This window comes from Frankia sp. RB5, assembly GCF_059816245.1.
Map to the genome: position 1 here is coordinate 1 of NZ_JCBATA010000031.1, position 56,187 is coordinate 56,187.

Below are 56,187 nucleotides of genomic sequence, written 5' to 3' on the forward strand. Positions count from 1 at the left end.
GTCCTGAAAAACTGGCGCGTCTTCAGCCGCTTCCGCGGCTGCCCACGCCGGGTCGGCACATTCACCCAAGCCGTCTTCGTCCTGGAACAGGAAGGAATCTAAAAAAACCAACTTTGAAAATGCTCATCGATCTCGACCGCAAGCTATCATACGATAGCCTGACGAGCAACCAATGCACAGGAGACCGATGTGCAGGAAGGGGAATGGAGGACAGTGACCGACCGCCTCCCGCAATCTCCACCAGCGGCTCCGCCGTGCTCACCGACGGCCCAACGTGTGCTGACGGAAGCGGCCCGGCTGTTCGCCCAGCGTGGTTTCACGACCACCACCACGCGGGATATCGCGGCGGCCGTCGGCATCCGCCAGCCCAGCCTCTACAAGCACTTCGGGTCGAAGGAGGCGATTCTCGCCGCCCTGTTCGACCGCACCTCGATCCGGATGGCCGCGGTGGTCGACCAACTGGCCCCGCTGCCGCACGGCCCCGCGGTGCGGCTCTACCGCTGGCTGCACGAACTGGGCGACCTCATGTTGACCACGCCGTTCGTCGTCACCGCGCTGCTGCGCACCCGGGAGCTCGCCGACCCCGTCTTCGCCCCCCAGCAGAGGGAGGTGCTGGCGGGCCGGCGCTACTGCGCGGACCTGATCGCGGGTGCCGTCGCCGACGGTGTCTTCCGGGCCGTCGACCCCGCCCACACCAGCCGGCTCGTGTTCGGCGTGCTGGACGCGGCAGCGGTGGTGCGAAGCAGCCCGTCCATGGGCATCGACGAGGTGCTCGAGTTCACGTTCCGCGCCCTGCTCGCCGATACCGAGGCGCTGACCGCCATCCGCGCCGAGGCGCTCTCCATCACGCTCACGCACTAGCTTCAGGGGCTGAGCTGGGTCAGGGGCTGAGCTGGGTCAGGGGCTGGGTTCGTCGCGCAACGCGCGGCGCAGCAGCTTGCCGGTCGGCGAGTAGGGCAGGCTCTCGCGGAACTCGAGGCCGCGGGGCCGCTTGTAGCCGGCGAGAACCTGCTCCGCGAAGCCGCGGATCTCCTCGGCGAGCGCGGGCCCGGCCAACGCGCCGTCGGCGGGCACGACCACCGCGTGGACGCGCCACCCCCACTCCTCGTCGGGCACGCCGATGACGGCGACGTCGGCCACGCCGGGGTGGCGGCGCAGCGCGTCCTCGACCTCGGCCGGATACACGTTGACCCCACCGGAGAGGATCATGTCGGTGCGCCGGTCGACGAGGTACAACCAGCCCTCGGCGTCGAGGTAGGCCATGTCTCCGACCGAGTGGTACTCGCCGCGACGGCTCGCCGCCGTCGCCTCCGGGTCGCCCAGATAGGAGCTGCGCATGGTGGCCGAGAGGCGGATCCACAGCTGTCCGGTCTCCCCGGCCGGCAGCTCCTTGCCGTCCTCGTCGAGGATGAGCATGGCCGCTCCGTTGCCGTCGGCGCGCCCGACGCTGCCCGGGTGCGCCAGCCAGTCGGTCGGTGTGATCGACGTGCCGAACCCCTCTGAGGCCGCGTAGTACTCCCACAGCACCGGCCCGAACCACGCCATCATCCGGTGCTTGGTCGCCACCGGCGTCGCGGCGCCGGAGTGGCTGACCACCTGCAGGGAGCCGACGTCGTACCGGTCGCGCACCTCGTCGGGCAGCGTGAGCAGCCGGTGGAAGTGGATCGGCGCGAGCTGCGCGGTGCGCACCCGGTACCGCTCGACCAGGCGCAGGAACGTCTCGCTGTCCCACCGGCCGGCGAGCAGCACGCAATGTCCGTGATGTAAGCCCTGTAACGCCCAGGCGCCCGGAGCACCGTGGTAAAGCGGCCCGGCGATGAGCGAGACCGCGCCGGGGTCGTGGGTCATGCCCCGCAGCTCCATGAGCGGATCCGTCGACGCGACCCCCACCTCGGGATCTATCGCCGCCGACACCGGCCACACGACACCCTTGGGACGCCCGGTCGTGCCCGACGTGTACAGCATGACGTTGGCGTGCACTCGATCGGCCGGCTCGGTGTCCGGCTGCCCCACGACCAGCGCGTCGTACTCCCGTGCCCCGGCGGCGCCGGCGCGTCCACCGCGTCCACCGCGACCAGCCCGGCCGGGTCGCGCCCCAGCGAACGCCGGGCGGCCTCGGCCCGACCCAGCCGCTCGGCGTCGGCGAACAGCAGCCGGCTGTCGCTGTTCGCCAGAATGTAGGCGACCTCCTCGGGGGTGAGCTGGGTGTTGACCGGGACGAGCTGCACCCCGATCTGCCCCGCCGCGAGCGCGATCTCCAGGAACCGAGCCGAGTTACCCATCAGGACCGCGACCCGCTCCCCGGCGGCGAGCCCCGCCGCCCGCAGAGCGTGCGAAGCCCGATTCACCCGGCCAGCCATCTCACCGTAGGTGACGGTGCCCCCGCCCACCTCGATCACCGCCGGCTGCTCGGCGAGCACCTCCGCGTACCGGTAGAAGCTGGCCGGACGGCTCCCGCCACCCGCTAAGCCACCCGTTTCGCCCGACATCCGGTGCCTCCTCGTCTCGAACAGCGCCCACTCGTCGAACCCGAACGGCCGGTGCCATCACACCGTGTGCGACAGGCTCTCGACCATCGCCCGCTCCGGATCCAGCCTGGCCGCCCGGGTGATGACGAACGCCGTGTCGAGGTCGCTGGCGTAGGTCAGCACGCGCGCATGTTACGCAGACTTCCCGGCCAGGCAGGGGAACGGGACCTCCCGTATCGATCTACCGGGACGAAACGGACACTGAACCCACACACGAAGATCACAATTCGAGACGCGACCTAATCGACCGTGACCGGTTCGGGATGCGGGGACGCCGCCTGGACGTCCGCGGGGGTTGTCGCCGGAGTGTCCGACCCCGCGGCGGACGCGGGACGGCTGCGGCCGGGAAGGAAGACGCTCGCGACGAGGCCGACGGCGGTCAGGGCGACGACCCACCAGAACGTGACGCCGAACGCCTCGCCGACCTTGTCGGCGATCGGGCCGGAGAGCTTCGCGCCGGCCGACTCGGCGAGCGCGCCCGCGCCGCTCCCGCCCCCCACCCGGTGGGCGACGGCGTGTTGCAACTCGACGGCGACCAGCGCGGTGGCCAGCGACCCGCCGACCCGCTGCAGGATGTTCAGCGTGGTCGTCGCACGCGGGACGGCGGCGGGGGCGAGGGTCGCGTAGGCGGCGCTCATGGCGGGCATCATCGCGGCGCCGAAGCCGAGGCCGCGCACGAACAGCGCCAGCGCCAGCAGGGCCTCGTTGGTGTGGCCGTCGACCTGGGTGAACACCAGCGTGCCGAGCAGGGACAGCAGCATGCCGAGCGGGACGACCGCGCGGGGGCCACGACGGTCGGAGACCCGGCCGGCGATCGCCATCGCGATCATGGCGCCCAGGCCCTGCGGAGCCATCAGCAGGCCGGCGTCGCTGGCGCTCTGCCCACGGGCGATCTGGTAGTAGAGCGGCAGCAGGAACATCGCGCCGAACAGCATCGCGCCGATGATGAACGTCGCGACGCTCGCGACGCTGAACCCGCGGTTGCGGAACAGCCGCAGGTCGAGCAGGGCACCGTCGCGGCGCAGCGCGTGGACGACGAACCCGGCCAGCAGGACCAGGCCGATCGCGACGCTGATCTGCACCTTCAGCGAGCCGAAGCCGCCGCCGTTGCCCGCCTCGGACAGGCCGTAGACGAGCGCGGCCAGGCCCGGGGAGATCAGTGCCAGGCCGGGGACGTCGAGCCGGTGGCTCGCGGAGCCGCGGTCGGTGCGGGGCAGCACCCGCCAGGCGGCGATCAGGGCGATCACGCCGATCGGCACGTTCACGTAGAAGATCCAGCGCCAGCTCAGGTGGTCGACGATCAGGCCGCCGACGACGGGCCCGAGGACCGGCGCGATGAGCATGGGAACGCCGATGATGCTCATGACCCGGCCGATCCGCTGCGGGCCGGCGGCCTGGGCGAGCAGCGTCATGCAGATCGGCATGATCATGCCGCCGCCGAGGCCCTGCAGGATCCGGAAGGCGATCAGCGCCTCCGCGGACCAGGCCATGCCGCACAGCGCGCTGCCCACGACGAACAGTGTCAGCGAGATGGTCCACATCCGGGTGGCGCCGAACCGCTCGACCGCCCAGCCGGCCATCGGGATCACGACGGCGAGCGCCAGCAGGTAGCCGGTGGTGACCCAGGAGATGGTCGACAGCGACGTGTGGAACTCGTTGCCGAGCGCGTGGATGGCGATCGAGACGATGGTCGTGTCGAGGATCACCATGATCGCGCCGAGCATGACCGTGGCGGACAGGCGGATCAGCGCCGGGTCGAGCCTGGCGTCGGCGGCCGGCGCGGCCGCGTTCGACTGGTCGGACATGAGGATCTCCGTGGCGAGGAGGAAGGACGCCGGACGGATGTCAGCATCCGCCCATTCGTTGAGTTGTGTCAAATATACCGTGGCATCAATAATAGCAGTGCGCATGCTCTCGCGTAGGATCGGGGGGCGATCCCCCGGGCGGGATCGACGGGGAGGGAGGGTCGCGGGGTGATCATCCGGGACGCGGCCGTCGAGGCCATGGACGCCGGTGAGGCTGACAGCACCGGCGAGGCCGACAGCACCGGCGAGGCCGACGGCGCAGGTACCGCCGATGGCGCAGGTACCGCCGACGGCGCCGGGGAGACGGCGCGCGAGGCGTGGCGCGCCATGCTGGCGCTGGCCTTCGGCGGCGAGGCCCCCAGCCGGATGCACACCGTCTGCCAGGCGTTCGATCTCACCCCGGCCGCCCTGAAGATCCTGCTGGTGCTCTCGAGCGGCCCGCGCCCGATGCGCGAGCTCGTCGAGACCTTCCGCCATGACCCGAGCTACCTCACCAGCGTCGTCGACCTGCTCGAGCGCCGCGGCGTCGCCCGCCGCGAGCCGCATCCGACCGACCGACGGGCGAAGACGGTCGCGCTGACCGACGAGGGCCGGGTCGTGTTCGAACGTGCGTGCGACCTGCTGTTCGAACCGCCCGCCTCGCTGCGCCAGCTGACCCCGGACGAGCAGGCTCAGCTGCTGCGCCTGCTGCTGCGCGTCGTCGACGCCGAGCCCGGCATTCCCCCGGCGCTGCGCCCCCGGCCCGTTCCCGCGCCGCCCGGCTGAGATCCATCCGGCTGAGATCCACGGCGGCGCCGGTCGTCTCGGTGATGATGGTGGACGACAGCCACACCGTCCCCGGGAGACGAGCCCCATGCCCGACACGCGCCTGACCGACGAGCAGGAGGCCCTGCGCCGAACCGTCGCGGCGTTCGCCCGTGACGTCGTCGCGCCCGCCGCGGCCCGCCACGACGAGGAGCGGACCTTCCCCTACGAGATCGTCGCCGGGATGGGGAAGATGGGGCTGTTCGGCCTGCCCTTCCCGGTGGAGTACGGCGGGATGGGCGGGGATTTCTTCGCGTTGTGCCTGGCGATCGAGGAGCTCGCCCGGGTGGATTCGTCCGTCGCGATCACCCTGGAGGCCGGCTGCTCCCTCGGGGCGATGCCCGTCTACCGGTTCGGCACCGTGGAGCAGAAGCGGGAATGGCTGCCGCGGCTGTGTACCGGGGAGGCGCTCGGCGCGTTCGGGCTGACCGAGCCGGAGGCCGGCAGCGACGCCGGCGGCATCCGCACCACCGCGGTGCGCGACGGCGACGAGTGGGTGATCAACGGATCGAAGGCGTTCATCACGAACTCGGGCACCGACATCACCCGGCTGGTCACCGTCACCGCGGTGACCGGTACCACCGGCGATGGCGCGAAGGAGATCAGCACCTTCCTCGTCCCGGTCCCCCGCCCCGGGTTCACCGCGGAGCCGGCCTATTCGAAGGTCGGCTGGCATGCGAGCGACACCCATCCGTTGACGTTGCGGGATGTGCGGGTGCCCGCGGCCAACCTGCTCGGCGAGCGCGGGCGGGGCTACGCCAACTTCCTGTCGATCCTGGACGAGGGGCGGATCGCGATCGCGGCGCTGGCGGTGGGGCTCGCGCAGGCGTGCGTCGACGAGTCGGTCGCCTACGCCCGCGCCCGCCAGGCCTTCGGCCGGCCGATCGGCGCGAACCAGGGCATCGCGTTCAAGATCGCCGAGATGGAGGCGCGGACCCACGTCGCCCGTACCGCCTACTACGACGCCGCCGCCCGGATGGCCGCGGGGCTGCCGTTCAAGAAGGAGGCGGCGATCGCGAAGCTGTTCAGCAGCGAGGCCGCGGTCACCAACGCGCGTGAGGCGACGCAGATCCACGGCGGCTACGGATTCATGAACGAGTATCCCGTCGCCCGGCACTGGCGGGACAGCAAGATCCTCGAGATCGGCGAGGGAACGAGCGAGGTGCAGAAAATGCTCATCGCCCGCCACCTCGGCCTGTAGGAAGATCGGCCTGTAGGAAGATCGGCCTGGAGGGGCGAACCCGGCCAGGAGGAAGTCAGGAAAGGGCGGCGCGCAGGACCTCGTCGAGGCCGCCGGGGGTGCCGTCCGGCTCGGTCTTGTCCAGGCGCAGCGTGAGCGCACGGCCGTCGACGTCGAGGTAGGCGATCTGGCTCTCGAACCAGGGGCCGTCGCTCACCCGCCAGTCGATGGCCGGGTCCGGCGCGCCCGCGAGCTTCGCGAACGCCCGGATGCCGGCCGCCACGGGGCGGCGGCGGGCGAGTCGGTCGACCCGGCGGATGCCCGGGCCGAGCGGGTTGCGAAACGGCGAGCAGACCGCCTGCACCACCGGGCAGCGCGCCCCCGGCAGCTCCGCCCGGGCGACGTAGGCGTGGTGGACGTCGCCGGACAGCAGCACCACCGAGGCGGGTGCCGGGCCGCGCTCCCCCGAGGCCACCGCCCGCAGCAGCTCGGCCATGGCCGCGAACGACTCCCCGAACGCCGACCAGTGCTCGAGGTCGACCCGCTGGCGGACCTTCTCCGCCCCGCGGGCGAGGACGCGGCCCCGGCTCCCGGCGACGAGTGCCTCGCTGGCCGCCTCCACCCAGTGGATCCCCGGGGTGAGCAGGTAGGGCAGCGACGTGGCGAGCAGCAGATGGTCGACGTCGCCGCCCGTGCGGGTCTGCTCGGTGACCCAGTCCCACTCGGCGTCCGCCACCATCAGTCGCCGCCCGTCCGGGGAGACGACGCGGGCGCTGCGCGAGTCGATCACCACGAGCCGGGTTCGCCCGAGGTCCCAGCGGTAGCTCCAGCGGATGTCGTCATGCCGCTCGCCGTCGGCGCGCGCGTCGGCCCGCCGGGCGAACGCCCGCAGCGCACCGGCCGCCTCCGCGTCCACCACCCCGCGGCCGTCGGGGCCCGTCAGCGCGGCGAACACCGGGTCGGACGCGCGCTGCGCCGGGCCCAGGTTGCCCAGGTGCTGGTAGAGCCAGGCGGCCATGATGCCGCCGATGATCCGCTCGTCCCACCAGGGCTGCCCGCGGACCTCGGCGCGCCACGCCGCGGAGATGTTCCAGTCGTCGCGGACGTCGTGGTCGTCGAAGACCATGGCGGTCGGGACCGTCGACAGCAGCCAGCGGATCTCCGGCTGCGACCACGCCTCGCGGTAGAGCCGGGTGTACTCCTCGAAGTCGGCGATCTCCTCCCCCGGCGGGCGGGAGGTGTCCCGGCGCCGCCTGATCCAGGCGAGCGTGTCCGGCGAGACATGGTCGGCGTAGACCTGGTCACCGAGCAGCAGCAGGACGTCCGGGGTGCGCCGGCCACCCGACGCCGGCTCGCCGGACGGGACGGGCGCCGCGGGTACGGCGGGTGCGGCGGCCTGGGCGCGCAGGTCGAGGGCCAGCGCGTGCAGCGCGTCGGTGCCGAGGCCCGACGGGTTCTCGTCGGCGTTGAGCGTGTACGGCTTCTCCTGGGGAGCGGTCACCCGGCACGATCCGAACGCCAACGTCGTCGGGGCCGCGTCCGCCATGCCCGGCGCCGGGCGCAGCAGGCTCGGCGGCTCGCCGGGCAGCGGCCACGCCCGCTCACCGTCCAGGCGAACCTCGTAGGGCCGTGGCACACCGCCCCTCAGGCCATCCACCGTCACCACCGCATAGTGGTGACCACAGACAGTGAACGTGTGCGCGGACCCAACCGGGCCCTCGGCGTCGATCACGGCGACCTCGACCTGGGTCGGGCCGTCGGTCTCCACCCAGATCGTCACGCTCGTGGCGTCGACGTGCCGCTGCAGTGGCCCCAGTACCAGGTTCGCCATCGCCACTCCATTCCGTAGTCCGTCCCTCCCTCAGGCGTATCCGGCATGAGGGCGCTCCGACCGTTCTGCTAGCTTTTGTCCGGTCAGGTTGCGGCCCGGGGGGGAAGCCCGGAGGTGACCCTCTATGAACTTTGTCGGCCACGGCGGCGCGGTCGTCCCGTACCTGGTGGCACTCCCCGACCGCCGGCCCGGCGTCACCGGGGATCACACACTGATCCACATCGCCGGCATCACGGCCTACATCGCATTCTTCAGCATGGCCGCGACCGTCATCTGGGGGGCACTGCTCGCCAGCCGGCTGCTCGATGGCCACCTGCACCGGGCGACACTGTACGGCGGCCACGTGACGCTGGCCATCGTGGCGATCTCGTCCTCCTGTCTGCACGCCGTCCTGCACGTCTTCCGGCACGACACGTTCTTCGACATGGAGAAGGTCTGGATCCCCTGGATCGGCGGCGCCGACACCGTCGTCAGCATCGGGATCGTCGGCCTGGAAATCGTCATCGTGGTCGGCTTCTCCGTCTGGTTCCAGCGCCGGATCTCCTACCGTCGCTGGCTGCACCTGCACCGCTGGGCCTATCCGGGGTTCGCGCTCATCGCGCTGCATTCCGCGCTCGCGAGCAAGGAACAGCATTTCGGCTTCATCTGGGCGACGTTCGCGGTGATGATGCTGGCGGTCATCTACCTCACGGTCAACCGGCTGATCGCGCCGACCGTGGACTCGCCCCAGGACGCCGAGGCCTGGTTCGACTTCGCCGAGTGACCGACGGTCCCCACCAGCACCCGTCCGGACCCATCCCCTGGCAGGAGCCCCCGTGATCTCGCGCCAGTTCGTCGTTCTCATGTGCACGATCGTCGTCTTCATCGCCTGCGTGGTGGTCAACTGGGAGGGTCGGCGGATCGTCCCGGCCCCCGCCGCCGGCAAGGTCGCCCCCACCCCCGCCGCCACCTCCGTCGTCCGCGGCGGCTGACCCGCGTCCGCGCCGCGATCTCCGCAACGCGACGAACCCCGACCGCGTCGTCGCGGTCGGGGTGTCGCCTTTCGGCTGCGGTCAGCTGGCTCTCAGGTCAGCTGGCTCTCAGGTCAGCTGGCCTTCGCCTGAACGGGCATGACGCCCGGCCCGCATGTCATGGGCTAACATGATCACGTCGTCGGCGCGTTCGTCGGCGAACTGTGCTGTCTCCAGCGCCGCCCGGTACAGCTCCGGCCTGGGTGCGCCGAAACTCGGCCCCCGCACGTCGACGCGGATCGCTGTTTCCACTGTGGCCCTCTCCTGTCTGCCGGGTCGCCTGAAAACCGCTCAGCCGGCGAGCGGTTCGAACATCAGCGTGATCGGCGGGTTGGCGGTCATGTCGATGGCGTCCGACATGGTGAACCGACCGTCCTGCGAGCGCGCGAGCATGTCCGCGAGGAGCGCCGTGAAATCGGGGGCGTCGACCTCGTAGATCGCCATGTACCGATGACCGGCGACGGTCACGCCCGGGACCATCTGCGCCTCGGACATCGAGAAACGGACCGCGGAGAGAATGCCGGGCATGGCACAGACCTCGGCGAGGTGAATCTCGTTGTACCACTTGTTGTACTCGTCCTCGCGGTCGGGCGAGGACGGGCTCGAATACACGACCATCTTTGCCTGTGGCATGGCATCCTCCTGAATTCAGCCAACACGGATTGACGCCTCGCGTACCCGTCCGGGCACCAGCGGATTGCGCGGTCACCCGGAAGGCCGGGTGACCGCGAGAAGACCCTGCAGCCGGTGATCGGGCTCGCCCCGGACGGAGACTGTCAATCGCTTCGGCGGATCCCTGGACGATCGACCGAGCCGCCCGATGCGGATGATCGGCGGCGCCGGGGCTCGTCGGCGCGGGCCGGACGAACTGATCGCGGCGCCGCCGGCCAGGCCTCGGGGCCGGGCCGGCAGGCGCCGGGTCGGGGGTGCGTTCGCGCTCGTCACAGGGGGACCGCCCGCAGCGATCGGACCTCGCGGGAAGGGCGCTCGGCCGCTCCCGCCTTGACCTAGACAGTAAGTACATACTATATAAACTCTGTGACGCAGACTACAGCGCAGCCCGCCCGATAAGGATCGCCATGCCAGCAAGCACCAAGATCATATCTGCGGTCGACCTGTACCGCACCATGTACACGATCAAGGAGTGTGACGACCAGTTCTGGACGCTCATGCAGTCCGGGCAGGTCGTCCTCAACTACTACTCGCCGCGTGGCCAGGAGGCGGTCGCCACCGGCATCTGCGCCGCGCTCGACTCGACCGACTACCTGGTCACCACCTACCGCGGGCTCCACGACCACCTCGCCAAGGGCGTGCCGCTGTCCGACCTGTGGGCGGAGTTCCTCGGTCGCGCGACCGGCACGTGCAAGGGCAAGGGCGGCCCCATGCACATCACCCACCCGGACTCCGGGCTGATGGTCACGACGGGAGTGGTCGGCAGCGGCCTGCCGATCGCCAACGGATTCGCCCTGTGGTCCCAGATCAACGGCGACGGCCGGGTGACGGCCTGCTCCTTCGGTGACGGGGCCAGCAACATCGGCGCCTTCCACGAGGCCCTCAACCTCGCCTCCGTCTGGAAGCTTCCGGTGATCTTCGTGTGCCACAACAACCTCTACGCCGAGCACACCGCGCTCGCGGCGGGCACGGGTGTCACCCGGATCGCCGATCGCGCCGCGAGCTACGGCATGGTCGGCGTCCAGGTCGACGGCAACGACCCCCTCGCCGTGCGCGACGCGGCGGCGGAGGCCGTGGCACGTGCCCGCGCGGGTGAGGGGCCGACCCTCATCGAGGCGGTGACGTTCCGCTTCCGGGGCCACCAGTTCGGCGACCCCGGCGAGTACATCGACAAGGCCGAGATGGCGGCCGCCCGGGAGCGCGACCCGCTGCCCCGCCTGCGGGCCCGCCTGCTCGACGAGTTCGGCGCGTCGCCCGACGAGCTGACCGCGCTCGAGGACGAGGTACGCGCGGCGGTGACCCAGGCGGCGAAGGACGCGCTCGCCACCCCCGAACCGTCGGTCGAGGAGCTCTTCACCGACGTCTTCGCCACCACGGCCGGAGGAGCCGCATGACCACGACCGCGACCAGAACCACCAGGGCGAGCTTCCGCGACGGGGTGAACCGGGCCCTCGACGACGCGATGGCGAGCGACCGCCGGGTCATCGTGTTCGGTGAGGACGTCGCCGATCGCGAGGGCGGTGGCGTCCTGACCGTCACCAAGGGCCTTTCCGAGAAGTACGGCACGAGCCGGGTGCGCTCGACCCCGATCTCCGAGCAGGCGATCGTGGGGGCGGCCGTCGGCGCCGCCATCGCCGGCGCACGGCCGGTGGCCGAGATCATGCTGAACAACTTCCTGCGGGTCGCGGCCGACCAGCTGGCCAACCACGCGGCGAAGCTGCGCTACATGTCCGGCGGGCAGACGACGGTGCCGCTGACCGTGCGCACCATCTGCGGCGCGGCCGGTGGCTTCGGCGCCCAGCACTCCGACATCCTCGACAGCGAGTTCGCGCACGTGGCCGGCCTGAAGATCGTCGCGCCGGCGACGCCGTCCGACGCCTACGGTCTGCTGCGCTCGTGCATCGAGGACGAGGATCCCTGTCTGTTCCTCGAGCACCTCAAGCTCTACTTCGGCGGGCCGAAGGAGGTACTGGCGGACGTGCCCGAGCGGATCCCGCTCGGGTCCGCGCGGATCGCCCGCGCCGGCACCGACGTCACGGTCGTCACCTACTCGCAGACCGTGCACGACGCGCTCGCCGCGGCGAAGGCGGTGGCCGCCGACGGGATCGACGTCGAGGTGATCGACCTGCGCACCATCGCGCCGTGGGACGAGCAGACCGTGCTGGAGTCGGCGGCCCGCACCCGGCGCATCGTCGTCGCGCACGAGTCGGCCGTGCCGTTCGGCATCGGCGGCGAGATCTCCTCGCGTATCCACGAGGAGCTCTTCAGCCAGCTCGCCGGGCCCGTGCTGCGGGTCGGTTCCGCCCACACCCCGGTGCCGTTCGCGGCGGCACTCGAGTCGGCCTATCTCATCAACGCGTCCACCATCGAGACGGCGATCCGGAAGGCAACCAAGGCGTGAGCGAGAACGTCGAAGCGATCCGCATCCCGAAGACCGGCGTCAGCGTCACCGAGGGCGCGATCACCGAGTGGCTGGTGTCGGACGGCGACACGGTCGAGGCCGGCGCTCCGATCTACGTCCTGGGCACCGACAAGGTGGAGAACGAGATCGACGCACCGGTGGGCGGGCGGATCCGGGTGCTGGTGGAGGCCGACGCCGACGAGGCGCACCCGGTCGGCACCCTCATCGCCGAGATCATTCAGGGCTGATCTCCACTCCGTTCACCACATCGTGGGAAGGAAGACGCGATGGCGCACACCATCAGGCACCCGTTGACGCGCAACCGGGTCTACTCCGTCGAAAACGACGGCCGGGTCCGCGTCCAGGCCGACAACACCGACGAGACCGGCGATCGCTGGGGACACTTCGACAACTCCGGCCGCTGGCTGGGCGGCGAGCTCCTGCACGCCGACCCGCAGATGTGCCGCCACATGTTCGCACACTGGCAGTTGACTCAGGCAGACGTGAAGGGCGGAGCCGATGACTGAGCTCGACGACCTGGACGAGACCGCCGGATTACGATCCCGTGGTATCTCCTACCAGGCGGTTCTCGATACCGACACGCACGAGGTTCCCCCGGTCCTGCGCCTGCAGAGCGACAGGTACCTCGGTTCCCACGACGTCGCGGTCGATCGCTACATCAGCCGTGAGTACCACGAGCTGGAGAAGCAGCGCCTGTGGCCGGTCGTCTGGCAGCTGGCCTGCCGCGAGGAGGAGATCCCGAACCCCGGCGACACGTACGTCTACGACATCGTCGACACCTCGATCCTCGTCGTCCGCACCGAGGACGGCACGATCAGGGCGTACTACAACGTGTGCCTGCACCAGGGCAGGACGCTGCGGGACGAGGGTGGCAACGCCGCCGAGCTGCGCTGCCCGTACCACGGTTTCTGCTGGCACCTCGACGGCAGCCTCAAGCGGGTCCCCAGCCGCTGGGACTATCCGACGGTGCGGCGCGACAACTTCTCGCTCAAGGAAGTCCGCGCGGAGACCTGGGGCGGGTTCGTGTTCATCAACATGGACAACGAGGCCCAGTCGCTGGCGAGTTTTCTCGGCGACATCGACCAGCACTTCGAGCGGTACCCGCTCACGGACCGCTACATAGCGGTGCACACCGTCAAGTACCTGCGGGCCAACTGGAAGGTCGCGCAGGAGGCCTTCATGGAGGGCTACCACACGATCGCGACCCACCCCCAGATCCTCCCGGCAACGGGTGACGAGACCGGGCAGTACGACGCGTTCGAGAACTACTCCAGGGCGATCAACATGACCGGCGTCGCGAGCCCGAACCTGCGCTGGACGCCGACGGAGAGCGAGATGGCGGCGGTCTCGTTCAACTCCGGAAACCCCGTGGAGTCAACGGCGGACGGCCTGATGCCGGGAGGAACGACATTCCGGGTCTGGGGCGCGCAGATGGGGCGCGACGCGCTGCGCCCCGTGCTCGGCGATGCGGCCGACGAGCTGTGCGACTCCGAGCTGATGGACTCCTTCTTCTACACGGTGTTCCCGAACTTCCATCCCTGGGGCGCGTACAACCGGATCTGCTACCGGTTCCGGCCGTACGGCGACAACCACGAACAGTCGATCATGGAAACCTACATCCTCGAGCCGTTCACCGGCGAGCGCCCGCCGCCCGCGAAGCCGCACGTCATCGGTTTCGACCAGACGCACCTGGACGCGCCGGAGCTGGGCATCCTGGCTGAGATCTTCTACCAGGACGAACTCAACATCCCGAACGTCCAGAAGGGCCTGCACACCCTCGCGAAAGTCAAGCCGTCAGGTGTGACCTACGGCGTCTACCAGTACAACAAGATCCGGCACTTCCACAACCTCTACGAGGAGTACCTGGGAGTCGGCAAGGACGCGGCGGAGCAGGAGGAGGGCCGGTGACCGACATCGAGGTGGATGCCGACAGCGAGGTCGACGTGGACGTGGACGTCGTGGTGATCGGGTCCGGCTTCGCCGGGCTCTGCGCGGCGCTCGAGGCCGAGGCCGCGGGCGCGACGGTGCTCATCGCCGAGTCGCAGGACGTCCTCGGTGGGTCGAGCCGGCTCGCGCACGGCCTGATCATGGGCGCGGGCACCCGGTTCCAGGCCGCACAGGGCATCACGGACAGCGGCGATGACCTGTTCCGCCACTACATGACGCTGAACCAGTGGCAGGTCGATCCCGCGGTGGGCTGGCGGCTGTGCCAGGAGACCGGCCCGACGATCGAGTGGCTCAACGACCACGGGGTCGAGATCGTCGGTCTCTACCCGTCCGGTGACGAGGCCGTGCCGCGCGGGCACGCGACACTCGGCGGCCAGGCCGTCGTCGACGCCCTGGTCTCGGCGATCCGCAGGCGCCCGCGGATCGACATCGCGCTGCGCCGGCGGGTCGACCGCCTGCTCGTCGAGGACGGACAGGTGTGCGGAATCGCCGTCGGCGAGGACGAGATCCGGTCGCGAGCGACGATTCTCGCCTGCGGTGGGCTCGGCGCGAACACCGAGATGCTGAAGCTGTTCTGTCCCACCCCGCTCACCGCGGGGCGGGACTGGCTCTGGTATCTGGGCGCCCCGGGATCGCAGGGCGACGGAATCCGACTGACGATGCCGCTCGACGTCCAGCTCGCCGGCCGGGGCCGTTCGCAGCTGACGATGCGGCCGAACTTCGGCCGGTATCCCGACACCTATTTCCCCGGGTGGCTGGTCATCGTCAACGACCAGGGCCGACGCTTCTACAACGAGATGTCGCCGTACAGCATCACCCAGCCGATCGTGCTGGCCCAGGGCGGCCCGGTCTTCGGGGTGTTCGACAACGCGACCCGGCTCGCGGCGTCTCCGCACTCGACGAAGGCGACGAAGAAGGTCGCCCTCCCGGGGGAGACGGAGGAGGACTGGATCATCCCCAAGATCGACGCGATGGTGGACGCCGGTGTCGTTCACAGGTCGGACACGATCGAGGGGCTCGCCCGGAAGATCGGCGTGCCCGCCGCCAACCTCGAGGGGACCTTCGAGCGGTACAACGGGCACGTCGCCCGGGGCGAGGACACCGACTTCCAGAAGGTCGCGCAGCACATGCGGCCGGTCGCCACGCCGCCGTTCTACGCGACCGAACTGCGCCTCTACATGCTCGGTCTGACCTCGGTCGGTCCCCGCATCGACGCGCACGCGCGGGTGCTCGACCAGCGTTCGCGGGCCATCCCCGGGCTCTACGCGGCCGGCGAGGCCTCCGGAGGGGTCCTCGGGCCGGTCTACGCGGGTAGCGGCAACTCGATCGCCAACGCCACCACGTTCGGCCGGGTGGCGGGCCGCACGGCGGCCGCCGATCTGTGCGCCGAGGCCGAGGTCGCCGAGCCGGTGGGCGCCGCCTTGTAGGCCTGCCGAGCCTTGTAGGCCTGCCGACGCTCCGGCTGAGCCCTCCCCGGACCCGGGAGGGCTCAGCTGATCTTGTCGCGATGGGTGAGCGCCGCGATGATGTACACCGCCATCTGCTCGATGAACTCCGCCCGGTCCGGCCGGCCTTCCGCCGGATACAGCCAGTCGTCGAAAACCGCGGCGGACAGGATGAGACCGAACGACAGCCGCATCGCCCAGAACGCGTCGACCTCGACAAATCCGCGCTGTTCGATCGTCCGCCGCATGTTGGCGGTATCCAGGCTCAGCACCTCGTCGATCGGCGCCCCCATGTCGAAGTTCTCGTGCATGCTCGCCGAGTGCAGCGCCACGATCAGCTCACGCTGCTCGACCAGTGAGTCGTAGACGGTAGCGACGTAGATGCGGGCGGAATCGAGGTCGGACATCTGCTCGAAATCGACGCCTGACCAGCGATTCTCGAAGCCCTGCCAGGCCTCGAGCACGGGCTCGAGAACCGAGTCGCGGAACAGGCCCCGCTTACTCCCGAAATGCCGGAAGAGCAGCACCTCGGCCACACCGGCCTGCTCGGCTATATCCCGGGTGCTGGCCCCCTGGTATCCATTCTCGGCGAACACCTTCCGACCGGCCCCCAGCAACGCCGCGCGAATCTCAGATGTCGGCCGGCGCGGTCGGCGCAGGCTGCCGGACGTCATGAAAGCCTCCGAAGGATCGTAGAGATGTGATTATCTCCGGACCGCCCGGCCATGGCCACCGCAGGTGGCCACACTCACGTAATCCCCGACAATTGTGATGTTATTGGCGAGCCGGTCGGCGGCGGTGTGCGTCGCGGCGCTACGGCTCGGCGTGGCGGGGGGCCCCGTCGAGGGCCCGGCGGAGCAGGCGGGCGAGGGCGGCCCGCTCGTCCTGGTCGAGGCGGGCGAGGATCTCGTCCTCGATGGTTTCCTGACCCCGCTCGGCATGGTCGAGCGCCCTACGGCCGGCGTCGGTCATCCTCACAAGGTGGCGGCGGCGGTCCGCCGGGTCGCGGTGGCGCTCGGCGAGACCGGCGGCCTCGAGCTCGTTGAGCAGCAGGACGCAGTAGTTGGCGTCGACACACAGGCCTTCGCTCAGCGCCTTCTGCGTGGTGCCTGCGTGGTCGCGCAGATAGGCGAGAGCCGCCATCTCCTTCAGGCTGATTCCGAGCAGCTCCGGTGTCGAGGCCCGGTACATCAGCCGGGACAGCCGGGCGAGCAGCACGATCGGCCCTGCGGTGGAGATGGTGTTCGACACCGATCTATAGTAGCGCCGTCGATACCATCACCGATCCGGGATGATTACCTGGACGTGACCGTCCAGAGTCTGGCACCAATTGTCCCGGGTCAAGGCCGAAGGGAAGCCCCACGATGCCCACCACGGCCGATGCCTGAGCCCGCGTTGGCGACCCTGCCCACCACGGCGGGCGGCCCCGACCGCCGCCGGTGGATCGCGCTGGTCGTCGTGTGCCTGGCCATGCTCATGAACGCGCTCGACTCGTCGATCGTGAACGTGGCACTCCCAGCCATCCAGGACGACCTGCACTTCAGCCAGTCGAACCTCACCTGGGTGGTCGACGCCTACCTGATCACCTTCGGCAGTTTCCTCCTGCTCGCCGGGCGCCTGGGCGACCTGGTCGGCCGCAAGAAGGTGTTCCTCACCGGCGTCGCCCTGTTCACCGCGGCCTCGGCGCTGTGCGCGGCCGCGCCCGACCAGGGCACCCTGATCGCCGCCCGGTTCCTCCAGGGGCTCGGCGGGGCCGTGTCCTCGTCCGTCATCATCGCGATCATCATCACCGAGTTCCCGCACCCGGCCGAGCGGGCCCGGGCGATGAGCGCCTACATGCTTGTCGCCATCGGCGGCGGATCGCTGGGACTCCTGCTCGGCGGGGTGCTCACGGAGGGCGTCAGCTGGCACTGGATCTTCCTGATCAACGTGCCGATCGGCGTGGCGACGTTCGCCCTCGGGGTCGTCCTGATCGAGGAGCGCCCCGGGCTCGGCGTGGGCGAGGGCGTCGACATCGCCGGCTCCCTGCTGGTCACGGCCGCGCTGGTGATCGCCACCTACGGGATCGTCACGGCCGCGACCCACGGCTGGGCCTCCGCCCACACCCTCGGATACCTGGCCGCCGGGATCGTGCTGCTCGTCGCGTTCCTCGTCGTCCAGGCCCGGCGCAGCAATCCGATCATGCCCCTGCGGGTGCTGCGGATCCGCAGCCTCATCGGCTCCAGCGCCGTGCGCGGCTGCCTGTTCATCGGCATGAACGCGCTGTTCTTCTTCGGCGTGCTCTACCTCGAACAGGTCCGCGGCTACGGCCCACTGCGCACCGGCCTGGCCTTCCTGCCGATGACGGTCGTGTTCGGGGCGCTGTCGCTGGGCATCATCAGCCGGCTGCTCATCCGCTTCGGCCCCATGAAGGTGCTGCTTCCAGGCCTGATCGCCCTGCTCGCCGGCCTGTTGCTGCTCCTGCGGCTCGACGAGCACACGAGCTACGCCACCACCATGCTGCCGCCGCTGCTGATCATCGCGTTCGGGATGGGCGCCGCGGCGGTCCCGCTGCTCTCCCTCGCCATGGCCGACGTTCCCCGTGCCGACGCCGGCCTCGCCTCCGGAATCGTCAACGTGTCCATGTGGCTCACCTCGTCCATCGGCCTCGCGGTGCTCTCCAGCCTCGCCGCCAGCCGCACGAAGCACCTCGCGGCCAGCGGGCATTCCGCGGCGGCCGCGCAGGTCGGCGGGTATCACCTGGCGTTCCTCATCGGCGCTGGCTGCGCCGCGCTCGCCCTGATCGTCGCCCTCGCCGTACTGCGCGGCCCCGCCCGCGCCGCGCTCGCCGCCTCCCGGTCCGCGGCGGCGAACGCGACGGCAACACCGGCGGCAGCGGCGGCGAGACCGGCGGCGACGGCGGAGTCCACGGCCGGTGCCGCGACTCCCGCCGTCGTCCAGGACGCCTGAGCGGCTCGCCGTTCGCCCAGGCGGACCGGGCGGCCAGACCCGATCCCCGGGCCGGCCGCCTGGCGCGGCGTCCGGCGTCCGGCGCTACGCTTTGCCCACCCAACGTGGTGCGGGCCTTCGACTATCGCGAGACGGGCGGGCTGTGCCTCGTCGGATCCATCGGTAACGCGGATTCTTGACGATCGGGTGATCATCCACGTTCCGATCGGGGCACGACGTCAACGCTGCCCGCGGGCCGCCGTGCGGGACGACAGCGGCCGACCCCACGTGCCGCGCTGATCCAGCGCTGGCCGCCGGCGGGAGCGGGCGAGGCCCAGGGCCGCGGCACCGGCGAAGACGATCAGGGCCAGGACGTAGCCGATGGCGACGTGGCGCAGCTCGTGGCCCTGGCTGACGAGCAGACCGGCGAGGACGGCCGGGACGCCCAGGCCGACGTAGGAGACGACGAAGACAGCGGACAGCAGGCCGGGCCGCTCGCGGGGCGCGGCGAGGTCGGTGACGGTGCGGATGGCGCCCTGCAGGCCGGCGCCGAAGCCGACGCCCGCGAGCGCCGTCGCTGCCAGGAACCCACCCGCACTGTCCGCGGCGATCGCGGCGGCCACTCCGGCGGCCCCGCCGACGAGCGCGGCGATGCCGACCGCCATCAGCCGCCCGGCGCCGTACGCACGCAGCGCGACGGTGGCGACGGCGGCCACCCCGGCGAGCAGGAACAGACCGAGGCCGCCGAGGGCCGCTGACCGGCTGTGCGCGAGCTCGCGGATCAGCGCCGGTCCGAGGGAGCCGTAGAAGCCGGCCAGCGACCACACGGCGAGCAGCACGGGAGTGACCGCCAGGAACGCCGAGCGGGCGGCCCCGGGCACGGCGATGCGCGGCCGCAACGACGCGACCAGCCCGGACGGTGCACGCCGTCGCGCCTCGGGCAGCCGTGCGACGCCGAGCGCCTGCGCCGCGAAGACCGCGAGCAGCACCAGGTAGACGAGGTGCGTCGGCCAGGGCAGGTAGCTGACGAACAGGCCGGCGACCAACGCGCCCAGGCCGGTTCCCACGCCGGGCGCGGCCGCGTTGAGGATCGTCCCCCGCTCGCGATGAAGGTCGATCATGGTGGCGCCGAGCGCACCGAGAGCGGCGCCGGCGGCGAGGCCCTGGATCACCCGCCCGGCGAACAGCACCGCGAACGAGCCGGCGGTCGCGAACAGGACGACGGCGAGGGCCTGGGCGGCCAGCGCGGCGAGCAGCACGGGCCGGCGACCGAGGTGGGTGGCGAGGTCCCCCAGGACGAGCAGGCTGAGCAGCACCGCGCCGGCGTAGATCGCGAAGGCGGTGGTGGTGGTGAGCGCGCTGCCGTGCCAGACGGCGTCGTAGTGCTGGTAGAGCGGCGTCGGTGCCGCCGAGGCGGCGAGGAACGACACCACGATCGAGGCGACCAGCGCGAGACGCCTCGTGCCGCCGGCCGCGGCCCGGCGACTGGGCGGCGGTTCGGGCTTGACGACGGGTACGGCGGCGGTGACGCCGGGGACGTCGGCGGTGACGGCGATCTCGGCGGGGTGCCGTCGGCGCGGAACGGTGATGGTGGGCGTCGAGGTGGTCACGGGGCCCCTCCCTTCCGTAGGCAGACAAGTCTGTCTACCATCCGAGAGACAGACCTGTCTACTCGACGCCGCCCCAGGGGACCGTAGGGTAGACAGCGCGGTCTACCAGACGCGGGAGGGGCATCGGCCATGCCAGCGGTCACCAGGAACGACTCCGCCATGAACGCGTCGGCCAGCATCGACACGTCGGCCGGCATGAACGCGTCGGCCGGCGGGGACGGCACAGCCGGGCGAGGTGTCCGGCCCACTGCTCGCGAGCGGCTGCTCGACACGGCGAGCCGGCTGTTCTACGCCGAGGGCGTGCACACCGTCGGCATCGACCGCATCATCGACGAGGCCGGCGTCGCCAAGGCGTCGCTGTACAAGACGTTCGGCAGCAAGGACGCGCTCATCCAGGCGTACCTGTCGGCCCGGCACGAGGCCATCGCGCGCCGCATCAGCGACGCCGTCGCGCAGGTGGACGACCCGCGAGAGAAGATCCTCGCGGTCTTCGCGTCCCAGGCCGCTCGATTCGCCGAGCCCGGCTACCGCGGCTGCCCCTTCATCGCCGCCAGCGCCGAGGCGTCCCCCGGCGGCACGATCGACGACGCGGCCTCGGCCTACCGCTCCTGGCTGCGCGGCCTGTTCGTCGACCTCGCCACCGCCGCCGGCGCCCCCGACCCGCAGGCCCTGGCCCGCGGCCTGCAGCTCCTCTACGACGGCGCCAACCTGTCCGTCCGTATGGACGGTGACCCCGCCATCGCCGCCGACGCCCGCGCCGCCGTCGCCATCCTGCTCGCCGCGGCCCTCGGCGACGCACCGGATCAGGCGGGCGAGGCTGTCGGACGGCCGGACGACGTGCGGACCAGGACTCCGGGGTAGGCGTCGTCGACGGGCTGGCAGTCGGTCGGCCACGAGGAGTCCACCCGGGACGAGGAACTACGCCTGTTCTGCGACGAGGTCATGCCCCTCGTCCGCTCCTGACCCCTTCTCCGCTCCTGTCCTCTGGTCCGCCCCAGGCTCCTCGTCCTCGCCCGGGCGGGAGCCGAGGGGCAGGGCGGCCTGGACCTGGCCGCCGTCGGCGCTCGGCGTCGCGGCGAGCGTGCCGCCGAGCTGCTCGGCCCGTTCGCGCATCGACTGGATGCCGACGCCCGGTGTCCAGGGATGGCTCGTGGTGCCGGCGTCCCGCACGATGATGCGCAGCGTGGACGCGCCGACCTGCAGGGTGAGCCGGACCTCCGCGGAGCCGGAGTGGCGGGCGGCATTGGCGATCGCTTCGACGGCGATGCGGTAGGCGGCGACCTCGACCGCGGCGGACAGCGCAGGCAGGGCGGCGGGCGCGTCGATGGTGGCCGTGACCCGACGCCCGTCGGGCGTGGCCAGCCGCCCGGCCCGCTGGCGGATCGCGGCGACCAGACCGAGCTCGTCGAGGGCGGGCGGGCGCAGGTCGTAGGCGATCCGGCGGACCTCGGAGATCGCCCCGGCCGCGTCGGCGCGCAGCTGCGCCAGGAGGTCCCGCGCGCGCTCGGATGCCGTCCGCTGCGGTCCGTCGGACGGGAGGAGGTTGCGGGCGGCGTCCGCACTGTAGGCGATCCCGGTCAGCACGGGGCCGAGTCCGTCGTGCAGGTCGCGGCGCAGCCGGCGGCGTTCCTCCTCGAGGGCGCCGACGAGTTGCCCGCGCGAGATCTGGAGCGCCTCGGCCAGGTGCTCCGCACGCAGCGCCTGGGCCAGCGGCGTCGCGACCAGGCGCAGGACGGTGCTTGTGGCCGGAGGCAGGACCGCCACCTGGGGCGGCAGGCCGACGACGAGTTCGCCGACGCGATCCTCCCGCGCGACCAGCGGGACGGCGACGGTGGTCGCGCTGGGCGTGCCCGCCACGGCGACCCGTTCGCCCTGGGAGCGCAGCTCCAGGAACGGCAGGGCCAGGCTGGCGCGCAGCACCGGCAGCCACTCTCCCGGCCCGCCGCGCCGATCCAGCCGTTCCCCGAGCCCGCGCAGCGCCACGACGGCATCCGCCTGTCCGCCGAACAGGACGTCGTCGAGGACCGCGCCGGCCCGCCGGCGCAGCGGCGGGAATCCGACGGCGACCACCACGCACACCACCGTGGCGGCGGCCCGGTCCGGCGGTTGGTCTGTGGCGATCTCCAGCGCGGCCAGCAGGCCACCGGCCACGGCCACGGCGACCTCGATCGACACCGTCCACTCCGTCGTGCACCGGATCAGCCAGCGGATGTCCACCCGGTCGGAGCCGGCACGGGCCAGGGCCACGCAGACGGGCGGGATCGCGAGCCCCAGCGCCAGCAGGGCGGTCGCCACCGACGGGCTGCGGAACACCGCCGCCGCGGCCTGCCCCACGTGGAAGGCCAGGACGGCCGCCGCCGCGCAGCCCCAGGCCAACCAGAGCAGCGCCCGACGGTCCTCGCCCGGCGCCCGGGCGAAGCGCGCGCAGCCGCCGACCAGCAGCGCACATCCGGCCGCGACCGCCGCGGCGTGGGCGAGCGCCGGGTGCGGCTGGGTGGCCGCGCTCAGTCCGCCGGCGAGGACGGCCACGACCGCACTCGCCGTCGGCAGTGGTCCCGACACCTGGCCGGTCGGGAACAGCGCCACCGCGGCCGGCGCGCACACGCCGACGGCGACCAGGTAGAACGGTCCGCCGAGGTACCCGGCCACGCCGAGCCCGGCCTGATCCAGCAGAAACGCCGCGACGCTCGCCGCCATCATCATGGCTGTTGCCGCCAGCAGCAGGCCAACGCGGTCGCGGCGACCCCGCGTCGCCAGCACCGCACCGGCCGATCCGGCGCAGGCCAGCCCGACGGGCAGGTCGAGGACGACCCAGCGGGGCGTGGACGCTGCGGCGAGCGCGATCGTCCCGGCGACGACGGCGACGACCGTGCCTGCCCCGGCCCACCGGCGGATCGGCTGCCCCGGCCGTGGGTGTGGACCCGTCGAGCGCACGGTCAGGGCGCCGTTCGTCCCAGGCCCGCCTCGCGGGCCCGCACGATCGCCTCGGCGCGGCTCGCCAGCCGCAGCTTGGCGAAGATCGCCGTGATGTGGTTGACGACCGTCTTGGTCGCGACGCCGAGTTCCGCGGCGATCGCGGTGTTGTTCCGCCCGGCGGCGACGAGGTCGAGGATCTGCCGTTCGCGCGCGGTGAGCTCCGGGAACGGTGCCGCCGGACCCGCGCCCGGCGCGGCCAGCTGATCGAGGAGCCGCCCGGCCACACCGGGTCCGAGAACGACCTGACCGCGGGCCACCGACCGGATCGCCTGCAGGATGTCCTCCTGGTCGGCGCCCTTGAGCAGGTAGCCGCGGGCGCCGGCCCGCATCGCGGCCACCAGCGTCTCGTCGTCCTCGAACATGGTGAGCATGAGCACCGCGCACTCGGGTACGGCGGCCGCCAGCCGGCGCGTCGCCTCCACCCCGTCCATGTCCGGCATCCGCACATCCATCACCACCACCGACGGCTGGAGCAGAACGGCCTCCCGGATCGCCTCCGCACCGGTCGAGGCCTCGCCGGCCAGTTCGACGCCCTCCAGCGTGGAGAGCAGCGCGGCGATACCGCGGCGCACCATCGGATGGTCATCGGCCAGCAGGACGCGCAGCGGCACGTCCGCCGAAAGCACAGGATCACCGCTCACAGCATGATGATGACGCCCGGGTCGGGAGATGTCCCTGGGAGCTGGCCCCCAGAGCGCCCGGAGAACCTCCCGAGCGACCGGGACCGCGCCCCCGGGTCGTCGGCGGCCCGTAAGCCGACCATGAGTGGCGACACACACCGCACCGAAAGGACATGGACATGAACACCACTCTCACCCGGGCGAACAAGGTCGGTCTGGCGCTGGCGACGGTGCTTGCCCTCGTCGACCTCGCGCTCTTCAGCGGCGACCTGTACATCCTGCTCACCAGCACCCTCATGGGCGCGGTCACGCTCGTCGCGGTGATCGTCCGGTGGCGGCGCAGCTCGCGGGTCGCGCTGCGCGCGGTCGCGGCGAGCCGCATCGTCTCGGGCGCCGTGGCGATCCCCGTGTACTTCGAGGGCAGCGACCCGGGCACTGCCCTGTTCGCCACCCTGTTCGTCCTCGCCACCGTGGCGTCCGTCGGACTCAGCATGGCCCGCCCCTCGATGACGGCCGCGCCCCAGACCCAGGTGTGACGGCGCCCAGGGCGATCCGGCGCCCGGCGCGCGTCCGGCCCCGGACGCCCGTGGTGTCCGCGCCGTGCCGGGCTGGGGATCACGGGCTACGCCGGGTCGCCCGGCAGGGCGCGGATCTCCAGCAGGGAGCGGCGGATGCGGCCTTCGCCCGAGACCGCCACCGCCTGACCGCCGGCAGCCGCCGGGCACCCGCCGCACGGCGGAGATCACGTCCTGGCAGACCCCCGGTCGCGTCAGACGCACCAGTAGTCCGAGGCACCCTCCAACGCCGACGTGGGCGAGGCCTTCGAACTCGCCGCCCATGCGTTTCTGTCCAGCGCAGGACCATCCCGGGAAAAGACACGACACGCGGAGTTCGCGACACGGTGCTCTTCTCCCCTGCGCGTAGGTCGCCCGGTGTGCGGCTTGCGGGGCGCACGCGGATCTCACGAAGGCGACCCCGGAGATCACAGCTCTACACATGGCCCAGCCCAGGGTTGGCGCCGGGATCAGTGGTCGGGGCGGCGGATGCGCAGGAGGACCTCCTGGGTGTAGGTGGCGATGTGGGCGCCGTCGCGGGTGTGCGCGGTGCCGGACACCAGGCCGCGGGCGCCGGCCGCGGCGTCGCACGACATCTCCATGAGGATCCAGTCGTCGAACCGGAACGGCCGGTGAAGCCACAGCGAGTGCGACAGGCTGGCGACTATCGCGTCGGCGGGCTCGATGCCGGCGGCCCGGGCGACCGCGTGGCCGGTGTTGAAGTCGCTGGCGTAGGTCAGCGCCCGGGTGTGCACGGCAGGGTCGTCGGGCAGCGGCGCGCGGCTGCGCATCCAGACGCGGCGCTGCATGCCGACGCCGACCTCGGTGCCGGGAAACGGCAGGAGCTCGATGACGTCCAGCGGCTCGCGCGCCGGGAAGTCGTCGACGTCGGTGGGATGGTGCTCGGCGAGTTCCGGCGGCACGATCCCCGCTGGGAAGGCGACGGCGAGGTCCGCCCCCGTCTCCTCCCGGTGGAACGAGGCCGTCAGCGTGAAGATGGTCCGGCCGTTCTGGGTCACCGAGACCTGCCGGGTCGCGAAGGAACGGCCGTCGCGGACGCGCTCGACCCGCAGCAGCATGCGCTCGCCGGGCTGGCCCTCCAACAGGAAGAAGCCGTGCAGCGCGTGCACCGGGCGGAACGCGGGCAGGGTGTGCTGCGCGGCCGCCAGGGCCCGAGCCGCGACGTCACCGCCGAACAGCCGGGGCAGGCCCGGGCGAGCCGGCGTCAGCGCCTCGAACAGGTCGGTGTCGACCGGGGCGACGCCGAGGAGGTCGGCGAACTCCCGGGCGTGGGCGCTGTCCGGCGACCCAGTGCGTGCGCTGCTCAATCCACCAGCCTTCGTCAGGGCCCGTCCGGGCACAGGCGCGCCGCCGGCGTCCGTGCCAACGCCACGGTCGTGAACGGGCTGTCCTCGCGGGCCGGACGCAGGGGGCGAGCCGCCGCCGGACAGCCGTCATCGTCCCCGACGGTCCGTATGCGGCGCAACGTAAGCCGAGCCGCCCTCCGCTCACCGAGGGCCTCCTGAGGCCGCGCGGGCTCCCCTCTCCGGGAGGCCTCAGGCCCCACCGCGTATCGCGCCGCGTCGGCATGATGCGCGGTGGGGTGGTGGCGTCGAAAGCGCCGTCTCGCCGGTCAGGCCGTGGGAGGGGCGAAGACGGGATGGGCCGGGAACTGGCGATGGGCGGCCGCCAGCAGACGGCGCCGGCCCTCGTGCACGATGCCGTGGTCGAGCAGGGTGCTCACCGCTGTCCAGAACTCCTGCGCGTCATCCGCCTGCCAGGACGGCGCCCGGTGCAAAGGAAAGTCACACTGGCGCAGCAGCGGTACCGCCGACGATGGCGTGGCGAACACGACGGCGAGCGCGGTGATCTCGTCCTCGGTCAATGCCCGGACGGAGTCGCCTCGCTGGCGGTAGTGCGGCGGAGCCGACGCGCCGAGATCCTCTGCCCGGTCGTTGCCGACGTCCACGATCGGCCCGGCTCCTCGGCCATCGCCCGGGCTCGCGTGGTGAACATGGAGGCTGCGGGCCACGGCGCCCGGCCCGGCGGCGACCGCGTCGGCGGCTAGCACGCCACCGTTGACCTGGATACCATCGTTTCTGCTGGTCCCGGGTGTCATGCCGCCTTCTCTCCGGCACGGCGCAGGTACTGCCGGACGCTGCTCGCCGCCGAACCGGGCCCGGCCGCCAGGCTCTCGGCCCGCACGCTGGCGTTGCCGGACACCATGACCCCGTTGTTCAGGATGGTGGTCTGCCGCTCCCGCAGGGAGTGGGTGTCGACGCCCCGGGTGTCCAGGAACTCGGTGATCGCGTCGAGGATACGGCCTTCGAGAACCTTGAGGTACATATCCTTGTCCAGTTGCTGAAAATATGTTCTATACTGACCGGAGGACGCCATCTCACGCACGCTTCTCGGTGCACCGAAATCGAAGTTGATCCCATTTTCGACGGCCCGGCGCTCCGACATCTCCCGCACACCCGAGAGCAGGGGACCCAGGGCTGCCTGGCCAAGCCGGGGCCAACACAAGAATACCCGGCCAGGCGTAAGCACGGCCGATTTCACGAGGAGCCGGGCACCGCCGGACAAACTCAGCGTGGACCCCTTTCCCGACGACATCCTCAGGTCCGGCTCGTAGAACCTCTCCTGCAGTGGCGGCAGCAGCGAAAAGCTTGCTTCAACGAAGAGGCTCCGTGGACGGAGGACAAAACGCAGGAACACCGCGAGCACCAGATCACCATGCCACCCGGAAACGTAGAAGGCGGTATAGTGCCGCGCCGACCCCTCCGGACTCTCCTGGAATGCGCGCAGCTGGTCCGGCTCCAGTCTCACGACCGGGCGCTCCCCCGGGTCGGGCAGGAACCTGCGGTCGTTGCGAATGTTGCGACCACTGACGAACAGGCGCTCCTCGGTCTCGATCTCGGCCCACTGCAGGTCATCCACCGCGCGGACCACGTGCTGGCGGATCTCCTCACTGCGGAACGGACGAGCGGGGCCGCCGAGCTCGGTCCCCTTCTCGACGTCGATCGAGAAGGACCACGACCCCAGGATGTCCCCGTTGCCCGCGAACGGCGAGTACCCGCTGTACACGGTCACATTGCCGAGGACCTGCTCCTCGACCTCCTCGAGGCGACGCACCTGCTGACTACTCAGGGCGACCGGAGGGGTGCGCTCACCGAAGGCCTGCGGTGTCAGGCGCCGCTCCACATAGGTGTGCGACGCGTACAGCTCGCCGAGCACCACGAGCCACAGGCAGACAAGCACCAACGTCGCGGCCACCGGTATCAGGGCCGCACCGATGACGAAAAGAACACACAGAGCGGCGAGCAGGAAGTCCCGAAGGAGATGCCGCGCGCGCCCGGCGATCGCATGCTGGGCCACGACCGCGAGGTCGACGCCGTAGGTGGCGGGAAACACCCTCCGCCGATTTCCAAACACGCCCTCGATGGTCGCCTGCGCGAGCCTGCTGTCGAGGTGCACCGCAACACAGAGGTGACGCGTGAGGTCGGAACGGTATTCCGGCGCCGTCTCCGCCATCCTGATCCGCGGATTCCGGAACCGGATACCGCCACCGCGCGGCACGGCGACCGCGTGGCCGCACGCGGCGCAGGAGGTCCGCCCCTCTTCGTTCATAGAATTACACGAGGTACACTGCATACAAATCCCCCGAATCATGCAGCAGTACTGATCGACGACAGAATAGCACGACTTCTCAGGGGCTGGACGGCCACCCGGCGCCTTTCGTCGCGAATAGGCCGCCAGCCACCGGCACCGGATCCCAACGGAGTCCGGGTGCGTTGACAGCACGTTGGCGCCCGCTGCGCCGGGTTGCTTTCTGGCGGTATGGACGGCCCGGGAACCGGCCAGCCGAGCGTGGGGCACGGCCGTCCCAGGGGCCCGGCGGAGTCGGATCGACGACCGTCGGCGTCCCCGTTCGGACCTCTTGCGCCTGGGGTAACTCGCGTAGGGTCGAACGCAGCACACCCCGTCCGGCGCTGGCCGTCGCGGGGTAGGGCGGTGGGGAGGAGCGGTCATGTCGGAGCTGGATCTGAGCAGGACGCTGACACCACCCACGGTCACCGCGAACACGCCGGGCGTGGGTGGCGGGGTGCTGGAGCTCGCGCCGCCGGCGGCGGTGCCGGTCGTCCCGGACGACCAGGTCGACAGCATGGTGCCGCTCGACGAGGCGACCCGGGTGCAGCTGCGGGCGCGGGCGGCGGGCTTCGCCGACGAGCTGGCCGCGCTGGACCCGCGCAGCCCGGCGTTCCAGGAGAAGATCAACGACATCACCTCGATGGGCCAGCGGGAGATCATCGCCAGCGCCCGGGTGTCGAACCGGATGCTGGAGCGGCCGGCGGCGGCGCTCGCCGGGGCGCGCGGGCGCGGCGGGTCGGGCGACGCGCAGACCCGGGTCGCGCACACCCTCGTCGAGCTGCGCGAGACGGTGACCGACCTCGACCCGGGCAAGGCCGACCTGCGCGGCTCACGCAAGCTGCTGGGCGTGGTGCCCTTCGGCAACCGGATCTCCGCCTACTTCCAGCGCTACCAGTCCGCCCAGAAGCAGCTCGACGCGATCATCCGGGCGCTCGACTCCGGCCAGGACGAGCTGCGCAAGGACAACGCGGCCATCGAGCAGGAGAAGGCGAACCTGTGGGCGGCCATGGGCAAGCTGACCGAGTACGCGACGCTCGCGCGGGCCCTCGACGGCGCCGTCACCGCCAAGATCGAGCAGGTGCGGCCGGGCGCGCCGAGCGCCGCCGAGGCGCTCACCTCCGACGCGCTGTTCCCCATCCGCCAGCGCCAGCAGGACCTGCTCACCCAGCTCGCGGTCAGCGTGCAGGGCTACCTCGCCCTGGAGCTGGTCCGCAAGAACAACATCGAGCTGATCAAGGGTGTCGACCGGGCCCAGTCGACCACCGTCGCCGCGTTGCGCACCGCCGTGATCGTCGCCCAGGCACTGGCGAACCAGAAGCTCGTGCTCGAGCAGATCAACGCGCTGAACGCCACGACCAGCAGCATGATCACCTCGACGAGCGAGATGCTGCGCCAGCAGTCGGGCCAGCTCCAGGAGCAGGCGTCGTCCAGCACCGTCAGCGTCGAGGCGCTGCAGACGGCGTTCGACAACATCTTCGCGACGATGGACGCCATCGACGGCTACCGCGCCAAGGCGGTGGAGAGCATGGCCGCCACCGTCACCGCGCTGGAGACGCAGGTCGGGCGGTCGCGCTCCTACCTGGAGCGGGCGCGCGCGACCGAGGGCTGACGCCGGGGCGCGGGCACGAGCGGTGTGCGGGGAGGAGGCGCGATGTTCTTCCGCCGACGTTCCGACGCGTCGCAGCGCGGGCCCGACGGCTCCCGCCCGGCCGACGAGGCCAGCGCGCGGACCGCGGGTGCGTCCGCCGGCGCCGAGCAGGCCCGCCGGCTGCGCCACGCGCTCACCGAGCACGTGACCAGGGCGAACGCGGACGGTGGACGGCTGCCGCCCGGTGCTGTGCCCACCGTGCGTGACATCGATGACGTGCTGCGCCCGCTGCTGGGCCATGTCGAGCGGCATCCGGCCAGCGACGAGGCGCTGCGCGGCCTCGGCGCCATCATCGACGAGTACCTCCCCCAGGCCCTCGCCGACTTCACCGCCCTGCCCGCCCGCTACGCCGGGCGACCCGGCCCCACCGGCACCACCCCGGCCGACGACCTCGTCCGCCAACTCCAACTGCTCGACGAGGGCGCGCACGAACTGGCCGACCTCGTCTACACGGGCGACGCCGCGAAGCTCGCGATCCAGGCCCGGTTCCTGGACGCCAAGTTCCGTCGATCCGACCTCGACGGATGACCCGCACCCTGCCCAAGGGCGGCAACCTCGCGCTCGCCGACGCCGTGCCCGGCAGTCAGGCGGTGACCGTCACGCTCGGCTGGGACGACGGCCCCGCCCTCGGCGACGCGGACCTGGACACCGTCGTCATCCTGACCGGAGCCGCCCTGTCGTCAGCGCCCCCGTCGCCGCGACTCCTGCTGGCCCAGCAGGTGCCCAACCCCGACGAACGTCCCGCCGCCGCGCCGCGCCGACGCCCGCTGTCCGGGGACGCCGACCGCCTCGTCGTCACCCCGGGCGCCGTCCCGCCGGACGTGGAACGGCTCCTGATCGGCGCGGCGCTCGTCGACCCGACCGGGGCGCGGCCGACGTTCCGCCGCGTGCGCGGCGCCTACATCCGGCTGCTGTCCGCCGACGGCACCGAGGTCGTCCACTGTCCCGTGGACGCGGAGACCGGCCGCGAGACGTTCATGATCTTCGGTGAGCTCTACCGTCACCCACGCGGCTGGAAGTTCCGCGCCGTCGGGCAGGGCTACACCGACGGCCTGCCCGGCCTGCTCGCCGGCCGCGCCACCCGCCACGTCCCCGCCACCGCGAACGGCACCGGCGGCGGCGGCGGCCCCATCGCACCGCAGGGCGCCGCGGGCCAGGGCCGACTGGTGCTCGCCCAGCCCACCGACGTCGTCGACTTCCTGGCCCGGTCCTCCCCCACCCGGACCCGCCGCACCATCGCCGCGCACCTGCGCCCACAGCCGCCCGCCTCACCTCACCCTGGGCGCGCACCGGCCTCCACCGCCGCGCCGACTCCGCCGCCCTCCCCCGCACCGACTCGGCCGCCCTCCCCCACGCCGGCACCCGCACCGATGCCGACACCCACGCCGCTGCCGGCGTCGACACCGACATCACCGCCGCCGAGGCCGCCAACCCCGCTGGTGCCGCCGAGCCCGCTGGTGCCGCCGAGCCCGCTGGTGCCGCCGAGCGTGGCACGCGCCGGCGGGTCGCCGCTCGATCTCGGCAGCGCGCCGACACCCGGCCCGTCGAAGACCGACCGAGCGACACCCCCTCCGCCGCCTCCGGCGCACGCCGGCCGCTCCGCACTCGATCTGGGCGGCCCCGGCGGGACCGCCTCGGTCGGCACGCCGGGTACCACCGGCTCCGCTCTGGATCTGCCCGGCGGCGGGCCGGTGACCGCGCGGCGACCACCCGCCGCGGCGCGGGTCAGCGAGCACTCGTCCCGCCACCGCCAGCGAGCCGAGCGGGTCGCCGAGCTCGACGACGGCCATCCGGCCACGATCTGGACGAGCGAGGAGCGCGGCGCCGGCGCGATGACCGTCACCCTGCGCTGGACCCCGCTGACCACCAGCACCGGCCTGCCCCGTCCCAGCAACCTGCATCTCGGCTGCCTGTGGCAGGCCGGCGACGGCGCGGCCGGTCTGCTGCACTCGCTCGGCCGCGCGACGAGCGCCCCGGGGCCCGGGGCGCGCCGTCAGGTGCTGCGGCTCGCGGGACGCGACGAACAGGACGGGCAGACCCTCTACGTCGACCTGGCCTCCCTGCCCACGTTCCGCCGCTTCTTCGTCGTCGCCTACGGCCTGCGGGCCGTCCCACCGTGGGCACAGCTGCGCCCGACGCTGACCGTGGGAACCGCCGGCGGCGAACACCACCTGGCGATGCGGCTGGGCGAGGCGCCGGCCGCGGCCCAGATCTGTGTCGCGGCGTCCTTCCACGTGGTCGACGACGATCTGGTCATCCGCCGCGAGGACGACTTCGTCGCCGGCACACTCGCCGACGCCGCCGCGCGCTACGGCTGGTCGCTGGACTGGAATCCCGACGGCATGGCCACCCACGACGACCACACCCACGACGACCAGTAGGTCGCGCGCCGAGACGCGCGACCTGGCGGCACAGGGCGAGCCGGCGTCGTCAGCGCGAGCCGGCGTCGTCAGCGCGAGCCGGCGTCGTCAGCGCGACCGCTGTGCTGTCGCGTGCGTCGCAGCGTGAAGGCGCAGGTCACGCCACGATGAGGGCATGATCAGACCTTTGCGTCGCGGTGTGTGGGCGATCACGCTGCTGGGATGCGGCCTGCTCGCGCCCCTGACGACGGCCGGATGCGCCTCGGGTGGCGGGACGGCGCGGAGTCAGACGGCCGCCGCCGCCCCGGCAACCGCAGGACAGGCGACGTCGGCGGTGGACGCGGCGAGCGCGACCACCGCGGCGGCGGGGAGCGCCGCCGCCTACCGCGTCACGATCCGCCAGGACAGCGGGCGGATCCGCGCGGGCGCCGACTACACCGCCACCATCCCGGTGCTGTCCGGACCCGATCCCGTCGTGGTGCGGCGGGTCAACACGGCCATCGACGAGTACGTGCGGCAGGAGAAGGGCCTCACCGAGAACGAGACCCTGCACCTGACCGCCGGCGCTGCGCATATCGGCGCACGGGTCGTGGCGCTGTCGTTCGGCGGGGACCGCTACCCGCCCGGCGCGGCGCACCCCGCCGAGCTCGCCGCCGGCCTGGTCTTCGACCTGCGCACCGGGGATCGCGTCCACATCGAGGACGTGTTCACCTCGACCGGCGCGGGGCTGCGCCGGCTGGAGTCCATCGTCCGCGCGGAGCTGGACCGGCGTTTCCCCGGCGGGCCGACCGGCGGGGTCACCGACCCGCTGCCGGCGAACTACCAGCAGTTCGTGGTGAACCCGCGCGGCCTCGTCGTCATCGTCGCCGACCTGCCCTACGTCCTCGGCCCGCAGAGCGTCCTGGCCCCCTGGAACCGGCTGGGCGATCTTGTCCGCCCCGACCTGGCCGCCGTCCTGCGGTCCTGATCCCGACCGGCGGGGCTAGCTCGGGCTAGCTCAGAACTAGCTCAGCCCGGCGGCGGCGCGGGCGGCGAGCAGGGTGTTGCGCAGCAGCAGGGCGATCGTCATCGGGCCGACCCCGCCAGGCACGGGGGTGAGCCGGCCGGCGACCTCGCGGACCGAGGGGAAGTCGACGTCGCCGCGCAGGCCCTGCTCGGTGCGGTGCATGCCGACGTCGATGACGGTCGCGCCGGGCTTCACCGCGTCCGCGCCGATGATCGCCTGGCGGCCGGCGGCGACGACGAGGACGTCCGCGCCGCGGCAGACCTCGGCCAGGTCACGAGTATGGGAGTGGCAGACCGTGACAGTGGCGTTACGAGCGATCAGTAGCTGGGACACCGGCCGGCCGACCAGCTCGGAGCGGCCGACGACGACCGTGGGCGTACCGGCGAGCGGCACGTCGTAGGCGTCGAGCAGCTCGATGATCCCCGACGGGGTGCAGGGGCGCAGACCCGGCAGGCCGCGGGCGAGCAGGCCGACGCTCGCGGTGGTCAGGCCGTCGACGTCCTTTCCGGACGGGATCCGCTCGATCAGGGCCGCGCCGTCGAGGCCGGCGGGCACGGGCAGCTGCAGCAGGATCCCGGACACGGCCGGGTCGACGGCGAGCTCGTCGAGCAGGGCGGCGACCTTGTCCTGCGCGGTGTCGGCCGGCAGGTGCTGGTGCAGGTCGGCCATGCCCGCCTCGACGCACGCCTTGCGCTTGCCGCCGATGTACACCGCGGACGCCGGGTCGTCACCGACCAGCACGGTCGCGAGCCCCGGCTGGCGGCCGGTGGCCGCGCGGAACTCGGCGACCTCGCGGGCCACGTCCGCCCGCACCCGCGCGGCCACGGCCTTACCGTCGATGATCTCTGCGCTCATGTCGGCCCTTCGCCCTCAGGATGTCCGGCCCGCCTGCGAGTCCGGCCCGTTCCGACCGAGCACGCTACGCCAAAGCGCACCATCGATGCCGGCGGGCCGGCATAGCCTCGGTGGTGTGGCGACATCCGTGAACTTCGACCGCATCGCCCACGACTACGACGCGACCCGCGGCGGTGAGGAGCGCGGCCGGCACGTCGCCGACGCGCTCGCCCCGCATCTGCCCGACGGGCTGCTACTGGAGATCGGCGTGGGCACCGGGCTGGTCGCCCAGGCCTTCGCCGCCCGGGGGCGCCGCCTGCTGGGCGTCGACCTGTCCGAACGCATGCTGGCGCGCGCCCGCGAGCGGGTGCCGGGCCGGCTCGCCCGCGCCGACGCCTCGGCGCTGCCCCTGCCCGCCGACAGTGTCGACGCCTGCGTCGCGGTGCATGTCCTGCACCTGGTCGGCGACCCCGAGGGCGTGTTCACCGAGCTCGCCCGGGTGCTGCGCCCCGGCGGCCGGCTCGCCACCGTCGGGGCGGGCGAGATCGCCGAGCGCAGCGACGTCGGCGACGTCATGGAGCGGCTGCGTGCCGCGCTGCGCCTGGGCGGGCCCCGCCACGCCACCGCCGAGACCCTGCGCGCGTCCGCCGCACGCCACGGCCTGCGCCTGGTCGAGGACTTCCACTTCCCGCGCGAGGAACGCGGCGCGCTCACCCCCGCACAGGTCGGCGCGCAGATTGAGGGACGGGTGTGGTCCCACCTGTGGGACCTGACGGACGCCGAGTGGGCCACCGTGGTCGAGCCCGCACTGGACGCGCTGCGCCGGCTGCCCGACCCGGACCGCCCCCGTCCCGGCCGGCGCCGCTCCCGCGCCCTGCTCTTCGACCTCGACGCCACGATGCCCGCGGGCGGCTGAGCCCGCCGCCCGTCAGGTACCGAGCCGGCCGGCGGGCAGCGGGCGCATCCGTACCAGGCCCGGCGCCGCCGCGGCGCCCAGCCACAGCCGCACCTCGCGGGGGCTGCACAGGCGCACCACCCGGGCGGCGGCGCCATGGGCGTCGATCGCCCGCAGCAACCGGTCGCGGCTGTCCCTCGGGTAGGTCCACAGCCAGCCCAGGAACGCCAGGTCCAGCTTCTCGGGGCACTCCGGCGCCATGTCGGGACGGGAACGACCGCGCCAGCGCGCCCAGCGGCGCACCACCCTGCTGATCGCGATCCGCCGGGGCAGATCGAGGAACACGATCAGCTCGGCGGCGGGGATGCGCAGGTCAAGGGTGCCGCTGTAGTTGCCGTCCAGCACCCAGGCGGGGCCCGCGACCAGCCCGGCGACGATCGCGCGCCACTCGTCGACCGGCGTGGCGACCCAGCCCGGCCGCCAGAACAGCCGGTCGAGGTGCACGACCGGCAGCCCGGCCTGGCGGGCGAGCTCCCGCGCCAGCGTGCTCTTGCCCGCGCCGCCGCTGCCGACGACGAGGACCCGTCGCACGTCGGGGGTCATCGACGGCGGGCCGTCCCGGCCTGTCCCGAACACGTTCACGATCCCAGTCTCCCACCGTGGGGATCGCCCGGTGTGCGGAACGTGCCGCCTTCCATGTCCGTCCGCACCAGTCCCCGACCGGCTCGGCCCCAACCGGTCGGCCCCGACCGGTTCAGCACGTGCCCGGTCCGCCCCGCGCCGCCCGCGGTCCCGACGGCCGGGCGGCGCGATCATTCAGGCGGGAAGAGGATGGTGGCGAAAGAACTCCCACATGACGGCGGACGCGTGCGGCGACGGCGGCACGGCGTCGGCCTCGGCCCGCGTCTGGGTGCCGCCGGGCCAGGCGTGCCCCGCCCCGACGATGCTGTAAAGCTCCACCGCGGCGCCGGAGGAGCACGGGCCGTAGACGTCGTGGCGCACGTCGCCCTGCTGGGTACGCGTCGGGGTGGCCGGGCAGCCGTCGCGCCGGGTCCAGAACGTCATCGCCTCGGCGACGGACCGGTCGACCTTCTCCTCGCCCTTGCGCAGGCTGTCCAGCGACGACTCGCCGCCGTCGTACCGCACCCTGACGTCCGCGGTGCCATGGAACGCGATCACCGGGACGGCCCGGCTGGGCGTGCAGGTGACCGTGTCGAGTGCGCCGGACACGGCGGCGATCGCGGCGACGCGCCCGGCGTGCTCGCAGCCGATCCGGTAGGACATCATCCCGCCGTTGGACATCCCGGTGACGTAGATCCGCCGGGTGTCCACCGGGTATTCGCGGCCCAGCCGGTCGAGCAGGGCCGAGAGGAAGGCGACGTCGTCGATGTTGTTCTGGTGGGCGTAGCCGCAGCAGGTGCCGGCGTTCCAGGTCAGCAGACTGGTGCGCAGCCGGCCGGTGCCATCGGGGTAGACGGCGAGGAAACCGGCGCGGTCCGCCTCGGCGCTCATCCCGCTCTGCTGTTCCACCTGGCGGCCCGACCCGCCACCGCCGTGCAGCACGACGACCACCGGCAGCACGGCCCCTCCGGCGGCGGCGCGCGTCGCCGCGGCGGGCACATGCACCCGGTAGGTGCGTTCCAGGCCGCCCACGGTCAGCGACCGGTCGACCGTGCCCGCCCGCGGCGCCGGCGGGCGGGCGGAGGCGGACGGAACTCCCGACGCCGCGGCGGCCGCCGTCGACACGGGCGTGGCCCCGGACGCCGATCCCACGGCGGGTCCCGGCGCCGAGGTGCCGCAGGCCGCGAGACCGACGACGGCGCCGGTCAGCAAGGCGCTCGCCGCGAGGACCCGCCGACGACCGCTGCCCCCTGCTCTCCCACGTGACATCATGCGCCGACCGTAGGGACCCCGCGTGTGAGTCCCATGAGAGCGTCCGGGCACGCCGCCGCGCGTCGCGGGCCGGTGCGCGCGGCGACTCCCGGTCAGGCCGGGACGCTGGTCAGCCGAGGCCGCGGGAGTCCTGCTTGAGGGCTGTGTCGATGGTCAGCGCGGACGCGACGACCATGCTCAGCAGTGGCTGGGGCAACGGCCGGTGCAGCTGGACGACGTAGTTGTCCGACGTGGTGAACATCGTCTTCATGAGGCCCTCCCAGGTCTTGGTGACCCGGGCGATCTCGGTCTCGGTGTTGTCGACGATGGAGAAGTTCCACGCCCGCCAGTTCTCGGCCTTGATCGCCCCGATGGTGGCACCGCCGGACTGCAGGTCGAACCGGATCTTGCCGAACACGTTCTGCTGGGCGATGACGCCGAGCTGCGTGCCGTCCGGCGCCGAGACGATGACCTTGGACTTGAGCAGCTTCGCCGGCCGGTGCAGCATCAGCTGCGGGACGCCGGCGGCGTCGCGGACCTCCAGCCGGTGGGTGAAGAACTGGTCCCAGGAGCTCAGCACGCGCATGGCCTTCTTCAGCGCGCTCTGGCCGACCTCGACGACCGAGCCGATCTGGTTGCCGTTCTGGTCGAAGACGGCGTACTCGTTCGTCACCTCGATGATCTTGGTCTTCTGGTTGACGACGAGCACGGGCTCGCTGAACAGCGTGCCGCCGCCGCCACCGTAGTTGGCGACCCCGGCCTGCTCGCGGACCTGGCGCTGCACCCGATCGGGGCTGTGGTTCGTCTGCACCGGCGGGGGCTGCATACCCTGCGGCGTCCCCCAGGTGGCCGGACCCTGTCCCGGGACCGGCGGCCCGGCGTGGTGGGGCTGGCCGGGCACGCCCGGCTGCGCGGGCGGCACGCCCGGCTGGGTGTGCTCGGTCCACTGGTTGCCGTCCCACCATCGGGACCCCTGCTGCCCGCTCGGATCGGCATACCAGCCGGGCGGGACGGTCTGCGTCATGCCGCCCACTTTGGCACTCTCCACGCCCGTGCGACCAGTGGCCCCCTGTCCGCCATCCGACTGCGACCCGGTTGCCGCCCGGCGTCGCCGCGGGGTCGGGCGATCACACGGAGCGCTCGCTCAGCTGGCCGTCCGCGACGTGCAGCCGGCGGGTGACGGCGACCGTGTCGAGCATCCGCCGGTCGTGGGTGACGAGCAGCAGGGTGCCCGGGTAGCCGGCGAGCGCCTGTTCGAGCTGGTCGATGGCGGGCAGGTCGAGATGGTTGGTGGGCTCGTCGAGCACGAGGCAGTTGACGCCGACGGCCTGCAGCAGCGCGAGGCCGGCGCGGGTGCGCTCCCCCGGCGACAGGGAGGACGCCGGCCGGGTGACCTGGTCGGCGCCGAGGCCGAACTTCGCGAACAGGGTCCGGACCTCGCTCGCCGGCCACTGTGTCGCCAGCTCGGCGACGGCGAGCGCCGTCGTGTCCCCGCGGAACAGGCCGCGGGCCTGATCGATCTCGCCCAGGCGCACGCCGGAGCCGAGCGACTGCCCGCCGCCGTCGAGCGGGATCCGCCCGAGCAGCGCCCCCAGCAGCGTCGTCTTGCCGCCGCCGTTGGGGCCCGTGATCACGATGCGATCGGCCCAGGCGACGGCGAGGTCGACCGGCCCCAGGGTGAAGGCGGGCCGGCGCACGACGGCACCGGTGAGGGTCGCGACGACATCGCCGGAGCGCGGGGCGGCGGCGATCGACATGCGCAGCTGCCATTCCTTGCGCGGTTCCTCGACCTCGTCGAGCCGGTCGAGGCGCGACTCGAGGGAACGCACCCTGGCGGCGCTCTTCGTGGCCGCCTCGATGCGCGCGCCCTTCGCCGCCCGGTCGTTGTCAGGCATCCGCCGCTTGGCGCGCACCGAGCCGCGCACCGCCTGCTCCCGCTGGCGCTGCGTCTGGGCGACGAGATCCGCGCGCTGGTCGGCGTACTCGTCGTACCGGTCCCGGGCCTGGCGCCGGGCGACCTCACGCGCCTCGAGATACGCCGTCCAGCCGCCGGCGAACAGGGTGAGGCCGTGACGGTGCGGGTCGATCTCGGCGACCGTGTCGATGGTGCGGTCGAGGAACTCACGGTCGTGGCTGACGACGACGAGGGCGCCGGAGACCTGCGCGACGAAGCGTTCAAGCCGGTCCAGCCCGTCGAAGTCGAGATCGTTGGTGGGCTCGTCGAGCAGGGTGATGTCGAAGCGGGACAGCAGGACGCTGGCGAGCGACCCGCGGGCCGCCTGGCCGCCGGACAGGGCGGTGGTGGGGCTGTCGAGGGCGTCGGCGGGCAGGCCGAGGTCGGCGCAGACCTCCTCGGCGCGAGCGTCGAGGTCGGCGGCGCCGAGGGCGAGCCAGCGCTCGAGCGCGACGGCGAAGCGGTCGTCCGCGGCCGCGGCGCCCGTGGCGAGCGCCTCGGTGGCGGCGTCGAGCTCGCTCTGGGCGGCGGCGACACCGGTGCGGCGGGCGAGGAAGGCCCGCAGGGTCTCCCCGGGCCTGCGGTCGGGCTCCTGCGGCAGCAGGCCGACGCCGGCGGTCGGCGGGGCCAGGTCCAAGCGGCCCTCGTCCAGCGGGACGAGCCCCGCGAAGGCGCGCAGCAGGGTGGACTTGCCGACGCCGTTCGGACCCACCACCCCGAGCCGGTCACCCGGCGCCACGGTGAGCGAGACTCCCTCGAGAACGGTCGCCCCACCGCGGGTGACGGTGAGGCCGGAGGCGACGAGCGTGGCGGACATCCCGCCAGTGTCGCGCACAGCCGCCGCGCACCGCCCAGACCCCCGCGCACCACCGCGCGCGACACGGACACCAGGCCCATCTCAGCGCCCCAGCCCGGGCAGGGCCAGCTGCTCGCCCGCCACCGCCGGCACAGCGGAACCCGCCCCTCGGGCCGGCGCGGCGACGGGCCGCCGGGGACGACGGACGGCGCCGATCCCGGCGCGCTCGGCGAGGTCGCGGACCTGGGCGGCGATCCGCTGCTGGTAGGCACGCGCCGCGTACGCGCCGGCGCCGTACAGCTCGCGGTAGGGCTCGACGAGCCCAGGGTGGCAGTCGGCCAGCCAGGCCAGGTACCACTCGCGGGCTCCCGGCCGCAGGTGCAGGACGAGCGGGGTGATCGAGGTCGCGCCCGCCTGGGCGATCGCCTCGACGGTGGCGGCCAGCGCCGCGGGGGCGTCCGTGAGGAAGGGAAGGATCGGCGCCATCAGCACGCGCACCGGCACGCCATGCTCGGTGAGCGTGGCGCAGGCCGCGAGGCGCCGGTGCGGGCTCGGCGCGCCCGGCTCGACCAGGCGCCACAGGTCCTCCTCGACGAAGCCGACCGACAACGCCACGCCGACGTCGACCACCTCTGCGGCCTCGGCGAGCAGCTCGCGGTCGCGCAGCACCAGCGTGCCCTTCGTCAGCAGCGAGAACGGGGTGCGCGCGTCGCGCAGGGCGCCGAGCACGCCGGGCATGAGCCGGTACCGCCCTTCGCACCGCTGGTACGGGTCGACGTTCGTGCCCATCGCGACGTGCTCGCCGCGCCAGCGCGGCGCCGCGAGCTCGGCGCGCAGCCGCTCGGCGACGTTCACCTTGACGACGACCCTCGTGTCGAAGTCGCGTCCGGTGTCGAGATCGAGATAGGTGTGGGTGGAGCGGGCGAAGCAGTACCGGCAGGCGTGGGAGCAGCCCCGATAGGGGTTGACCGTCCAGCGGAAGGCCATCCGGGAGGCGGGCGGCACCCGGTTGAGCGCCGTGCGCGCGTGGACCTCGTAGAAGGTCATCCCGGCGAACTCGGGGGTGTCGAACGTACGGGCGACCGCGCCGCGCGCCAGCAGGGCCGGCGCGCGCCCGCCGGGGGCGCCCGGCGGCCCGTCCTCGGTGAGGCGGAGGTTGTCCCAACGCATGCCTCATGAGAACATGCGTTCGATCCGATGTCCACTCGCCGGCCCGGGCCATGGGACGCGAGCCCGTGGACCGGCGCGCGGAGCGGCGACGCGGAGGACGACCGGGAGGTGGCGTGGGTGGAGGCGGGCGGACGGGGAACCGGTGCCACTGTGCGGCTCAGTACGCGGGAGGCTCGGGAGCGGTTCGCGGCGGGGCGCGTCGCGCGGCTGGCCACCAGCGGGCCGGGCGGCCAGCCGCTCGTCGTGCCCGTCACCTTCGCGGTCACCGACCTCGCCGCCGCCGGGGCGCCGCCCGGCGGCCGCGGCGCCCCGGCGGAGGCTGTCGTCAGCATCGTCGACCACAAGCCGAAGTCCACGTCGACCGGGCTGCGGCGGCTGCGGGACATCGCGGCGAACCCGCGGGTCAGCCTGCTGGTCGACCACTACGAGGACGACTGGGAGCGGCTGTGGTGGGCGCGGGTCGACGGGCTCGCCCGGATCGTGCTGGCCGACGAGGCCGAGCACGCGGCGACCCGCGCGGCCCTCGCCGCCCGGTACGCGCAGTACCGGCAGGTTCCACCGGGCGGGCCCGCCATCATCGTCACCGGGCTTCGCTGGTCGGGATGGGCCTACGCCGATGCCGGCGCGGGTGGCTGAGCTCCGCGCGGTCGGCGCCGGCCGGGGGCGCGCGGCCAGGTCAGGCGCGCGGCCGGTCCCAGCCGCGGGGCAGCGCGTCCGGCATCCGCCAGCCGGGGTCGGGACGGAAGTCGGTCCAGGTGCCGTCGAACGGGAAGGCGCCGGCCTCGACCAGCCGCAGCAGCCGCTCCCCCTCGGCGCGCACCGCGTCGGGATCGCCGACCCAGTAGTGGTTGGGAAAGGCGAGCCGCTCGGCCAGCTCGTGCTCGTCCTTCCACTCCCAGGTGCGCTCCGGGGTCACCCACAGGTCGAGGTCGTGGTCGGTGGTGTCGACGCCGACGAGATCCTCGTCGCGCCAGGTGACGGCGGGTTGCTCCAGGTTGATGTACCAGCGGACGAAGCGCCCCTGCCAGTCCCAGAACCACCAGACCGAGTTGGCTCCCCGCGGGGGGACCAGCATGAAGATGTTCGGCCCGCGCCACACCGACGTCGTCATGACCGTCGGCTGGCGGATCCACTCCGCGAACGGCATGTCCCGCAGCCCGCGGCCGTCCTCGCTCAGCTCGACCGCCATCGGGCAGCCGTGCGGGATCCACAGCCGCAGGCCGCGCTCGTCGTGGCCGACGACATGGGCGGTGCGCACGAACACCAGCCGGCTGGTCGTGAACGACCGGTGCACCACCAGCTCCCCGGGAGAGTACGGTGCCGCCGCCGCGATGCCGCCGCCCGCGGTGGCGGGGCCCCCACCGCCCCGCTCGTCCGCGACGGCGAACGGCGACGGGGAGGGTCCGGGATCATTGACCGCAGGACTGTCCGGCATCGTCACGGCCTGACTGTACGGCCCTGCGCCGCACCGTCCACCCCCCACCGGTCACCAGGCACGCCGTGGCCCGCGCCCCGGCCCCGCCCACCAGCCGGGGAAGCGGAACCGGAACCCGGCGGTAACCCACCAGCCACCTGCCGTCGGTTTGCTGGTCGGGCGGCCTTGTGGGCAGCCGGCGGTCGGTGTCCGCCTCCACCCGGCCAGCGAAGGAACGGTCCGCCTCGTGACACCCTCTCCTCTCGGCATCCCGGCCTCGGCTGCTCGCGGAACCGCCGCCGCGCCGGTGTCGCCGGGCCCCGCCGTCCCGCCCGGCGACACCGGCGCGCGGATCACCCGCCACGACGGCCCCGACCATCTGGTGATCTCCGAGCATCCCGTCCTGCGCCGGTTCTGGTATGCCGTGTGCTTCGCCGGGGATCTGGGCGGCGAGCCGCTGGCCCGCACGGTGCTCGGCACACCGCTCGTGCTGTGGCGGGCCTCCCCCGGCGCGGCGCCGAGCGCGGCGCTGGACCGCTGCCCGCACCGGGAGGCGCCGCTGTCGGGCGGCTGGATCACCGACTGCCACCTCGTCTGCCCCTACCACGGCTGGCAGTGGGACGCGGCCGGGCAGACCAGGTGGGTCCCGCAGTTTCCCGACGCCCCGCTACCGACCCGCGGCGGGCTGAGCATGGTCGCGGCGCGGGAGCGGTACGGCCTGGTCTGGGTCTGCCTCGACGACGATGCCGTCGTCGCCATCCCGCCACTACCCGAGTACGACGACCCGGCCTGGCGGGTCGTGCCCGAGTACGAGTTCGCCTTCGCCTGCACCGCGATGCACCTGTTGGAGAACAACTTCGATCCCGGCCACATCGCGTTCGTCCACCGCGGCACGTTCGGCAACCCGGCGCGGCCCGAGCTCACCGACACCGTCGTCACCCGCGAGCCCCACGGTCTGCGCACCCGCGGCGAGGTGCCGGTGGAGTCACGCCCCGGCGAGCTCGGCGCCACCGTGCGCACCACCGTCTCGCGGCTGTACGCGCCGTTCCACGCCCACATCCACATCACCTATCCCGACGGCCTGCGCCACCTGATGGTCAAGGCGATCACCCCGGTCGACGACACACACTGCGTGCTGCTGCAGATCGTGCTGCGCACCGACGGCGAGGCGGACCGGCCCGCCGCGGACATCCGGGCCTTCGACGTCGCCGTGGAGAACGAGGACCGCGAACTGCTCGAAACGCTGCCGGCCCGGTTCCCGCTCGCCCCGCACCTCAACGTGCACGCCCGCGCCGACCGCAACAGCCTCGCGATCCGCCGGCTGTGGACCGACCTGGTCACCGGCCGCTGGCAGCCGACCTGGTAGCGGCCGGCGGGCCGGGCACCGGCGCGCCGTGGACGAGGACGTCGGCCCGGCCGGCCACGTCGTTCGCGGCGAGGTAGCGCTCCTCCTGGCGGGCCCAGCGGTCCCAGTGCGGGGCGAAGGTCGCGCCGTCCCGCTCCAGCGCGCGGCGGCGGCGCACCTCGTCCGGCGCGGCGACGACGACCAGCCCGCTCAGCAGCGGACCGGCCGCCCGCGCGCCCGCCCCGACACCCTCGACGACCAGCACGGCCGGTGGATCCAGGGTGACCACACCGCCGTAGCGCCCCCGCGGCCAGTCGTAGCGGCGCCACCTGGCCGGCTCCCCGCGCGCCAGCGGCCGCAGGACGCCGTCGACGAGCTGGTCGATCCCGGCGGCCAGGCCGTCCCAGCCGGCATAGAGGTCGTCCATCTCCAGTACCGCGGCGCCGACGCGGGCGGCGACGGCCCGCGCGAGGGTCGTCTTGCCCGCCCCGGAGCGGCCGTCGACCGCCAGCACCCTGGTCGCCGCGGCCCGCGCAGGTTGTCCGAGGAGCCAGCACGCGAGCCATGGCACCGCATCCGGCCCGACGGCACCGGCGCACCCGCCCACGATCACCTCGGCCACCGGACCATCCCATCCCACGAGCCGACGGGACGGGATGTGAACGTCGCCACCCGGCCAACATGGCGAGAGCATCGGACTCCGCACATCCAACAGTTCGGCAAGAAATACCCACGAAACCTGTTCGCCAGCCCTTCGGCCCGCCCCGGGAAAGGGCCCGCGAAATCCAGCCGGCGACAGCGCCGGAATCCCTGAATCGATTCTCAGGGAACCTTCAGGCGAACCAGTCATATCGGACTAGACAACCTAGATCCGACGAACTACCATGATTCACGTCCGCTACACCCGGCAATGGGGGGGACACCGTAGGAGTCCCTATGCTTGGTCGAAAGCGATTGCTATCGCTTTCTCTGGTGGGCCTGACACTCGCGGTAGGCGCGACACTCGCCTCACTCACCTTGCGTTCGCAGGGTGCGTCCACCGCGAACCAGGTGTCGCTCGTCCGGCATGCCACACCGGTAAACGACAGCTCGTCGACGGTCCGGCGCTGGTCACTGCACACCGTGCACGGCACCGTGAACGTCAGGCCGGCGACCCTGTCAAAACACACGACCTGGGCCGTCTTCGCGATCGACGGACCCACGAAGGTCGTCCGCAGTGACACCACCAAACCGTTCGTCCTGCGCCTTGACACCCGCACCCTGGCCAACGGCACCTACACGCTGACGGTGACCGTGTTCCACAGGGGTCAGTCGCCCACGTTCGAGGCCATCACCGTCGTCGTGAAGAACACGCCGCCGCAGCCGCTCGTCAAGCCCGCGCCGACGATGTCGGCCACACCCATGGCCGCGACCACCATGACTGTCGCGCCCATGGCCGTCGCACCGCAGGCGACCGCCGCTGCGGTCGCGCCGAACACCACCTCCCCGCTGTCGCGCCTCGCGACCGTTCCGCCCGCCCCCGGGCAGAAGTTCTAGCCGACAGCCACCCATCGACCGGCGGGGCCAGGCGGGCGACGCCCGCGGCTGGCCCCGTCACCTCCCATCGCGTCGCGTCCCACCAACACCGGCCGGCTGCCGCATGCCGCGGCATTCGTGGTCGGCGCATGCCTCCGGCACCGCCTCACCGTTCCGGCACTGCCTCACCGTTCCGGCACCGCCTCGCCGTGCCGCCGCTCGCCTCACGCCACAGCCGCGCAGGGCTGATCCGCCGCGGGCCATCACGCCCTCGCGGCCGCGGTCGTCTGCCCGCGGCCCTGGCGCCAACCCCGAAAGGGTCCTTCTCGTGTCTCGAACATCGCCCGACTCCCGCGGTGGGCACCGCGGGTCCCGCTCGCGCGCCAGCGCCCTTAATGGCGGCGCAGCCCCTGGCGGGGGTCGACGTCGCCGGTCCGCCCGGCTGCCGATCGTCGGCATCGGCGCGGCCAGCGCCATCGGTGGGCTGATCGGACTGCTGCTGTCGGTGACCGGCGGCGGCGCGACCAACGCCGCGGCGCCCGTCCGTCTCGCCGCCGCGCAGGCCCAGATCGCCGCGACCGCGCCGACCCCGGCCGACCCCGGCAACGGCGACCCGGCCGCGGGCCCCGCGGAGGCAGCGCCCGGTGACTGCACGCTGGTCGTACCGCCGAACCCGCTGACCGCCAAGGGACTCGCGACGCCCTACCAGCTCACCGCCGCGGCCGGCGGGACCTGCCACCAGGCGAACCCGGATCAGGCCGCCTTCGTCCAGGCCACCATCATCGACCCGGCCACCGGCAAGGCCTCCGTCTACAACCCGCTGGTCATCGACGCCGGCACCCAGCCGGCGGCGCCGACCGTCACCCCGGCCCTGCCGCGGGGCGCCGTCGTCGGCGTGTGGTTCGGCTTCAACGGCAACAACCTCAAGCTGCAGAAGAACGGCGGCAAGGTGACGGTGCGCCACAGCAACCGCCGCATCGGGCTGCGCGGGTCGGGCAACAGCCTGGCCCAGGGCAGGTGCGTCAACGGCACGCCCAACTCGGTGTTCGGTCAGTTCGCCTACTGCAACGCGCCGGCGTTCTTCGCCGCCGCGAACAAGGCCGTGAAGGCCGGCCAGCTGGCCATCCCGCCCCTGGCCACCGCCGGCGACGGCAAGCCCTGCCCGACCACGCGCGACTTCGGCGTCGTCGACCAGGACCAGAGCGACAACGTCACCGCGACCTACCTGCTCACCGCGGACGGCCGCACCGCGCAGGCCACCGACGCCAACGCCGCCGCGCTGCAGGGAGCGCAGGTCCTCACCAACGCCAGCGACAACGGCCTGCTGGTGAACTTCATCGACAAGGCGATCGGCTGCGACGCGTTCACGGCGCCCGACCTCGCCAACAACGGGACGCCCACGACCTCCCTCGCGCTCGACGAGCTGCAGGCCGGCCTGCAGGCCTCGCCGGTGGCGCTGGTTCCGCCGAACAACCCGATGACGATGGTCGGCAACACGATGAGCCGGGTGAAGACCAACCTCTACCGCGTCGGTTCCAACATGCCGCCGCTGCGGGGCAGTCTCACCGCGGCCGCCAAGGCGTACTGCACCAACATGATCACGGTCGGCCAGGCGCGGCTTCAGCTCGACCAGGCCCAGTTCACCGCCTTCGCCAGCCCCGACCCCGCGGCGGCGACCAACCTGTTCACGTTCCTCGGCATGCGCCTGGCGGACTCCTACGTCAACCTGAACTGCCAGGCCCTGACCGGCAAGCCCAACCCGATCACCGTGCAGACCAACGGTGACATCGTCGTGGGCATCGCCCTCGGCGGCGCGGCTCCGGCCTCCGCCGCGGCCACCGCTCCGGCCGCGGGTGCAGCGGTGGCTCCGGCCGCGGGCGGTGCCACCGCTCCTGCCGCCGGGACCACTCCTGCCGCCGGGACCACTCCCACCGCCGGGACCACTCCCGCGGCTGGTGCCGCCCCGGCCGCCGGCGACGCCGCGGGCATGACGGCGGGCACCGACCCGGCCGCCGCCGCGACCTCCCCAGCCGCGTAGCCCGCAGCCGGCCCGGGTCGGCGAGCCTGACCGATCTTCGACGGCGACGGTTCTCGGGTTGCGTGACCCGAGATCCGCCGCCGGCGCGGGCCCGCGAGGTCCCGGGCACCTGTGCCGGCCCGGGGCAACGCGGGCCCGCCGGCGCGCCGGCCCTGACCTGCCCCGCCCGCGGGCCGGCCATCCATGCCTCGTCCGCCGCGACGGCCGTCCCGGCGCACGCGCGTCACCGCACCCACCGTCTCGACACAGCCGACAGGAGAGACGTCGACATGGCGAGCCTGATCCCGACGGCGGAGCTGCCACCCGGTTTCTCCTACCCGGCCGAGTACCTGCGCGTCGTCGCCTTCGGCCTGACGAACCTCGAACCGTGGATCCTCATGGACGGCGACGCGCTGCGCACGGCGCACCACGGCCTGCGGGACCACTTCCCCGGCGCGCGCCTCGTCCCCTTCGCGACCCGCCGGGACAACGACGAGGTGGCGTGCTGGGACGCCGACGCGGGCGACGTCGTCATCGTCCGCCGCGACGCCGCGGCCCCGTGCGTCGCCGACGGGCGCTTCGAGGACTTCCACTGCTGGCTGCGCGACGCCGTCGAGCACCTCACCCGGTTCGACGGCTGACCGGCGCCGAACCTCCGGTCCCCTGACCCCCGACCCAGATCAGACATTCACGTAAGGGTATGGTCGATCCCGCACCGATCGGGGCATGCGCCGTGGGCCCCGGGCAGAAGGGATGTGTGAGCAGCGCGGTCGTCCCCGATGCCGGAACTGCCCGACCTCCGCGCATCCGCCAGACCGGAGAGGACCGCGGTGACCGGGACAGCGGCGACCGGCACGACCACGGCTGGCGCGTCACAGGCCGCCACCACAGGCATCGGCATGACGGAAGCGGTGCCGGCTGGGCGAGCTGGGCCGGTAGCGGGGACGGCCGATGGCACGCGACGTCCGTCCGGCCGGCATCGCCTGAACGCCCGGCGCGGCGCGTCCCCGCGGGCGGCGCGGAATCTGCCGGCCCTGACGGGTCTGCGCGGCGTCGCCACCGCCCTCGTCTTCCTGCGCCACATCCACACCGACGTCGGGGACACGCTGCCGGTGGCCGCGCTCGGCAACATCGGCTATGCCGGGGTGACGTTCTTCTTCCTGCTCTCGGGATTCGTCCTCACCTGGGCCGCGGGGCCGGACACTCGGCTGCGGTTCTACTGGCGGCGCCTGGCCAGGATCTATCCGCTGTACCTCGTCGCCATCGGACTGTGGCTCGCGGTCGCCTGGCCACTGGGGATGATCGGTCGGTTCGGCTCGCAGCCCGTCGCCATCCTGCCGAGCCTGCTGCTGGTCCAGGCCTGGATCCCGACGCAGACGATCTACTTCGGCTGGGGCGGGGCGGTGCTGTGGTCGCTGTCCTGCGAGGCGTTCTTCTACCTCGTCTTCCCGCTCCTGCATCCCCGGCTCGCGGCCCGCGACAACGCCGGCCGCATCCGCGTCGCGCTGTTCGCCGTCCTGCCCACGGCGGCGGTGGCCTGCGTCGCGGGGGCGATCGACCCACGGGTCGATCTCGCCGCCTACGCCAGTCCGGCCGTGCGGCTCGGGGAGTTCGTGCTGGGCATCGTGCTGGGCCTGCTGGCCCGCGACGGCGTGCGCGGCCGCCCCGGTCAGCGCCGGGCGCTCGGCGTGTTCGCCGTCGGCTGGCTCGCCGTTCCGATCGCACTCGGCTACGACTACGGCGATCGTCAGGGACTGATCGACACCCTCGCCCTGCCGTCGTTCGCCGCGATCATCTTCCTGGTCGGCACCCGCGAGGCGGACGGCCGCCGGCTTCCCGCCGCGAGCGCCCGCCCACTCGTCGCCTTCGGCGTGCTGTCCTACGCGTTCTACCTGGTGCATCCCGTCGCGCTGACCCTGGGCGGCCGGCTCGGCTGGTTCGACGCGACCACCGCGCCCGTCGCCGCCCTCGGGGTGCTCGCCGGCTTCCTGCTCGCCCTCGCCCTCGCCGCGGTCCTGCACCACACCGTCGAACGGCCGGCCCACCGCTACCTGCTGCGCCGCCTGCCCGCCGCCCGCGCCGCCGGGACGGCCTGACTCCCCCGAGCCGACCGCGACAGCGACGACGCGTGACCGGTGCCGCACCGACCGCCAGCAGCGGCGCACCTCACGACGGGGCCGCCAGTTCCGACATTTACGTAACGTTATGGTTGGGCTGTGGGGGGCGGAACCGGTGGCAGGTCCCGCCTGGGGAGCGCCGAGAGGGATCCGAGGACCAGATGAGACGGTGCGGCTGGGCACCGCCGCGACGCGGGCGGCGGAGCGGGAGTGTCGGCACGAGGGGCCGGCGGGGCGCCGCGGCGCGCGGTCCCGTGGGCGTGCTGGCGGCGGCGCTGGCGGTGCTGCTGGCCCTCGCGGCCTGTTCCTCCGGCGGATCGAAGGGCCCGGCGTCGCCGACGGCCTCGCCGCCCGCCGGAGCCGCGCCGGCCAGCCGGGCGCCCGCCCAGTCCGGCCTGGGCTGGGCGTCGGGCGCGAACGGCAACTTCCCCGCGGACGTCAACGCGTGGGCGACGTTCACGGGCCGGCCCGTCGACGTGGCGGTGGTGTTCACCAACCGGGCGGACTGGCCGAGCATCACGACGGCGTCCTGGCCGGTAGGCGCGTTCACCCGCGCCGCGTTCCCCGGTCAGCTCTCGGTCGCCCAGCCGCTCTACCCGCAGGACGGCAACGAGCAGGCCTGCGCCCGCGGCGAGTACGACGGTCACTGGGCCGACTTCGGGCGGACCCTGACGAAGAACGGTCGGGGGGACGCCTACGTCCGGCTCGGCTGGGAGTTCAACGGCGCCTGGTTCTGGTGGTACGTCCGCGACCCGCGGGCCTGGAAGAGCTGTTTCCAGCACGCGGTGACCGCGATCCGCTCGACCGCGCCGCACGCGAGGATCGAATGGACGATGACCGCCCATCAGGACACGCTGCCGCACAGCGACACCGACGTGTGGGCCGCCTACCCGGGCGACGCCTACGTCGACGTGGTGAGCGTGGACAGCTACGACTTCTATCCGCCGTCCACCTCACAGGAAACCTGGGATCGCCAGTGTCACCAGCGTTCCGGGCTGTGCACGATCGCCGACTTCGCCCGCGCGCACGGCAAGGCGCTCGCGGTGCCCGAATGGGGCGTGGCGCATTCGAACAGTGGCGGCGGTGACAACCCGTTCCTGGTGGAGAAGATGCACGATTTCTTCACCGCGAACAAGGACATCCTCGCCTACGAGGCGTACTACAACAACGCGGAGGCGGGCAACGTCCGCTCGTCGCTGCACAACCCCGATCTGAACCCGAACAGCACCCGCCGTTACCTGGACCTGTTCGGCCGCGGCGGCTGAGATCCCGGGCCCGCCCGAACTCTGGGGGGCGGGCGGGCCCGCGCGGCCACGCCACCCGGCGTCGCCCGCGTCACCCGGCGTCGCCCGCGTCAGTGGCGGTGGCGCGGGGCGGCCGCCTCCGGGTGCTCGCGCAGCCACCCGAGGCGCGCGCGGCTGCGCTCGTCGACGGGCACGTAGACGAGCATGCGCACGCCGGGCCGGGTCGCGAGATCGAGACTCGTCGTGCGAGTGGCGATCTCCCCGGACCCCGGATAGCTGAACACCTTGTCGCAGGGCCGGGTCGGCGCCACGTCGTGGGTCGCCCACTGCCGGGCGAAGAACGGGCTGGCGGCGCACAGCCGCAGGATGAAGTCCTGCCAGCCCGGCTCGCCCAGGTGCTGGCTGTACCGGTACCGGAGGATCGCGACGTGCTCGGCCGCCTGTTCCTCGATGTTGCGCAGCGGGTTGCAGCAGCGCGGCGTGGTGAACGCGACCCACAGGCTGTTGCGCCGCTCGGCGGGCGCGCCGACGACGGCGGGCAGCAGCGCCGCGTAGCCCTGGTTCCAGGCCAGGACATCGGAGCGGGCGTTGACCAGCGCCGCCGGCAGCGGGTCGAGACTGTCGAGGATGGCGCGCACGTCCTGGCCGGCCATGCCGTCGGCGTCCGCGTCGTCGGCCTCGCCCGTCCGCGCGCCGGCGGGGGCGCCGACGTCGGCCAGGCGGTACGGGTGCTGGTGCTCCGCGGCGTCGAGGCGCAGCGTGCGGGCGATCGCGTCGAGGACCTGGACGCTGGCGTTGATCGGCCGGCCCTGTTCCAGCCAGGTGTACCAGGTGATCCCGACGCCGGCGAGCTGGGCGACTTCCTCGCGGCGCAGGCCCGGCGTGCGCCGGCGCGGCCCCGGCGGCAGGCCGACGTCCTGCGGGGTGATGCGCTCGCGCCGGCTGCGCAGGAACGACGCGAGCTCGGAGCGCCGCCGCGTCCCGGACCGCCCGCCGCCCGCGCGCGTCTCCGGCCCGGTGCGTGCGGCCGGCCCAGTGTGCGGCGCCGACGCCGGGGGTATCGCCGGAGCCGGGGGCGTCGTCATCGGATTTGCGCCGTGGATACTCCGACCTTCAGGTCGGAGAGGAAACGGTGTTCAGCGTTGGAACGCATGATCGAATCCTTTCCGTAGAATAGGAGTGTGTCCCGCTACCGGCTTTCGCCGACGTCTGAACAGGCCGCTGGGCTTGACGAGCACTGCGGGCATGCGCGTTTCGTGTGGAATCTTGCTGTGGAACAGCAGTCGTGGTGGTCGGGCTATCGGGGGAAGGCGCCGGACCATCGGGAACGGTGCCGGCAGTTGACCGAGGCCCGTGCCGCGTTCGGCTGGCTGCGTGCCGGGTCGCAGACCGTGCAGCAGCAGGCCCTGCGTGACTTCGACCAGGCGATGCGGAACTTTTTCCACGGTTCGCATCGCAGGCCGACGTTCCGCAAGCGTGGCCGGTCGGAAGGCTTCCAGATCGTCGGTAGGAACGCCCGGGTCGAGAAGCTGAACCGGCGCTGGTCCCGATGCTGGGTACCGAAAGTCGGCTGGGTCAGGTTCCGTGTGTCCCGGATCGTTCCCGGTTTCAAATCCTACCGGATCAGTCGGGATCGGGCTGGCCGCTGGCATGTCGCGTTCACCGCGGTGCCTGATCCGGTACCGGCACCCGGCACCGGCAGGGTCGTGGGCGTCGACCGGGGTGTGACGGTGTCGGCCGCGCTCAGCACCGGTGACCTGCTGTCCTGCCCTGGGCTGCGACCGGCGCGGGCCGCGCGGCTTCGCCGTCTCCAACGCCGGTTCGCCCGCGCCCAGCGGGGCAGTAACCGGCGGGCACGGATCAAAGCCCAAATCGCCCGGGTGCAGGCTCGGGAGGCTGACCGGCGCAAGGACTGGGTCGAGAAGACCAGCACGGATCTCGCCCGCCGGTTCGACGTGGTGCGCGTCGAGGATCTCAACGTCCGGGGCATGACCCGCTCGGCGCGGGGCACCGTCGCCGAACCGGGCCGCAACGTGCGGCAGAAAGCCGGGCTGAACCGGGCGATCCTCGCGGGCGGCTGGGGTCTGCTTGTCCAACGTCTGGAACAGAAAGCCCCCGGCCGAGTCGAAAAGGTCCCGGCCGCCTATACGAGTCAGCGTTGCTCGGCCTGCGGGCATACGGCGCCTGGGAACCGCGAGAGCCAAGCGGTCTTCCGGTGCGCCACCTGCGGACACACCGCCAACGCTGATGTGAACGCGGCGGTGAACATCGCGGCCGGACGGGCCGTGACCGCGCGGGGAGGCACGGCGTTGGCCGTGCCCGTGAACCGTGAACCCCAACACTGCGCACCTCCCCTGGTAGGTGTGTAGGAGTTGGAATCCCCCGTGTTCACGCGGCGGAGGACGTCAAGAGCATGATCCAGCAGAACTTCCAGGGTCCGGCGCGGGCCCGGGCGCTGGGGTTCTACGGCGCGGTGGTCGCCGGCGGGGTGGCCGTCGGCCAGGCCGCGGGCGGGCTGCTCGTCAGCGCCGGTCTGTTCGGGTCGGGCTGGCGGTCCGTGTTCCTGGTGAACGTGCCGATCGGCGTGCTGCTGCTCGCCGTCGCGCCGCGCACCCTCCCCGCCGACCGGCCGCGGGGCGCCGCCCCGCTCGACCTGCCCGGCCTGCTCGTCCTCAGCGCGGCGGTGTCCCTGTTCGTCCTGCCGCTCGTCCTCGGGCACGATCTCGGCTGGCCGGCGTGGACGTTCGCGGCGCTGATCTGCTCCGCACTGCTGGGAGCGGTGTTCGTCGCCGTCGAACGGCGGGTCGCGGCCGGCGGTGGGCACCCGTTGCTCTCGGTGAGCGCACTGCGCGCCCCCGGTCTGCGGCCCGCCGCCGCCGTGTTGATGCTCGCCATGTGCACCTGGGGTGGGTTCCTGTTCACGACGACCCTGCATCTGCAGGGCGGGCTGGGTCTGAGCCCGCTGCGCTCCGGACTCGCGTTCGTGCCCTGTGTCGCCGCCTTCGCCCTGGTCGGCCTCACCTGGCAGCGCCTGCCCGCCGGTTGGGCTGTCCGGGTGGTCCCCGCGGGGCCCGCGGTCACCGGCGTCGCCTACCTGTTCCTCGGTCCGACGGCCGGCGGCGGCGTCGCCTACGCGCTGGTGACGGCGCTGGTCGGCCTCGGGCTCGGGGTGATGTCCATCATCATGACGGTCGGCCTCGCGCACGTGCCGATCGCGGACGCGGCCGACGCCAGTGGGCTGCTGCTGACCGTGATGCAGCTCGGTCTCGTCGTCGGCGTGTCGACCGTCGGCACCGTCTTCTTCGGCCTCGCCGGCGACGGCGGCGCGACCCGTCACGCCGAGCACGGCACCGGTTGGGTCCTGGCCGCGCTCGCCCTGTGCGCGGCGGCCACCGCCCTGCTCCTCATCCGCGCGTCACGGCCCGCGTCCGCGCCCGGTTCGGCGGTGACGACGGCAGGCCGCGCCACGAAGAGCGGTGACGGCGAGCCGGTCCTGGCCCGCGGCTCGGGCGGTGCGGACCGGTGAGTCGACACGGCCGCGTCCAGGCCCGTGACGGGTCCGGCGATACTGGGACCAGACGGGACGAGACCAGTGCGGCACGACGGCATGGACGGGAGCGGCGATGGCGGACGTCCCTCCCGTCGTCGAGCCGCTGGAGGACGGCGACCCCGCGCAGGTCGGGCCGTACCGGATCGCCGGGCGCCTCGGGGTCGGCGGAATGGGCACCGTCTACTACGCCCTGGCGGCTGACGGGCGGGCCGTCGCCGTGAAGGTGATCCGCCGCGAGTTCGCCCGCGAGCCGGAGTTCCGCACCCGCTTCCTGCGGGAGGCGCACGCCGCCCAGCGGGTCGCCCGGTTCTGCACCGCCGAGGTGCTCGACGTCGCCACCGACCGCCCCGAGCCGTACCTGGTCACCGAGTTCATCGACGGTCCGACGCTCGCCGACCATGTCCGGCGCACCGGACCGCTGCCGCCCGCCGAACTGGACCGGCTCGGCGTCGCGGTCGCCAGCGCCCTGACGGCGGTGCACGGCGCGAACCTGGTGCACCGCGATCTCAAGCCCGGCAACATCCTGCTGTCGTCCTCCGGGGCCCGGGTCATCGACTTTGGGATCGCCCGGGCGTTGGAGGCGACGACCACGCTGACCCAGCGCGGCGTGCTGGGAACCCCCGCGTACATGGCCCCCGAGCAGGCCCTCGGCGAGGCGCTCACCCCCGCGGCCGACGTCTACGCCTGGGGCGGAGTGATGCTGTTCGCCGCGACCGGCCGGTCCCCGCACGGCGAGGCCGTCACCCCGGTGCTGCTCTACCGGATCGTGCACGAACGGCCCGACACCTCCGACCTGCCGCCGTCGCTGCGCGCCATCGTCGAGTGGACGATGCAGCGCGACCCCACCCTGCGCCCCACCGCGACCACCCTGCTCCTGCGGCTCACCGGCGCCACACCCCCGCCGCCGGCGCTCACGCCCTCGATCGCCCCGCCCGCACCGCTCCCGGGCCGGACTGTCATCGCCCCGCAGTCCTCACCGGCGACGCTACCGCCCTCGACGCCGTCTGGGACACCGCCACCCGCGGCTCCACCGCGCTGGATGGCGCCGCCGCCATCCAGCGCGCCGCCGTCCTCGGACCCGCCGGCAACTCCCGCCCCTGCGACGTGGGCAGGAGCTCCGACGCCGACGCCGCCCTCGGTCACCGCGCACCACCCGAACGCCGTGCAGCCATCCGCGGCGGGACAGGCGCGGCGCCGCGTGCCCGCGCCGGTCACGGTGGTCGTGGCGGCGGTCGGGGCGCTGGTGGCTCTCGTCGTGGTGGTGGTCGTGGTCCTCGATCCGGGTGGTGGGGGCGGCGGCTCGGCCGCCGCGGGCGGGCCGTCGGGTGGCGGGGGGACGACGGCGGTGGTCACCGCGACGACCGGCGCCGGCGCGTCGATCACCCTCGCTGACTACACCGGACGCGCCTCCACGACGGCGGCGGCGCTGCTGCGCCGGGCGGGCCTGGTCGTGGACACCGTCACCGTGGCGAGCGGGCCGTCGCAGCGCGGCCGCGTGCTCAGCACGACCCCGGCCGCGGGCGCCAGCGTCGCGCGCGGCAGCCGCGTGCAGCTACGCGTCGGCGACGGCGCCCACGCTGAGGCGCGCGGCTGGCACGTCTTCAAGCGGTACGACGACACGAGCTCCATCAACGAGAGCCCGATCGTGGTCGTCAGCCCCGCCGGTGCCGAGCGTCAGGTCGGCACCGGCGACAAGCCGGCGCTGGCGCCGGACGCCAGCCGTGTCGTGTTCACCGGTACCGACGGCGAGATCGTCAGCGTCCGCCCCGACGGCACCGACGCCCACCCGGTGACCGACGAGCCCGACGGCTCCTCGGACAGCGCGGTCTTCTCCCCCGACGGTCGCACCCTCGCCTACGCCCGCAACATCGGCGGCGTGTACCTGGTCGACGCGGGCGGCGGCAACCGCCGGCGCATCAGCGCGGTGCGCGGCGCGTACGAGCTGTCCTGGGCGCCCGACGGCAACCGGCTCGTCTACCGCAATGGCAACGACCAGTCGCTGCACCTGCTGTCCCTCGACGGCGCCGACCGCGTGCTGACCGGCCCGCCGGTGCCTGGGGCCGCCGCGGTGGAGCCCGCCTTCTCCCCCGACGGCCGCGAGATCGTCTTCAGCAGCTCGGCGGGCGGTGTCCACGTGATCAGCGTGGACGGCGGGGCCGCACGGCAGATCGCCGGCACCGGCACCTGGCACCCCGGCTGGTCCCCGCAGGGCGCGATCGTCTACGTGCAGGACGCGACCGTGCGCCAGTTCTTCGCCGCGAGCGGCCCGCTGCGCGTGGTCAACCCGGACGGCACCGGCGACCGCCTCCTCTCCCAGCACACCGCCAGCGGCCCCGTGCGCTGGGCCACCCCGAAGGACTGACAGCCCCGCTGCGGCTCCGTGTCGCCAGTTCGCGGTTCCTGGACGCCGCGGACAGGCGGCGCCGGCTCACAGTTCGCCGGGTGCAGCGCGCCGGGCCCAGGCGTC

53 protein-coding genes (1 of these 53 only partly in view) are annotated in these 56,187 nt (G+C 72.9%); 29 read left to right on the forward strand and 24 right to left on the reverse strand.

All coding sequences use genetic code 11. The annotated features are described in order from the left end of the window. Positions 1-276: 276 nt before the first annotated feature. Complete coding sequence (locus AC6EXY_RS17545; RefSeq protein ID WP_165818505.1) at positions 277-861, forward strand: TetR/AcrR family transcriptional regulator; 585 nt, start codon at positions 277-279, stop codon at positions 859-861. A gap of 36 nt (positions 862-897) precedes the next feature. On the opposite strand, the gene AC6EXY_RS17550 is transcribed toward AC6EXY_RS17545, so the two are convergent. From AC6EXY_RS17550 to AC6EXY_RS17560, 3 genes are all read right to left on the reverse strand, one after another. Then, entirely contained in the window at positions 898-1,965 is a 1,068-nt protein-coding gene (locus tag AC6EXY_RS17550) for an AMP-binding protein (protein WP_101833133.1), read from the reverse strand. Then, positions 1,899-2,489, reverse strand: a complete 591-nt coding sequence (locus AC6EXY_RS17555) for an AMP-binding protein (protein ID WP_499817911.1) — start codon at positions 2,487-2,489, stop codon at positions 1,899-1,901. Before AC6EXY_RS17555 ends, AC6EXY_RS17550 begins: the two co-directional genes overlap by 67 nt. A 278-nt stretch (positions 2,490-2,767) precedes the next feature. Next, positions 2,768-4,333: a DHA2 family efflux MFS transporter permease subunit gene (locus tag AC6EXY_RS17560; protein ID WP_101833135.1), complete on the reverse strand. Its 1,566-nt coding sequence runs from the start codon at positions 4,331-4,333 to the stop codon at positions 2,768-2,770. A gap of 168 nt (positions 4,334-4,501) precedes the next feature. Between AC6EXY_RS17560 and AC6EXY_RS17565 the strand changes: the two genes are divergently transcribed. After that, on the forward strand, positions 4,502-5,098 hold the full coding sequence (locus AC6EXY_RS17565) for a MarR family winged helix-turn-helix transcriptional regulator (protein WP_499817912.1): 597 nt from the start codon (positions 4,502-4,504) through the stop codon (positions 5,096-5,098). A gap of 88 nt (positions 5,099-5,186) precedes the next feature. Beyond that, positions 5,187-6,338 carry an acyl-CoA dehydrogenase family protein gene (locus AC6EXY_RS17570; RefSeq protein WP_499817913.1) on the forward strand — a complete coding sequence of 384 codons (1,152 nt, stop codon included), beginning with the start codon at positions 5,187-5,189 and terminating at the stop codon, positions 6,336-6,338. A gap of 55 nt (positions 6,339-6,393) precedes the next feature. Here AC6EXY_RS17570 and AC6EXY_RS17575 read toward each other — a convergent pair whose 3' ends face one another. Further along, a complete protein-coding gene (locus AC6EXY_RS17575) occupies positions 6,394-8,148 on the reverse strand; it encodes a DUF7800 domain-containing protein (RefSeq protein ID WP_499817914.1) in 1,755 nt (584 codons plus the stop codon). Between the two features lie 124 nt (positions 8,149-8,272). Here AC6EXY_RS17575 and AC6EXY_RS17580 point away from each other — a divergent pair, with 124 nt between their 5' ends. Both AC6EXY_RS17580 and AC6EXY_RS17585 read left to right on the forward strand, forming a co-directional pair. Then, positions 8,273-8,911 carry a ferric reductase-like transmembrane domain-containing protein gene (locus tag AC6EXY_RS17580; protein WP_101833642.1) on the forward strand — a complete coding sequence of 213 codons (639 nt, stop codon included), beginning with the start codon at positions 8,273-8,275 and terminating at the stop codon, positions 8,909-8,911. Positions 8,912-8,963: 52 nt separating this feature from the next. Next, complete coding sequence (locus AC6EXY_RS17585) at positions 8,964-9,119, forward strand: hypothetical protein (RefSeq protein ID WP_499817915.1); 156 nt, start codon at positions 8,964-8,966, stop codon at positions 9,117-9,119. Positions 9,120-9,227: 108 nt separating this feature from the next. Here the strand turns inward: AC6EXY_RS17585 and AC6EXY_RS17590 are convergent, their stop codons facing one another. Both AC6EXY_RS17590 and AC6EXY_RS17595 read right to left on the reverse strand, forming a co-directional pair. After that, entirely contained in the window at positions 9,228-9,410 is a 183-nt protein-coding gene (locus tag AC6EXY_RS17590; RefSeq protein WP_101829930.1) for a hypothetical protein, read from the reverse strand. A 39-nt stretch (positions 9,411-9,449) separates the two neighbouring features. Further along, complete coding sequence (locus AC6EXY_RS17595; protein ID WP_133150548.1) at positions 9,450-9,791, reverse strand: DUF4286 family protein; 342 nt, start codon at positions 9,789-9,791, stop codon at positions 9,450-9,452. 446 nt (positions 9,792-10,237) lie between these two features. On the opposite strand from AC6EXY_RS17595, the gene AC6EXY_RS17600 reads away from it, so the two are divergent. From AC6EXY_RS17600 to AC6EXY_RS17625, 6 genes are read left to right on the forward strand one after another with little or no spacing between them, the layout of a single operon-like run. Further along, the gene (locus AC6EXY_RS17600) at positions 10,238-11,224 is read left to right on the forward strand and encodes a thiamine pyrophosphate-dependent dehydrogenase E1 component subunit alpha (RefSeq protein WP_243407099.1); all 987 of its coding nucleotides are present in this window, start codon (positions 10,238-10,240) and stop codon (positions 11,222-11,224) included. Then, a complete protein-coding gene (locus AC6EXY_RS17605) occupies positions 11,221-12,231 on the forward strand; it encodes an alpha-ketoacid dehydrogenase subunit beta (protein WP_101829928.1) in 1,011 nt (336 codons plus the stop codon). Before AC6EXY_RS17600 ends, AC6EXY_RS17605 begins: the two co-directional genes overlap by 4 nt. Continuing rightward, complete coding sequence (locus AC6EXY_RS17610) at positions 12,228-12,479, forward strand: lipoyl domain-containing protein (RefSeq protein WP_101829927.1); 252 nt, start codon at positions 12,228-12,230, stop codon at positions 12,477-12,479. The genes AC6EXY_RS17605 and AC6EXY_RS17610 overlap by 4 nt, the downstream gene beginning before the upstream one ends. 39 nt (positions 12,480-12,518) lie before the next feature. Continuing rightward, positions 12,519-12,758, forward strand: coding sequence for a hypothetical protein (locus tag AC6EXY_RS17615; RefSeq protein ID WP_101829926.1), 240 nt, complete (start codon positions 12,519-12,521; stop codon positions 12,756-12,758). Continuing rightward, on the forward strand, positions 12,751-14,160 hold the full coding sequence (locus tag AC6EXY_RS17620) for an aromatic ring-hydroxylating oxygenase subunit alpha (protein WP_101829925.1): 1,410 nt from the start codon (positions 12,751-12,753) through the stop codon (positions 14,158-14,160). The genes AC6EXY_RS17615 and AC6EXY_RS17620 overlap by 8 nt, the downstream gene beginning before the upstream one ends. Beyond that, the gene (locus AC6EXY_RS17625) at positions 14,157-15,626 is read left to right on the forward strand and encodes an FAD-dependent oxidoreductase (protein WP_101829924.1); all 1,470 of its coding nucleotides are present in this window, start codon (positions 14,157-14,159) and stop codon (positions 15,624-15,626) included. Before AC6EXY_RS17620 ends, AC6EXY_RS17625 begins: the two co-directional genes overlap by 4 nt. A gap of 62 nt (positions 15,627-15,688) precedes the next feature. Here the strand turns inward: AC6EXY_RS17625 and AC6EXY_RS17630 are convergent, their stop codons facing one another. Next, on the reverse strand, positions 15,689-16,318 hold the full coding sequence (locus AC6EXY_RS17630; RefSeq protein ID WP_101829923.1) for a TetR/AcrR family transcriptional regulator: 630 nt from the start codon (positions 16,316-16,318) through the stop codon (positions 15,689-15,691). A gap of 139 nt (positions 16,319-16,457) precedes the next feature. Next, complete coding sequence (locus AC6EXY_RS17635; protein WP_243407098.1) at positions 16,458-16,895, reverse strand: MarR family winged helix-turn-helix transcriptional regulator; 438 nt, start codon at positions 16,893-16,895, stop codon at positions 16,458-16,460. Positions 16,896-17,024: 129 nt separating this feature from the next. Between AC6EXY_RS17635 and AC6EXY_RS17640 the strand changes: the two genes are divergently transcribed. Beyond that, positions 17,025-18,593: an MFS transporter gene (locus AC6EXY_RS17640; protein WP_101829922.1), complete on the forward strand. Its 1,569-nt coding sequence runs from the start codon at positions 17,025-17,027 to the stop codon at positions 18,591-18,593. A gap of 218 nt (positions 18,594-18,811) precedes the next feature. Here the strand turns inward: AC6EXY_RS17640 and AC6EXY_RS17645 are convergent, their stop codons facing one another. Then, positions 18,812-20,182, reverse strand: a complete 1,371-nt coding sequence (locus AC6EXY_RS17645; RefSeq protein WP_243407097.1) for an MFS transporter — start codon at positions 20,180-20,182, stop codon at positions 18,812-18,814. A 159-nt stretch (positions 20,183-20,341) separates the two neighbouring features. Here AC6EXY_RS17645 and AC6EXY_RS17650 point away from each other — a divergent pair, with 159 nt between their 5' ends. Beyond that, the gene (locus tag AC6EXY_RS17650) at positions 20,342-21,043 is read left to right on the forward strand and encodes a TetR/AcrR family transcriptional regulator (RefSeq protein WP_279354581.1); all 702 of its coding nucleotides are present in this window, start codon (positions 20,342-20,344) and stop codon (positions 21,041-21,043) included. A 57-nt stretch (positions 21,044-21,100) separates the two neighbouring features. On the opposite strand, the gene AC6EXY_RS17655 is transcribed toward AC6EXY_RS17650, so the two are convergent. Both AC6EXY_RS17655 and AC6EXY_RS17660 read right to left on the reverse strand, forming a co-directional pair. Continuing rightward, on the reverse strand, positions 21,101-23,116 hold the full coding sequence (locus tag AC6EXY_RS17655; RefSeq protein ID WP_101829921.1) for a sensor histidine kinase: 2,016 nt from the start codon (positions 23,114-23,116) through the stop codon (positions 21,101-21,103). A 2-nt stretch (positions 23,117-23,118) separates the two neighbouring features. Then, entirely contained in the window at positions 23,119-23,799 is a 681-nt protein-coding gene (locus AC6EXY_RS17660; RefSeq protein WP_243407096.1) for a response regulator, read from the reverse strand. Positions 23,800-23,957: 158 nt separating this feature from the next. Here AC6EXY_RS17660 and AC6EXY_RS17665 point away from each other — a divergent pair, with 158 nt between their 5' ends. Beyond that, positions 23,958-24,314, forward strand: a complete 357-nt coding sequence (locus AC6EXY_RS17665) for a hypothetical protein (protein ID WP_133150547.1) — start codon at positions 23,958-23,960, stop codon at positions 24,312-24,314. A 488-nt stretch (positions 24,315-24,802) separates the two neighbouring features. Here AC6EXY_RS17665 and AC6EXY_RS17670 read toward each other — a convergent pair whose 3' ends face one another. The 3 genes from AC6EXY_RS17670 to AC6EXY_RS17680 form a co-directional block, all read right to left on the reverse strand. Then, positions 24,803-25,660: an acyl-CoA thioesterase gene (locus AC6EXY_RS17670; RefSeq protein WP_499817916.1), complete on the reverse strand. Its 858-nt coding sequence runs from the start codon at positions 25,658-25,660 to the stop codon at positions 24,803-24,805. Between the two features lie 305 nt (positions 25,661-25,965). Next, on the reverse strand, positions 25,966-26,451 hold the full coding sequence (locus AC6EXY_RS17675; protein WP_133150546.1) for an effector-associated domain EAD1-containing protein: 486 nt from the start codon (positions 26,449-26,451) through the stop codon (positions 25,966-25,968). Next, the gene (locus AC6EXY_RS17680; protein ID WP_165818198.1) at positions 26,448-27,962 is read right to left on the reverse strand and encodes an AbeC-like domain-containing protein; all 1,515 of its coding nucleotides are present in this window, start codon (positions 27,960-27,962) and stop codon (positions 26,448-26,450) included. The genes AC6EXY_RS17675 and AC6EXY_RS17680 overlap by 4 nt, the downstream gene beginning before the upstream one ends. 400 nt (positions 27,963-28,362) lie before the next feature. Here AC6EXY_RS17680 and AC6EXY_RS17685 point away from each other — a divergent pair, with 400 nt between their 5' ends. From AC6EXY_RS17685 to AC6EXY_RS17700, 4 genes are all read left to right on the forward strand, one after another. Continuing rightward, complete coding sequence (locus AC6EXY_RS17685; protein ID WP_101829916.1) at positions 28,363-29,592, forward strand: toxic anion resistance protein; 1,230 nt, start codon at positions 28,363-28,365, stop codon at positions 29,590-29,592. Between the two features lie 42 nt (positions 29,593-29,634). After that, positions 29,635-30,159, forward strand: a complete 525-nt coding sequence (locus tag AC6EXY_RS17690; RefSeq protein WP_101829915.1) for a hypothetical protein — start codon at positions 29,635-29,637, stop codon at positions 30,157-30,159. Further along, positions 30,156-32,012: a TerD family protein gene (locus AC6EXY_RS17695; protein WP_499817917.1), complete on the forward strand. Its 1,857-nt coding sequence runs from the start codon at positions 30,156-30,158 to the stop codon at positions 32,010-32,012. Before AC6EXY_RS17690 ends, AC6EXY_RS17695 begins: the two co-directional genes overlap by 4 nt. Before the next feature lie 154 nt (positions 32,013-32,166). Next, on the forward strand, positions 32,167-32,958 hold the full coding sequence (locus AC6EXY_RS17700; RefSeq protein ID WP_243407151.1) for an RsiV family protein: 792 nt from the start codon (positions 32,167-32,169) through the stop codon (positions 32,956-32,958). A 36-nt stretch (positions 32,959-32,994) separates the two neighbouring features. Here the strand turns inward: AC6EXY_RS17700 and folD are convergent, their stop codons facing one another. Then, the gene (folD, locus tag AC6EXY_RS17705) at positions 32,995-33,852 is read right to left on the reverse strand and encodes a bifunctional methylenetetrahydrofolate dehydrogenase/methenyltetrahydrofolate cyclohydrolase FolD (protein WP_499817918.1); all 858 of its coding nucleotides are present in this window, start codon (positions 33,850-33,852) and stop codon (positions 32,995-32,997) included. Positions 33,853-33,979: 127 nt separating this feature from the next. On the opposite strand from folD, the gene AC6EXY_RS17710 reads away from it, so the two are divergent. Continuing rightward, a complete protein-coding gene (locus AC6EXY_RS17710; protein WP_499817919.1) occupies positions 33,980-34,747 on the forward strand; it encodes a class I SAM-dependent methyltransferase in 768 nt (255 codons plus the stop codon). A gap of 12 nt (positions 34,748-34,759) precedes the next feature. Here the strand turns inward: AC6EXY_RS17710 and AC6EXY_RS17715 are convergent, their stop codons facing one another. The 5 genes from AC6EXY_RS17715 to AC6EXY_RS17735 form a co-directional block, all read right to left on the reverse strand. Further along, positions 34,760-35,368, reverse strand: a complete 609-nt coding sequence (locus AC6EXY_RS17715; protein ID WP_101830145.1) for a P-loop NTPase family protein — start codon at positions 35,366-35,368, stop codon at positions 34,760-34,762. Positions 35,369-35,542: 174 nt separating this feature from the next. Next, on the reverse strand, positions 35,543-36,559 hold the full coding sequence (locus AC6EXY_RS17720; RefSeq protein WP_499817920.1) for an extracellular catalytic domain type 1 short-chain-length polyhydroxyalkanoate depolymerase: 1,017 nt from the start codon (positions 36,557-36,559) through the stop codon (positions 35,543-35,545). A 169-nt stretch (positions 36,560-36,728) separates the two neighbouring features. Then, on the reverse strand, positions 36,729-37,622 hold the full coding sequence (locus AC6EXY_RS17725; protein ID WP_499817921.1) for an LURP-one-related family protein: 894 nt from the start codon (positions 37,620-37,622) through the stop codon (positions 36,729-36,731). A gap of 103 nt (positions 37,623-37,725) precedes the next feature. Further along, complete coding sequence (locus AC6EXY_RS17730; protein ID WP_499817930.1) at positions 37,726-39,369, reverse strand: ABC-F family ATP-binding cassette domain-containing protein; 1,644 nt, start codon at positions 39,367-39,369, stop codon at positions 37,726-37,728. A gap of 81 nt (positions 39,370-39,450) precedes the next feature. Then, the gene (locus tag AC6EXY_RS17735) at positions 39,451-40,518 is read right to left on the reverse strand and encodes an Rv2578c family radical SAM protein (RefSeq protein WP_499817922.1); all 1,068 of its coding nucleotides are present in this window, start codon (positions 40,516-40,518) and stop codon (positions 39,451-39,453) included. Between the two features lie 27 nt (positions 40,519-40,545). On the opposite strand from AC6EXY_RS17735, the gene AC6EXY_RS17740 reads away from it, so the two are divergent. After that, positions 40,546-41,154, forward strand: a complete 609-nt coding sequence (locus AC6EXY_RS17740) for a TIGR03668 family PPOX class F420-dependent oxidoreductase (RefSeq protein WP_499842369.1) — start codon at positions 40,546-40,548, stop codon at positions 41,152-41,154. A 40-nt stretch (positions 41,155-41,194) separates the two neighbouring features. Here AC6EXY_RS17740 and AC6EXY_RS17745 read toward each other — a convergent pair whose 3' ends face one another. Continuing rightward, positions 41,195-41,953: a ribonuclease FAU-1 family protein gene (locus AC6EXY_RS17745; RefSeq protein ID WP_101830156.1), complete on the reverse strand. Its 759-nt coding sequence runs from the start codon at positions 41,951-41,953 to the stop codon at positions 41,195-41,197. 226 nt (positions 41,954-42,179) lie between these two features. Here AC6EXY_RS17745 and AC6EXY_RS17750 point away from each other — a divergent pair, with 226 nt between their 5' ends. Next, the gene (locus AC6EXY_RS17750) at positions 42,180-43,298 is read left to right on the forward strand and encodes a Rieske 2Fe-2S domain-containing protein (RefSeq protein WP_243407153.1); all 1,119 of its coding nucleotides are present in this window, start codon (positions 42,180-42,182) and stop codon (positions 43,296-43,298) included. Here the strand turns inward: AC6EXY_RS17750 and AC6EXY_RS17755 are convergent. Beyond that, a complete protein-coding gene (locus tag AC6EXY_RS17755) occupies positions 43,270-43,899 on the reverse strand; it encodes a nucleoside/nucleotide kinase family protein (RefSeq protein ID WP_243407154.1) in 630 nt (209 codons plus the stop codon). The genes AC6EXY_RS17750 and AC6EXY_RS17755 overlap by 29 nt on opposite strands. Positions 43,900-44,249: 350 nt before the next feature. Here AC6EXY_RS17755 and AC6EXY_RS17760 point away from each other — a divergent pair, with 350 nt between their 5' ends. From AC6EXY_RS17760 to AC6EXY_RS17780, 5 genes are all read left to right on the forward strand, one after another. After that, complete coding sequence (locus AC6EXY_RS17760; protein WP_101830149.1) at positions 44,250-44,813, forward strand: hypothetical protein; 564 nt, start codon at positions 44,250-44,252, stop codon at positions 44,811-44,813. Positions 44,814-45,120: 307 nt separating this feature from the next. After that, positions 45,121-46,830 (forward strand): hypothetical protein, encoded by a 1,710-nt coding sequence (locus AC6EXY_RS17765; RefSeq protein WP_207770145.1) that lies wholly within the window; start codon positions 45,121-45,123, stop codon positions 46,828-46,830. Between the two features lie 62 nt (positions 46,831-46,892). Beyond that, positions 46,893-47,450, forward strand: a complete 558-nt coding sequence (locus AC6EXY_RS17770) for a hypothetical protein (protein ID WP_101830150.1) — start codon at positions 46,893-46,895, stop codon at positions 47,448-47,450. Between the two features lie 189 nt (positions 47,451-47,639). Then, a complete protein-coding gene (locus AC6EXY_RS17775) occupies positions 47,640-48,905 on the forward strand; it encodes an acyltransferase family protein (protein WP_243407155.1) in 1,266 nt (421 codons plus the stop codon). A 275-nt stretch (positions 48,906-49,180) separates the two neighbouring features. Continuing rightward, positions 49,181-50,191 carry a glycoside hydrolase family 26 protein gene (locus tag AC6EXY_RS17780; protein WP_243407156.1) on the forward strand — a complete coding sequence of 337 codons (1,011 nt, stop codon included), beginning with the start codon at positions 49,181-49,183 and terminating at the stop codon, positions 50,189-50,191. A gap of 89 nt (positions 50,192-50,280) precedes the next feature. On the opposite strand, the gene AC6EXY_RS17785 is transcribed toward AC6EXY_RS17780, so the two are convergent. Further along, positions 50,281-51,255, reverse strand: a complete 975-nt coding sequence (locus AC6EXY_RS17785; RefSeq protein WP_499817923.1) for a helix-turn-helix transcriptional regulator — start codon at positions 51,253-51,255, stop codon at positions 50,281-50,283. Positions 51,256-51,351: 96 nt separating this feature from the next. On the opposite strand from AC6EXY_RS17785, the gene AC6EXY_RS17790 reads away from it, so the two are divergent. The 3 genes from AC6EXY_RS17790 to AC6EXY_RS17800 all read left to right on the forward strand — a co-directional run bounded on the left by AC6EXY_RS17790 (position 51,352) and on the right by AC6EXY_RS17800 (position 56,082). Further along, positions 51,352-52,539 carry an RNA-guided endonuclease InsQ/TnpB family protein gene (locus AC6EXY_RS17790; protein WP_499817924.1) on the forward strand — a complete coding sequence of 396 codons (1,188 nt, stop codon included), beginning with the start codon at positions 51,352-51,354 and terminating at the stop codon, positions 52,537-52,539. A gap of 44 nt (positions 52,540-52,583) precedes the next feature. Next, positions 52,584-53,696: an MFS transporter gene (locus tag AC6EXY_RS17795; protein WP_101836144.1), complete on the forward strand. Its 1,113-nt coding sequence runs from the start codon at positions 52,584-52,586 to the stop codon at positions 53,694-53,696. Positions 53,697-53,793: 97 nt separating this feature from the next. Further along, positions 53,794-56,082, forward strand: coding sequence for a protein kinase domain-containing protein (locus AC6EXY_RS17800; RefSeq protein ID WP_499817925.1), 2,289 nt, complete (start codon positions 53,794-53,796; stop codon positions 56,080-56,082). A 66-nt stretch (positions 56,083-56,148) separates the two neighbouring features. Here the strand turns inward: AC6EXY_RS17800 and AC6EXY_RS17805 are convergent, their stop codons facing one another. Further along, on the reverse strand, positions 56,149-56,187 hold the final stretch of the coding sequence (locus AC6EXY_RS17805; protein WP_101836179.1) for a GNAT family N-acetyltransferase. 504 nt of this gene lie beyond the right edge of the window; only the last 39 of its 543 coding nucleotides appear in the window; the start codon falls outside the window, past its right edge; it ends in the stop codon at positions 56,149-56,151.

Excerpts from the sequence above, each read along its gene's own strand:
- AC6EXY_RS17550 (WP_101833133.1), bottom strand. The coding sequence starts at position 1,965 with ATGCTGTACACGTCGGGCACGACCGGGCGTCCCAAGGGTGTCGTGTGG.
- AC6EXY_RS17555 (WP_499817911.1), bottom strand. The coding sequence starts at position 2,489 with ATGTCGGGCGAAACGGGTGGCTTAGCGGGTGGCGGGAGCCGTCCGGCC.
- AC6EXY_RS17560 (WP_101833135.1), bottom strand. The coding sequence starts at position 4,333 with ATGTCCGACCAGTCGAACGCGGCCGCGCCGGCCGCCGACGCCAGGCTC.
- AC6EXY_RS17570 (WP_499817913.1), top strand. The coding sequence starts at position 5,187 with ATGCCCGACACGCGCCTGACCGACGAGCAGGAGGCCCTGCGCCGAACC.
- AC6EXY_RS17575 (WP_499817914.1), bottom strand. The coding sequence starts at position 8,148 with ATGGCGAACCTGGTACTGGGGCCACTGCAGCGGCACGTCGACGCCACG.
- AC6EXY_RS17580 (WP_101833642.1), top strand. The coding sequence starts at position 8,273 with ATGAACTTTGTCGGCCACGGCGGCGCGGTCGTCCCGTACCTGGTGGCA.
- AC6EXY_RS17595 (WP_133150548.1), bottom strand. The coding sequence starts at position 9,791 with ATGCCACAGGCAAAGATGGTCGTGTATTCGAGCCCGTCCTCGCCCGAC.
- AC6EXY_RS17600 (WP_243407099.1), top strand. The coding sequence starts at position 10,238 with ATGCCAGCAAGCACCAAGATCATATCTGCGGTCGACCTGTACCGCACC.
- AC6EXY_RS17605 (WP_101829928.1), top strand. The coding sequence starts at position 11,221 with ATGACCACGACCGCGACCAGAACCACCAGGGCGAGCTTCCGCGACGGG.
- AC6EXY_RS17615 (WP_101829926.1), top strand. The coding sequence starts at position 12,519 with ATGGCGCACACCATCAGGCACCCGTTGACGCGCAACCGGGTCTACTCC.
- AC6EXY_RS17620 (WP_101829925.1), top strand. The coding sequence starts at position 12,751 with ATGACTGAGCTCGACGACCTGGACGAGACCGCCGGATTACGATCCCGT.
- AC6EXY_RS17630 (WP_101829923.1), bottom strand. The coding sequence starts at position 16,318 with ATGACGTCCGGCAGCCTGCGCCGACCGCGCCGGCCGACATCTGAGATT.
- AC6EXY_RS17640 (WP_101829922.1), top strand. The coding sequence starts at position 17,025 with ATGCCTGAGCCCGCGTTGGCGACCCTGCCCACCACGGCGGGCGGCCCC.
- AC6EXY_RS17650 (WP_279354581.1), top strand. The coding sequence starts at position 20,342 with ATGAACGCGTCGGCCAGCATCGACACGTCGGCCGGCATGAACGCGTCG.
- AC6EXY_RS17665 (WP_133150547.1), top strand. The coding sequence starts at position 23,958 with ATGAACACCACTCTCACCCGGGCGAACAAGGTCGGTCTGGCGCTGGCG.
- AC6EXY_RS17675 (WP_133150546.1), bottom strand. The coding sequence starts at position 26,451 with ATGACACCCGGGACCAGCAGAAACGATGGTATCCAGGTCAACGGTGGC.
- AC6EXY_RS17680 (WP_165818198.1), bottom strand. The coding sequence starts at position 27,962 with ATGAACGAAGAGGGGCGGACCTCCTGCGCCGCGTGCGGCCACGCGGTC.
- AC6EXY_RS17685 (WP_101829916.1), top strand. The coding sequence starts at position 28,363 with ATGTCGGAGCTGGATCTGAGCAGGACGCTGACACCACCCACGGTCACC.
- AC6EXY_RS17690 (WP_101829915.1), top strand. The coding sequence starts at position 29,635 with ATGTTCTTCCGCCGACGTTCCGACGCGTCGCAGCGCGGGCCCGACGGC.
- AC6EXY_RS17695 (WP_499817917.1), top strand. The coding sequence starts at position 30,156 with ATGACCCGCACCCTGCCCAAGGGCGGCAACCTCGCGCTCGCCGACGCC.
- AC6EXY_RS17700 (WP_243407151.1), top strand. The coding sequence starts at position 32,167 with ATGATCAGACCTTTGCGTCGCGGTGTGTGGGCGATCACGCTGCTGGGA.
- folD (WP_499817918.1), bottom strand. The coding sequence starts at position 33,852 with ATGAGCGCAGAGATCATCGACGGTAAGGCCGTGGCCGCGCGGGTGCGG.
- AC6EXY_RS17725 (WP_499817921.1), bottom strand. The coding sequence starts at position 37,622 with ATGACGCAGACCGTCCCGCCCGGCTGGTATGCCGATCCGAGCGGGCAG.
- AC6EXY_RS17730 (WP_499817930.1), bottom strand. The coding sequence starts at position 39,369 with ATGTCCGCCACGCTCGTCGCCTCCGGCCTCACCGTCACCCGCGGTGGG.
- AC6EXY_RS17735 (WP_499817922.1), bottom strand. The coding sequence starts at position 40,518 with ATGCGTTGGGACAACCTCCGCCTCACCGAGGACGGGCCGCCGGGCGCC.
- AC6EXY_RS17740 (WP_499842369.1), top strand. The coding sequence starts at position 40,546 with ATGTCCACTCGCCGGCCCGGGCCATGGGACGCGAGCCCGTGGACCGGC.
- AC6EXY_RS17745 (WP_101830156.1), bottom strand. The coding sequence starts at position 41,953 with ATGCCGGACAGTCCTGCGGTCAATGATCCCGGACCCTCCCCGTCGCCG.
- AC6EXY_RS17785 (WP_499817923.1), bottom strand. The coding sequence starts at position 51,255 with ATGACGACGCCCCCGGCTCCGGCGATACCCCCGGCGTCGGCGCCGCAC.
- AC6EXY_RS17795 (WP_101836144.1), top strand. The coding sequence starts at position 52,584 with ATGATCCAGCAGAACTTCCAGGGTCCGGCGCGGGCCCGGGCGCTGGGG.
- AC6EXY_RS17800 (WP_499817925.1), top strand. The coding sequence starts at position 53,794 with ATGGCGGACGTCCCTCCCGTCGTCGAGCCGCTGGAGGACGGCGACCCC.